This is a genomic window from Mesobacillus maritimus (assembly GCF_019749255.1).
Classification (GTDB): domain Bacteria; phylum Bacillota; class Bacilli; order Bacillales; family Cytobacillaceae; genus Mesobacillus_B; species Mesobacillus_B maritimus_A.
In genome coordinates this window covers 1-57,671 of sequence record NZ_JACWFH010000020.1, presented here as the reverse complement: position 1 = coordinate 57,671, position 57,671 = coordinate 1, and the positions used below count along the sequence as shown (strand labels likewise).

General features: G+C 39.4%; 54 protein-coding genes (1 of these 54 running past the window's edge). 18 read left to right on the top strand and 36 right to left on the bottom strand.

The window, feature by feature from the left end; all coding sequences use genetic code 11:
• The 3 genes in view from H0185_RS15590 to H0185_RS15580 are tightly spaced (at most 24 nt apart) and all read left to right on the top strand, a layout consistent with a single transcriptional unit that may run on beyond the window.
• A protein-coding gene (locus tag H0185_RS15590; RefSeq protein ID WP_221874437.1) for a spore germination protein crosses the window boundary here: on the top strand, positions 1-987 show its 3' portion. Its footprint begins 537 nt before the window's first position; the window shows 987 of its 1,524 coding nt (coding positions 538-1,524); the start codon falls outside the window, past its left edge; it ends in the stop codon at positions 985-987.
• 24 nt (positions 988-1,011) lie between these two features.
• Positions 1,012-2,103, top strand: coding sequence for a Ger(x)C family spore germination protein (locus tag H0185_RS15585; RefSeq protein WP_221874436.1), 1,092 nt, complete (start codon positions 1,012-1,014; stop codon positions 2,101-2,103).
• A gap of 19 nt (positions 2,104-2,122) precedes the next feature.
• A complete protein-coding gene (locus H0185_RS15580) occupies positions 2,123-3,244 on the top strand; it encodes a GerAB/ArcD/ProY family transporter (RefSeq protein ID WP_221874435.1) in 1,122 nt (373 codons plus the stop codon).
• Between the two features lie 28 nt (positions 3,245-3,272).
• Here H0185_RS15580 and wrbA read toward each other — a convergent pair whose 3' ends face one another.
• The 5 genes from wrbA to H0185_RS24075 all read right to left on the bottom strand — a co-directional run bounded on the left by wrbA (position 3,273) and on the right by H0185_RS24075 (position 6,520).
• Positions 3,273-3,884 carry an NAD(P)H:quinone oxidoreductase gene (wrbA, locus tag H0185_RS15575; RefSeq protein WP_221874434.1) on the bottom strand — a complete coding sequence of 204 codons (612 nt, stop codon included), beginning with the start codon at positions 3,882-3,884 and terminating at the stop codon, positions 3,273-3,275.
• Between the two features lie 103 nt (positions 3,885-3,987).
• Positions 3,988-4,590 carry an alpha/beta hydrolase gene (locus tag H0185_RS15570; RefSeq protein ID WP_221874433.1) on the bottom strand — a complete coding sequence of 201 codons (603 nt, stop codon included), beginning with the start codon at positions 4,588-4,590 and terminating at the stop codon, positions 3,988-3,990.
• A 94-nt stretch (positions 4,591-4,684) separates the two neighbouring features.
• Positions 4,685-5,623 (bottom strand): ring-cleaving dioxygenase, encoded by a 939-nt coding sequence (locus tag H0185_RS15565; RefSeq protein ID WP_221874432.1) that lies wholly within the window; start codon positions 5,621-5,623, stop codon positions 4,685-4,687.
• Positions 5,624-5,897: 274 nt separating this feature from the next.
• The gene (locus H0185_RS15560) at positions 5,898-6,089 is read right to left on the bottom strand and encodes a hypothetical protein (RefSeq protein ID WP_221874431.1); all 192 of its coding nucleotides are present in this window, start codon (positions 6,087-6,089) and stop codon (positions 5,898-5,900) included.
• A 221-nt stretch (positions 6,090-6,310) separates the two neighbouring features.
• Complete coding sequence (locus H0185_RS24075; RefSeq protein ID WP_246629227.1) at positions 6,311-6,520, bottom strand: hypothetical protein; 210 nt, start codon at positions 6,518-6,520, stop codon at positions 6,311-6,313.
• A 430-nt stretch (positions 6,521-6,950) separates the two neighbouring features.
• On the opposite strand from H0185_RS24075, the gene H0185_RS15555 reads away from it, so the two are divergent.
• The gene (locus tag H0185_RS15555) at positions 6,951-7,298 is read left to right on the top strand and encodes a DUF4260 domain-containing protein (RefSeq protein ID WP_221874430.1); all 348 of its coding nucleotides are present in this window, start codon (positions 6,951-6,953) and stop codon (positions 7,296-7,298) included.
• Positions 7,299-7,495: 197 nt separating this feature from the next.
• On the opposite strand, the gene H0185_RS15550 is transcribed toward H0185_RS15555, so the two are convergent.
• Together H0185_RS15550 and H0185_RS15545 are read right to left on the bottom strand one after the other, a co-directional pair.
• On the bottom strand, positions 7,496-8,284 hold the full coding sequence (locus tag H0185_RS15550; RefSeq protein ID WP_221874429.1) for an enoyl-CoA hydratase/isomerase family protein: 789 nt from the start codon (positions 8,282-8,284) through the stop codon (positions 7,496-7,498).
• Positions 8,285-8,333: 49 nt separating this feature from the next.
• Complete coding sequence (locus H0185_RS15545) at positions 8,334-8,639, bottom strand: hypothetical protein (RefSeq protein WP_221874428.1); 306 nt, start codon at positions 8,637-8,639, stop codon at positions 8,334-8,336.
• A gap of 326 nt (positions 8,640-8,965) precedes the next feature.
• On the opposite strand from H0185_RS15545, the gene H0185_RS15540 reads away from it, so the two are divergent.
• A complete protein-coding gene (locus H0185_RS15540; RefSeq protein ID WP_246629226.1) occupies positions 8,966-9,934 on the top strand; it encodes an LCP family protein in 969 nt (322 codons plus the stop codon).
• A gap of 244 nt (positions 9,935-10,178) precedes the next feature.
• Here the strand turns inward: H0185_RS15540 and H0185_RS15535 are convergent, their stop codons facing one another.
• Complete coding sequence (locus tag H0185_RS15535) at positions 10,179-10,784, bottom strand: hypothetical protein (RefSeq protein WP_221874427.1); 606 nt, start codon at positions 10,782-10,784, stop codon at positions 10,179-10,181.
• A gap of 175 nt (positions 10,785-10,959) precedes the next feature.
• Between H0185_RS15535 and H0185_RS15530 the strand changes: the two genes are divergently transcribed.
• From H0185_RS15530 to H0185_RS15520, 3 genes are all read left to right on the top strand, one after another.
• Positions 10,960-11,583, top strand: coding sequence for a hypothetical protein (locus H0185_RS15530; RefSeq protein WP_221874426.1), 624 nt, complete (start codon positions 10,960-10,962; stop codon positions 11,581-11,583).
• Between the two features lie 121 nt (positions 11,584-11,704).
• Complete coding sequence (locus H0185_RS15525; protein WP_221874425.1) at positions 11,705-12,151, top strand: MarR family winged helix-turn-helix transcriptional regulator; 447 nt, start codon at positions 11,705-11,707, stop codon at positions 12,149-12,151.
• A 319-nt stretch (positions 12,152-12,470) separates the two neighbouring features.
• On the top strand, positions 12,471-12,905 hold the full coding sequence (locus H0185_RS15520) for an ArsI/CadI family heavy metal resistance metalloenzyme (RefSeq protein ID WP_221874424.1): 435 nt from the start codon (positions 12,471-12,473) through the stop codon (positions 12,903-12,905).
• A gap of 348 nt (positions 12,906-13,253) precedes the next feature.
• Here the strand turns inward: H0185_RS15520 and H0185_RS15515 are convergent, their stop codons facing one another.
• Complete coding sequence (locus H0185_RS15515; protein ID WP_221874423.1) at positions 13,254-14,519, bottom strand: L-lactate MFS transporter; 1,266 nt, start codon at positions 14,517-14,519, stop codon at positions 13,254-13,256.
• Between the two features lie 25 nt (positions 14,520-14,544).
• Positions 14,545-15,747 carry a formate-dependent phosphoribosylglycinamide formyltransferase gene (purT, locus tag H0185_RS15510; RefSeq protein WP_221874422.1) on the bottom strand — a complete coding sequence of 401 codons (1,203 nt, stop codon included), beginning with the start codon at positions 15,745-15,747 and terminating at the stop codon, positions 14,545-14,547.
• A 500-nt stretch (positions 15,748-16,247) separates the two neighbouring features.
• Between purT and H0185_RS15505 the strand changes: the two genes are divergently transcribed.
• Positions 16,248-17,192 (top strand): aldo/keto reductase family protein, encoded by a 945-nt coding sequence (locus tag H0185_RS15505; protein WP_221874421.1) that lies wholly within the window; start codon positions 16,248-16,250, stop codon positions 17,190-17,192.
• Between the two features lie 101 nt (positions 17,193-17,293).
• Here H0185_RS15505 and H0185_RS15500 read toward each other — a convergent pair whose 3' ends face one another.
• From H0185_RS15500 to H0185_RS15485, 4 genes are all read right to left on the bottom strand, one after another.
• The gene (locus H0185_RS15500) at positions 17,294-17,866 is read right to left on the bottom strand and encodes a hypothetical protein (RefSeq protein ID WP_221874420.1); all 573 of its coding nucleotides are present in this window, start codon (positions 17,864-17,866) and stop codon (positions 17,294-17,296) included.
• A 203-nt stretch (positions 17,867-18,069) separates the two neighbouring features.
• The gene (locus H0185_RS15495) at positions 18,070-19,134 is read right to left on the bottom strand and encodes a DmpA family aminopeptidase (protein WP_221874419.1); all 1,065 of its coding nucleotides are present in this window, start codon (positions 19,132-19,134) and stop codon (positions 18,070-18,072) included.
• A 172-nt stretch (positions 19,135-19,306) separates the two neighbouring features.
• Positions 19,307-20,773 (bottom strand): GIY-YIG nuclease family protein, encoded by a 1,467-nt coding sequence (locus H0185_RS15490; protein ID WP_221874418.1) that lies wholly within the window; start codon positions 20,771-20,773, stop codon positions 19,307-19,309.
• Positions 20,774-21,088: 315 nt separating this feature from the next.
• Positions 21,089-21,739 carry an SDR family oxidoreductase gene (locus H0185_RS15485; RefSeq protein WP_221874417.1) on the bottom strand — a complete coding sequence of 217 codons (651 nt, stop codon included), beginning with the start codon at positions 21,737-21,739 and terminating at the stop codon, positions 21,089-21,091.
• Between the two features lie 192 nt (positions 21,740-21,931).
• Here H0185_RS15485 and H0185_RS15480 point away from each other — a divergent pair, with 192 nt between their 5' ends.
• Positions 21,932-23,113 carry an LL-diaminopimelate aminotransferase gene (locus H0185_RS15480; protein WP_221874416.1) on the top strand — a complete coding sequence of 394 codons (1,182 nt, stop codon included), beginning with the start codon at positions 21,932-21,934 and terminating at the stop codon, positions 23,111-23,113.
• A 72-nt stretch (positions 23,114-23,185) separates the two neighbouring features.
• On the opposite strand, the gene H0185_RS24505 is transcribed toward H0185_RS15480, so the two are convergent.
• Together H0185_RS24505 and H0185_RS15465 are read right to left on the bottom strand one after the other, a co-directional pair.
• Positions 23,186-25,798, bottom strand: a complete 2,613-nt coding sequence (locus tag H0185_RS24505; RefSeq protein WP_343223157.1) for a flavin-containing monooxygenase — start codon at positions 25,796-25,798, stop codon at positions 23,186-23,188.
• A 1,129-nt stretch (positions 25,799-26,927) separates the two neighbouring features.
• On the bottom strand, positions 26,928-27,740 hold the full coding sequence (locus H0185_RS15465; RefSeq protein ID WP_221874415.1) for an EcsC family protein: 813 nt from the start codon (positions 27,738-27,740) through the stop codon (positions 26,928-26,930).
• Between the two features lie 430 nt (positions 27,741-28,170).
• Here H0185_RS15465 and H0185_RS15460 point away from each other — a divergent pair, with 430 nt between their 5' ends.
• Positions 28,171-28,353: a hypothetical protein gene (locus tag H0185_RS15460; protein ID WP_221874414.1), complete on the top strand. Its 183-nt coding sequence runs from the start codon at positions 28,171-28,173 to the stop codon at positions 28,351-28,353.
• A gap of 223 nt (positions 28,354-28,576) precedes the next feature.
• On the opposite strand, the gene H0185_RS15455 is transcribed toward H0185_RS15460, so the two are convergent.
• The 7 genes from H0185_RS15455 to H0185_RS15425 form a co-directional block, all read right to left on the bottom strand.
• On the bottom strand, positions 28,577-28,729 hold the full coding sequence (locus H0185_RS15455; protein WP_221874413.1) for a hypothetical protein: 153 nt from the start codon (positions 28,727-28,729) through the stop codon (positions 28,577-28,579).
• A gap of 19 nt (positions 28,730-28,748) precedes the next feature.
• Positions 28,749-29,492, bottom strand: coding sequence for an ABC transporter permease (locus H0185_RS15450; RefSeq protein ID WP_221874412.1), 744 nt, complete (start codon positions 29,490-29,492; stop codon positions 28,749-28,751).
• A gap of 14 nt (positions 29,493-29,506) precedes the next feature.
• A complete protein-coding gene (locus H0185_RS15445) occupies positions 29,507-30,229 on the bottom strand; it encodes an ABC transporter ATP-binding protein (protein WP_221874411.1) in 723 nt (240 codons plus the stop codon).
• A 132-nt stretch (positions 30,230-30,361) separates the two neighbouring features.
• Positions 30,362-31,576, bottom strand: a complete 1,215-nt coding sequence (locus H0185_RS24500) for a sensor histidine kinase (protein ID WP_343223156.1) — start codon at positions 31,574-31,576, stop codon at positions 30,362-30,364.
• A gap of 241 nt (positions 31,577-31,817) precedes the next feature.
• The gene (locus tag H0185_RS15435; protein ID WP_221874410.1) at positions 31,818-32,537 is read right to left on the bottom strand and encodes a response regulator transcription factor; all 720 of its coding nucleotides are present in this window, start codon (positions 32,535-32,537) and stop codon (positions 31,818-31,820) included.
• A gap of 209 nt (positions 32,538-32,746) precedes the next feature.
• Positions 32,747-33,817, bottom strand: a complete 1,071-nt coding sequence (locus H0185_RS15430) for a site-2 protease family protein (RefSeq protein WP_221874409.1) — start codon at positions 33,815-33,817, stop codon at positions 32,747-32,749.
• A 360-nt stretch (positions 33,818-34,177) separates the two neighbouring features.
• On the bottom strand, positions 34,178-35,605 hold the full coding sequence (locus tag H0185_RS15425) for a DHA2 family efflux MFS transporter permease subunit (RefSeq protein WP_221874408.1): 1,428 nt from the start codon (positions 35,603-35,605) through the stop codon (positions 34,178-34,180).
• A gap of 288 nt (positions 35,606-35,893) precedes the next feature.
• On the opposite strand from H0185_RS15425, the gene H0185_RS15420 reads away from it, so the two are divergent.
• Positions 35,894-36,478: a uracil-DNA glycosylase gene (locus H0185_RS15420; protein ID WP_221874407.1), complete on the top strand. Its 585-nt coding sequence runs from the start codon at positions 35,894-35,896 to the stop codon at positions 36,476-36,478.
• Between the two features lie 626 nt (positions 36,479-37,104).
• Here H0185_RS15420 and H0185_RS15415 read toward each other — a convergent pair.
• Positions 37,105-38,304, bottom strand: a complete 1,200-nt coding sequence (locus tag H0185_RS15415) for a CaiB/BaiF CoA transferase family protein (protein WP_221874406.1) — start codon at positions 38,302-38,304, stop codon at positions 37,105-37,107.
• 5 nt (positions 38,305-38,309) lie between these two features.
• Complete coding sequence (locus tag H0185_RS15410) at positions 38,310-39,035, bottom strand: enoyl-CoA hydratase/isomerase family protein (protein ID WP_343223161.1); 726 nt, start codon at positions 39,033-39,035, stop codon at positions 38,310-38,312.
• A 517-nt stretch (positions 39,036-39,552) separates the two neighbouring features.
• Here H0185_RS15410 and H0185_RS15405 point away from each other — a divergent pair.
• From H0185_RS15405 to H0185_RS15395, 3 genes are all read left to right on the top strand, one after another.
• Positions 39,553-40,785: a Zn-dependent hydrolase gene (locus H0185_RS15405; protein WP_221874405.1), complete on the top strand. Its 1,233-nt coding sequence runs from the start codon at positions 39,553-39,555 to the stop codon at positions 40,783-40,785.
• Between the two features lie 306 nt (positions 40,786-41,091).
• Complete coding sequence (ald, locus tag H0185_RS15400) at positions 41,092-42,219, top strand: alanine dehydrogenase (protein WP_221874404.1); 1,128 nt, start codon at positions 41,092-41,094, stop codon at positions 42,217-42,219.
• Between the two features lie 464 nt (positions 42,220-42,683).
• On the top strand, positions 42,684-43,229 hold the full coding sequence (locus tag H0185_RS15395) for a hypothetical protein (RefSeq protein WP_221874403.1): 546 nt from the start codon (positions 42,684-42,686) through the stop codon (positions 43,227-43,229).
• 81 nt (positions 43,230-43,310) lie between these two features.
• Here H0185_RS15395 and H0185_RS15390 read toward each other — a convergent pair whose 3' ends face one another.
• The 7 genes from H0185_RS15390 to H0185_RS15360 all read right to left on the bottom strand — a co-directional run bounded on the left by H0185_RS15390 (position 43,311) and on the right by H0185_RS15360 (position 52,432).
• The gene (locus tag H0185_RS15390) at positions 43,311-44,660 is read right to left on the bottom strand and encodes an aminotransferase (RefSeq protein WP_221874402.1); all 1,350 of its coding nucleotides are present in this window, start codon (positions 44,658-44,660) and stop codon (positions 43,311-43,313) included.
• 58 nt (positions 44,661-44,718) lie between these two features.
• A complete protein-coding gene (locus H0185_RS15385; RefSeq protein ID WP_221874401.1) occupies positions 44,719-44,946 on the bottom strand; it encodes a hypothetical protein in 228 nt (75 codons plus the stop codon).
• A gap of 239 nt (positions 44,947-45,185) precedes the next feature.
• Positions 45,186-46,667, bottom strand: coding sequence for an NCS1 family transporter (locus H0185_RS15380; RefSeq protein WP_221874400.1), 1,482 nt, complete (start codon positions 46,665-46,667; stop codon positions 45,186-45,188).
• Between the two features lie 133 nt (positions 46,668-46,800).
• A complete protein-coding gene (gene hydA, locus H0185_RS15375) occupies positions 46,801-48,216 on the bottom strand; it encodes a dihydropyrimidinase (RefSeq protein WP_221874399.1) in 1,416 nt (471 codons plus the stop codon).
• A 42-nt stretch (positions 48,217-48,258) separates the two neighbouring features.
• On the bottom strand, positions 48,259-49,518 hold the full coding sequence (gene preA, locus H0185_RS15370; protein WP_221874398.1) for an NAD-dependent dihydropyrimidine dehydrogenase subunit PreA: 1,260 nt from the start codon (positions 49,516-49,518) through the stop codon (positions 48,259-48,261).
• A gap of 31 nt (positions 49,519-49,549) precedes the next feature.
• The gene (locus H0185_RS15365; protein ID WP_221874397.1) at positions 49,550-50,938 is read right to left on the bottom strand and encodes an NAD(P)-dependent oxidoreductase; all 1,389 of its coding nucleotides are present in this window, start codon (positions 50,936-50,938) and stop codon (positions 49,550-49,552) included.
• 12 nt (positions 50,939-50,950) lie between these two features.
• The gene (locus H0185_RS15360) at positions 50,951-52,432 is read right to left on the bottom strand and encodes an aldehyde dehydrogenase family protein (RefSeq protein WP_221874396.1); all 1,482 of its coding nucleotides are present in this window, start codon (positions 52,430-52,432) and stop codon (positions 50,951-50,953) included.
• Positions 52,433-52,760: 328 nt separating this feature from the next.
• Between H0185_RS15360 and H0185_RS15355 the strand changes: the two genes are divergently transcribed.
• From H0185_RS15355 to H0185_RS15345, 3 genes are all read left to right on the top strand, one after another.
• Entirely contained in the window at positions 52,761-53,315 is a 555-nt protein-coding gene (locus H0185_RS15355; RefSeq protein WP_221874395.1) for a hypothetical protein, read from the top strand.
• Entirely contained in the window at positions 53,299-53,688 is a 390-nt protein-coding gene (locus H0185_RS15350; RefSeq protein WP_221874394.1) for a hypothetical protein, read from the top strand. The genes H0185_RS15355 and H0185_RS15350 overlap by 17 nt, the downstream gene beginning before the upstream one ends.
• A 179-nt stretch (positions 53,689-53,867) precedes the next feature.
• Positions 53,868-55,067 carry a CynX/NimT family MFS transporter gene (locus tag H0185_RS15345; protein ID WP_221874393.1) on the top strand — a complete coding sequence of 400 codons (1,200 nt, stop codon included), beginning with the start codon at positions 53,868-53,870 and terminating at the stop codon, positions 55,065-55,067.
• Between the two features lie 68 nt (positions 55,068-55,135).
• Here H0185_RS15345 and H0185_RS15340 read toward each other — a convergent pair whose 3' ends face one another.
• The 4 genes from H0185_RS15340 to H0185_RS15325 form a co-directional block, all read right to left on the bottom strand.
• Entirely contained in the window at positions 55,136-55,957 is an 822-nt protein-coding gene (locus tag H0185_RS15340; protein WP_221874392.1) for an MBL fold metallo-hydrolase, read from the bottom strand.
• A 96-nt stretch (positions 55,958-56,053) separates the two neighbouring features.
• On the bottom strand, positions 56,054-56,512 hold the full coding sequence (locus H0185_RS15335) for an APH(3') family aminoglycoside O-phosphotransferase (protein WP_246629228.1): 459 nt from the start codon (positions 56,510-56,512) through the stop codon (positions 56,054-56,056).
• 15 nt (positions 56,513-56,527) lie between these two features.
• Complete coding sequence (locus H0185_RS15330) at positions 56,528-56,827, bottom strand: protein kinase family protein (RefSeq protein ID WP_221874390.1); 300 nt, start codon at positions 56,825-56,827, stop codon at positions 56,528-56,530.
• Between the two features lie 161 nt (positions 56,828-56,988).
• Positions 56,989-57,513, bottom strand: coding sequence for a GNAT family N-acetyltransferase (locus tag H0185_RS15325; protein WP_221874389.1), 525 nt, complete (start codon positions 57,511-57,513; stop codon positions 56,989-56,991).
• Positions 57,514-57,671: the final 158 nt, after the last annotated feature.

The following is a 57,671-nucleotide window of genomic DNA, read 5'->3' as shown; positions in this document are numbered from 1 at the left end:
TCGAGAACAAAAACAAAGGCCGTCATTGCCTATTTAGACGGCGTTACAAATCCAACTTATATAGACACCGCAAAACAGCGAATAAAGGAACTTGATGTCGATGTTTCCTTTGACAATACTCAACTAGAACAGTTGATTTCAGACAATACGAGAACTCCTTTTCCATTATTTATCACAACAGAGCGTGTAGACAGAACAGTAGGATCCCTTCTGCAAGGACAAATTGTAGTGATAGGTGATAAATCTTCCTATGCGATCATCGGACCGGTCACTCTGATGGAGTTTTTTTCAAACCCGGAGGATTACTACCTCCCATCTATTGTTGCATCGTTTTTTAAATTGATTCGAATCTTTGGAATGATGTTTTCAATTTTTGCTAGTGCCTTTTATATCGCAGTCTTTACTTTTCACTTTGAGGTAGTCCCAAAGGATTTATTAGGTCCGATTATCTATTCACGGGCAAACGTGCCTTTTCCTCCTGTCATCGAGGTGTTATTTCTGGAGATTACGATTGACTTACTGAGAGAAGCAGGGGCAAGGCTACCAACCAAAATTGGCCAAACTCTTGGAATTGTTGGGGGTATCGTTATTGGTCAGGCAACTGTTGAAGCGGCACTTACGAGTAATATTTTATTAATTATTGTCGCGCTTGCAGCTTTGTCTTCTTTCACCACTCCCATTTATAAAATGTCCAATGCCGTACGATTGTTACGATATCCATTTATCCTAATGGCTGCTATTTGGGGTGGATTAGGGATTTATGTAGGTTTAATTTTATTGATTACGCATTTATCCCGCTTAAAATCATTAGGCGCCCCCTATCTTCTCCCACTTTTTCCTTATCGAAAAGGAGGAGTCGTTGGCTCTTTTGTAAGGCCCAATTATCTTAACTACAACAAGCGTCCTCGGTATTTAAAGCCTTTAAGTTTAAAGAGATTCTTTCCAGCAAACGATAAAGACCCAGATGGAGATCTAAATACCGAATAATTTTCGAAAAAGGCTGGATATCAAATGAAAAAAACGAAAAAGCATCTTATTTTTTTCTTCATTCTAGTTTGTATCGTCAGTTTATTGGGCTGCAATCGAACGAGAATTATTGACAAAATTAGTATTGTTCATGTATTTGGCTTCGATCAAGCAGATAATGGAGAATTAGTTGGTACTGCGTTATTCCCTCAATACACCAAAAGCAAAAGCAGTGATCAAATTGAATATTTAGAGGAACAAGCATCTTCAAGTGTTCTCTTTGTTCCTAAAATGGCGGCACATACCAGCACTCCAGTTGAACTTTCAAAGATCAGGGTGTTGTTATTTGGGAAAAAGTACGCTGAAGCAGGCATCCAGGATATGGTCGACCGCTTTATGACAACTCCGCAGCTAGGGACGAATATTCATATTGCCGTATCTACACATTCTGCTAGGGAAACGTTAAACACGTTTAAAAAGGAAAAATCCCTTACCTTAGCTGATCGGATTGAACATAATATGCAAGGACAGAGTCTTCCGACGATGAACCTCCATGTTTTTTTAAATCACTTTTATGGAGAAGGTATGGATGCTTACGTTCCGATGATCAACATAGATGAAAAAGATATGGTAAGTGTAGAAGGAATGGGCGTATTTAAGGGGGACAAATTTAAGCTCCAGTTAGATTCAGAACAAACTGCTCTATTTTCCATTCTTGAAGATTATCGCTCACAAGCAACTTTTAAAATCCCTCTAGATGAGAGGAATCGAAGTGAAATCATTATTATAAAGGCATTCCGAAGTAAGAGCAAATGGGATTGGAATCCGAAGAAGAAACAAATGAACCTACGTTTACAGCTAGAAATGACCATGTCTCAGCACCCACGTAAATATAATCTTGAAAAAGTTCAAGAAATTAACAAGATAAAGAAATTAATTGGTACAAACTTAGAAAAAGGGATTAGGGATTTGCTGTTAACCTTTAAAGAATATGAGGTGGATCCCCTTGGAATTGGAAATATCGTGCGTTCCAAGGATCGAAACTGGGATGAAGCAAGTTTTTATCAACTCTATCCAACCTTACCAATCCATGTAGACGTGAACTTACAAATCATACATTCTGGCCTTGAGAGCTAACTTATTAGGATGGATTCTTATGAACTCAATCGTGAAAGAAAATAAAATGGTATCACCCTACTTTCTGTTCTTTCTAATCCATAGTACACAAACAGGGATTGGTGTTTTAAAATTTCAAGCACACATCATTAAGGGTGCAAAGCATGATGCATGGATCTCTGTTTTGTCATTTGGTTTACTCTTGCATGTAGTCTTTTTCATGATGCTGTTTATCCTAAAACAGTCAAGTAATGGAGACATCCTCTCCTTTCACAAAGACGTTTTTGGAAAATTGCTTGGTGGTACCTTAAATATTCTCCTTGCGGGATATTTTTCACTCTTTAGTTTATTCACGTTACATAACTATATTGATATTCTCCCGATTTGGGTATTTGATGGAATTGCTCCCTGGGAGTATTTCTTGCTTCTATCTGTCATTATCCTATACATTGTTTCAGGCGGCTTTAGGGTTGTAACCTCAATATCTTTTTGGGGTGTAATTATCCCAAGCTTTTTACTGCTTTCTCTATTATATTTACTTAGTTACGCTGAGGTTTCCTATCTCTCACCCGTTTTTCATTATGGAGTAAAGGACTATCTCATCTCGACGAAAGAAGCTGCACCTATCTTTCTCGGATTTGAGACTGTACTCGTTTTTTTTCCATTTATTAAAGACCGAGAAAAGTCTGGAAAATGGGGGCACATCGCTTTACTTTATACAACCATCTTATACACAACAATCACACTCATTACCTTTATGTTTTTTTCCCAAGGCAAGTTGGAACATTTAACATGGCCCACTTTGACCATGATAAAAATTATTACTTTTCCATTTTTAGAGCGTTTTGAGTTTATTTTTATTTTCACCTGGCTACTAGTCGTGATGCCTGTGATATGTGTGAATCTATGGTCGGCCATTAGGAGCATTAAATTAACAATTCCTAAGACAAAACCAACCTACTTATTAGTAGGATTTCTCATCATGTTTTTCTTTGTTAATCTCCAGATCGATGAAATCCAATATGCTAACCTTTTTGCCAAAATCGTTATCTATTGCGGACTCATCTTTTTATTTGGTTATATTCCATTCTTGTTTTTGATTGCCGTTGTTCGGAAAAAGCTGAAAAAAGTGACGCAAACGGTGACAGGCACCTCCCAATAACTGGGAGGTGCCTGTCACCGTTTTGGTTCTATTGATTCCCCTTCTTAACCCATTCCGCTACAGTTACTGTACGTTTTGCTTGGTGTTTGACTGCTGCTTGAACATCCTCAATCATCTTTCCATCCTGGCCAACGGTTACACTTGTACCATATGGATTTCCTCCTGCTGCAAATAGAACTGGATCGGTATAGCCTGGAGTTGCAATAATTGCACCCCAATGCATCATCGATGTGTACAAGGAAAGAAGTGTAGCTTCCTGACCACCATGTGGATTTTGTGCAGAAGTCATCGCGCTGACAACTTTGTTCACTGTTTTTCCTGTTGCCCATAGTCCACCTTGTGTATCTAGGAACTGCTTCATTTGTGAAGGCATGTTTCCGAATCGAGTTGGGGCACTAAAGATAATCGCATCTGCCCATTCAATATCTTCCCCTGTTGCAACTGGAACATCTTTCGTTGCTTCTACCGTGTTTTTCCATCCTTCATTTCCTTCTATAACAGAATCAGGTGCTAATTCTTGTACTTTTACGACTCTAACTTCAGCACCCGCTTCTTTTGCTCCTTCTTCAGCCCATTTTGCTAATTGATAATTTGTTCCACCCATGCTATAAAATACAACTGCTAATTTAACTTTTTCCATTTTCTCTGTCTCCTTTTTGTTTGATTTCCCAAATAAATTGGATAAAAAACTCATTTTTGTACTCCTCCTCTAGATGCTTGTTCTTTGCTTTGTTATGAAACATTTATAAACTTTTGTACCACTGTGCCGCAGCTTCCACTTCCGGAAGAGTAAGTTGATGACCATAGTTTTCCCAATGTAACTCAACGACCGCTTTCGCCTTTGTTAACATATCCTGTAATTCTGATGATTCTAGCGGTGAACAGATTGGATCATTCGTACCTGCGGCAATAAATACATACTTCCCGGTTAAATTAGGAAGTTCAATGCCTTTCCGTGGCACCATTGGGTGATGCAAAATCGCTCCCATCAATGCATCTTGATAATGAAACAATAAACTCGCGGCAATATTCGCTCCATTTGAATAGCCAATGGCCATAATTTTATCGCGATCAAACCCATATTTTTCCGCAGCCTCATCGAGAAACTCATGTAATTCTTTTGTACGGAAAATCAAGTCCTCTTCGTCAAAAACCCCTTCAGCTAATCTGCGAAAGAATCGAGGCATACCGTTTTCTAGTACATTTCCTCTTACACTCAATACATTGGCTTCTTTATCAATTCTTTCTGCAAGGGGAAGCAAGTCTAACTCGTTTCCTCCGGTTCCATGCAATAATAATAAGGTCGGTTTGGACGGGTCTTTCCCTTTTTGAAATATGTGTTTCATTATGAATCTCCTTTCCTAAACGCAGCATAACCCCAGGTAAAATCGCTTATAAACAACCAAAGGGTACTAGATGTGCGGTGTTTCCAGCTATCTATCAATCTAACACTCTAACTTCGATTGGCAGCAATTCTCTCTCAAGCTGCTCTCGATGTGGTTCATATTGTGCTGGTAACATCAATTGTTTCCCCATCGTATCGGGCGATTCATCATGTGCAAATCCAGGTGGGTCAGTGGCAATTTCAAAAAGGATTTCCCCATGCTCTCTAAAATAAATCGCGTTAAAGTAGTTACGATCCCGGACGGCAGTAACCCCATAGCCACTCGCTGCAACAAACTTTTGCCAATCTAATTGATCTTGGTCATCTTCTGCTCTCCAGGCAATATGGTGCACCGTTCCTACCCCCATTTGCCCACGTCCAACCGTAGTTAATTTTAGGTCAATGATATTTCCAATATCACCAGTTGAACGATAACGAGCGAATTCTCCTTCTTTCCCAACCAACTCAAGTCCCATAATTTTTTCTAACAATTCTCCTGTTTTATCAGGGCGAGTTGAATATAGAGTCGCTCCTCCAAAACCTTTGATTGCGACTTCAGGCACTACCTCACCGAAATTCCAATTATTGTTTTCGCCTTCTTCTCTTTCAACAATTTCCAAATGTAGGCCATGTGGATCATCAAATACGATTGATTGTTCTCCAAAACGCTCCATTTTAGAAAAAGAAACGCCAAACTTTGCAAGTCTCTTCTCCCAAAATGCCATGCTACCTTTAGGAACAACATAAGAAGTAACACCTACTTGGCCATCTCCGATTTTCCCCTGATAAGCATTCGCCCACGGGAAAAAGGTTATGATCGTACCCGGTTTTCCACCCTCATCACCAAAGTAAAGATGATACGTACCTGGGTCATCAAAATTTACTGTCTGTTTCACCAAACGCAGACCCAAAACACCGGCGTAAAAATCAACATTCTCTTGTGGATGACCAACGATGGCAGTGATGTGGTGAATCCCCATTGTTTTCTTTCCCATTTTTAAACAACTCCTTTTTATCAAGATCAGCAATCAACTAAGCACTGTTCACAAAACCACATCAAAACTAATGAATCATCTATTTGAAAAGCGATCCATATTATCCTATTTTTAAATATTTTTAATTCGAGATATTAGTCCAAAAAAAATCTTTAGAATTTGAACCAAACGCATTGTTAGGTCTTATGGGGTCCGTACATATATCTCGAAATCATTTATCTTGAATATGAGATAATAGTAATACGTAATACTATTTTTGTCAACACTCTAATTTTCACTTATGCTTTTCGTATAATAAGTAGAAGTTCTTACGCAACTCACTGTCGCTGATCGCTAGCCTTACTGATAAGTCTTCTGATCGTAAGACAAACTCTTTGATTCCGATGAATTCTGATTCAGCTATTAAATAGAATTGCGTTCCTTTTTTTATCCCTTTAAAATTCTTCTTTAACTTATATCTTTTCATACTCTGCCCCACCATTATTCTCATCACCATCTTATCGCAAAACCATGATACTTTACACTTACAAAATCAGTTCTCCCCTTTATCTATTTTCCTTAGCACATATCCATTTTTACTTTTATGTTTGAAACTTTATGGAATTTATTAATTCCATGAAATGAAGCGTTAATCCTTCTTGGACTAACGCTTCATGTATACTCCTATTCAATTTAAACAAGCACAAGTTAGCGTGATGTTTTCGGCGGTTGACACACTTCACATTTACGCTGGTGATTATCTTTAAATTTCTTAAAAGTTTTTTCAAAATTGCTCCCACATGAACATTTAAATAATAACTTTTGAGAAAATCCGTGATATTCCGTCGTCAATAACTTGCTTTCCGAATTCTTCTCAACAAATTCTTTAATTTTATCAATGGTCCATCGCTTATTCATTTTCTTATCCCTCCATATTTTTCACTAGGCGGAGGCTGTTCGTGGCATCCGTTACAATTATGAGCAAAAGTAGTCGTAATTATCCTAAGTTTTTAATATACCATACGCTAGGCTATCATGCTATTTATCCTGCTAGTAGAGACATTTAAAATAAAGCTGTTTTTTAAGTTGGGGTGACATTGATAACCCAAAGCCGATTTTAACGCATAGTATAGTGTCATCGTGCGAATTAGGGTGCTATTTTACTTATGAATCGCTATGTAATTATCGGTCTGTTTCAAGAAAACTCAAGATTTTTTTACATTATGTGGTAATATATACTTAAAGATTATGAAAATTCAGTTCCTTAACCAACGAGGCTGTAATCTTTAACAAAGGAGATTTACCCTATGTATTAAAGAATTACATTGAAAAAGTGGGGGAAACAAAGTTGAATAAAATTATGTTACACATTGAAGGGCTGGCAGTTTTTGTGTTAAGTGTCTATCTTTATTCGGAAAATGAGTACAGTTGGGGAATGTTTTTATTATTATTGTTAGCACCTGACATTTCAATGATAGGGTATTTGATTAACAGTAAAGTTGGAGCAAAATGCTATAATCTCTTTCATACTTATAGTTTGTCGATTACTATTGTAATAGTAGGTTTACTCCTATCGAATCAGTTGGTGTTGGCAGTAGGGTTAATTTGGTCAGCTCATATAGGGATGGATAGAGCAATTGGTTACGGGCTTAAATATACAACTAATTTTAAAGATACACATTTAAATAGAGTTTAACGAACGGGTGCTTTGGGAGTATGAGAACGCCCACATCAGAATAAAAGCTTGGGATATCCCAAGCTTTTTTGTGTTCATTGAATGATAATTAATTGCTATTTATGTTGCAAAATCGTTTGCTAATTAGTCTGCAAATTTAAGTTTTCTCCACGCTATCTGAACTGAAGATCCTTTTTATATAGCCTTAGTTATAAAAACTATTCGCCTCTAAAGACAGGCTTTCTTTTTTCAGCAAAAGCTTGTACGCCTTCCTGAACATCTTTCGTTCCGAAACACACTTTAATCGAAGAGTATTCTTGTTTTAGAATGGTCGTTAAATCTGTGTCCTGGCTAGCGGCAAGCAATCTTTTCGAGAGCGTCATCGCAACCGGTGGCCCCTCGGCTAATGTTCTGGCAAATGCCATCACCTGTTCATGAAACTCCTCCTCAGGGAAGATTCCGTTTACTAACCCTAAACGTTCAGCTTCCTCCGGAGTGATGTCCCGACCTGTATAAATCAATTCTGCGGCTTTGGCCTGTCCAACCAATCTCGGTAAAAAGTAAGTCATACCCGCATCTGGGCTGAGTCCGCGACGAATGTATCCAGCTGTTACCTTTGCACCAGCTGACATAAAACGCATATCACATGCAAGAGCAAGTGCGAGTCCTGCCCCAGCAGCAATCCCATTTATTGCTGCGATAACTGGTTTATCACAATGAACAATTCCTAATGCTTGATGACCAACCCACCCTAAGTCGTCCAACTTTTTATGACGTGATTCATTTGTTGTGTCTCGCTTCGCATAATCAGTCAAGTCAAGACCCGCACAAAATCCTCTTCCACTTCCAGTAATCACGATAACACGGACTTCATCATCGGCTGAAGCCTCAGAGATGGCCTGAATTATTTCCGTGCTTAGTTTATCATTCACCGCATTCAAACGCTCAGGTCTGTTAAGGGTCAATGTCCGGACCCCGTACTGCGTATCTACTATAATATGCTCCATCCTTTATTCCTCCTCAACATGTTTTTTCTGATTATTTAGACTAATAAAATTATACCAATGAAACGATGCGCCTGTACACCTTTAATTTTTCCAAGTGTTTTCCAAGTGCTTTCCCAAGTACATCCAAGTGACAGGCACCTCCCAGTAACTGGGAGGTGCCTGTCACTTTACACTTTTCTTCCATGTTTTTATACGAATCCCATTCGTCCAACTGGGCCGCTACAAAAATTTTTATTAAGGATTTAGTTGAAAATTTTTTCCCGTAATCAATTAGTGGACAATCATAATCCTCCAGTGGAAGTTGGGAAAGACATTGACAAATGAGCAGTTCACGTCCTATACTTTTCTTGTTCATTTTGAAACTCCTTTGTAGAAGACTTGTTTGTTTAAAGGGAACAAAACAAGGTCAAACACTTCTACAATAGGAGTTTTTTTCTTGTGTACAAATACATTTTATTGAAAAAATGGGATTTTTTTAAAGTTACACAAAGCTAGTGGTCACTCGGGTTTCACCTGGGGTGCTCCTGTCATCAAACTGTAATCTGATATTCAATAGACTGAAATTAATTTATGAAATAATGGGACTCTCAAGAAGTTTGTAGGAACATGTCGATTCCCATTTTAGGGAGGAGGCAGTTATTTGTGATTGGCTATCATTATTCTGGCTAGGTGGTGCACGTTTTGTCACGGAGAAAAAGGAGTAGATTTAGAGTAAAGTGGGGGAGAGTTTTTGGCGCCTTTCTGCTCTTCGGAGTCTTTATGGTTGGTCTTTTTACCATCATAGAGTCCATTGAAGGGGCGATAAAAACGATTAATCAACCATTCAAGAAAGACGAACCCAACCATACATATGAAAGAGAAGACAATCTAGTATTTCAAGGAGAAGAAAACACACTAGATGAAGTGAATGTTCTGTTATTAGGAAGCGACTCCCGCGGGGAAGAACAAGCTCGCACAGATACCATTATGATTGCCCATTACGACCCACAAACTAGTAAAATAAAACTGATTTCGCTCATGCGTGATATGCTTGTTTCGGTGCCTGATTATGGACAACAAAAACTGAATGCCGCCTTTACGTTCGGCGGCCCTGAATTACTACGTGAAACCATTAAAGAAAACTTTGGGGTAAACCTCCATTATTATGCGATGATTGATTTTGAAGGATTCGAAGAAGCCGTTGATCTCCTTGTACCCAATGGAATTGAAGTCGATATTCCCTATGAGATGTCTGATGGAATCGAGATGACTTTAGAAAAAGGCAAACAACGATTGCATGGAAAAGAACTGCTAGGATATGTTCGTTTTCGTCAGGATCGCTTGAGCGATTTTGGTCGTGTTCAAAGACAACAAGAGGTCATATCCAAATTAAAGGAAGAAGCCGTAGGTCTGCAAAATATAGCCAAACTTCCCGAGCTATTAGATTTGTTACATACATACCTCGACACGAATATTCACACCTCTACCCTATTGAGTATCGGAAAAAACGTTTTAACGAAAGAAAGCGGAGAGATTGAAACTTTACGCATCCCTGAAGATGGAAGTTTTGAAAACAAACGCCATGATACTCTTGGAGATGTATTAGAAATTGATTTTTCACAAAATAAACAATCGCTTCAAGCATTCTTACAATCGGTACCAGAGCCGTAGGAAACATCCAGTGAAAAGAATCATTCCTAGAGATGTTTTTCTGAATTTCAAACGTTATGTCTAACTAAATCCTAGTTTTACTCATATCGTAATGGTTGTGAGGATCACCATTTTATAAGCAAGAATTCGAGGTTGTTTTAAGCACTATAAACGTACCAATATAGGAAAATATTTTTATACTAATGGTGCCATGCACCTCCAATAAATAAAGGAGGATTGCATGGCACCATTTTAGTGTTGAGATTTATTCGTCTAATTGCATTCCACTTTGAACATTACTAGATTTGCTATTTACAATAGACAGCAGGCTCACACCGATTGCCGACCAACTCACTCCCCCTAGGAACATAAGGAACACCATAATAGGCCCTTCACTTGAATCATCAAGACTCATGGAGACAAAAGGCAAAAGACAGAATAATAGAGTACTAATCATTAATAACAAAGCAGAATAAGCTAAAGACCTTGGGACACTTTGGATTCTTTTTAATTGACGACAAAGGATGATGGATCCAAATACCATCGTGATTAATCCTGTAAACAAAAAGAGAAGTCCGAATGGAATATTTGAATCTAGCATATAAATTTCCGAAAAATGAAATAGCGTATGAAGAATTAATGAAATCGTTAAGATGGTAGCCGAAGCTTTAATGGACTTTTTATACAAGTTAAACAACACCATTATCCCGCCTACACAAAGCAGTGGAAACAAAAATTTACAATAATCTGTCCAATGGGATGGTGTATAACCTGTATTTATTTCTCTGCCTATGACGAGCCAATCATAACCTGGCTTTAATCCCCATAATAGTCCTCCGATTACACATAATATGGCATAAAGTTTTTTCATACCCGACCTTCCTTTTTACAAAATATGTAAATATATATTCTGCTTTCTACTGGAAAATTCCTACTGTTGGAACTCCTCACAAAAATTAGTTCCATGATTTTTTTCATTCATTTCACAGTTATCACATAGTTTTAAAACATCTCATAATTTGGAAGGAATACGAAGGGGGAATGTTTTGGTGGAATTAAAACGCTTTTCACTTTTACGATTCTATAAGATTAGTGGAATAATTGGGTGCTGTCTTTATATTCTTCATGGAATTGCATTCGCCTACTCTCATGGCACTACCCCACAAAATCGGGAACTACCGATTTTTGGAGTCCCGCAAGCAACCGCTTTAACAGCTATAGCCCTTTCATTCTGTCTTTGTTTTTGGTTCTCGCTGTTTGGATTAAAAAAAGAGGTGCAACCTTTAGGCAAGGTTGGAAAATGGAGTTTAACAATAGCACAACTCAGTTTTATAGCATTATTTGTTTCAGGAATTCTGCAAAATGTTGTCATTGACCCAACAATCGAATGGGACTCCACAATAGGGATTATCGGCTGGTTATTGCAAGTCCTTGCATGGCATATTTTTGCAGTGGAGATGGTTATTCTAAGCATTGTCTCATTTCTAACCAAAAGGTCAAATAGCCTTTTATTCCTATCTATGGGCATAGTCGCGCTGCTTTCTTTTCACTCAGAATTAATGATTTATACTGTTTCAACCGGAACTCTTTTTTGGGACATTATCCATGCACTTCTCTATTTCCCGTTCGGAATCATTTGGTTCCTCATGATTTTTAAAATTGAATTATGAGGATTGTCCTCCCTTCGGAAACGACAAATAACCAGGACAGATAAAATCATTTGCAAAATTATCCATTTAAAGGTTGCATTTTACAAGTATATTGTGTATAAATAAATTAGAGGTGGAAGAAATGGAAAATGTTAGAGAACTTTTTCAAACAATGACAAGGCGCTTTGGACTATTGAACAAAAATTGTTGTCAAATTGGAGGCAAAGAAGTATCCCTTGTCCAAAGCCATATTTTATATGAGATATTTCGCAATGACAAACCTTCCATGCAACAGGTGGCTGAAACGTTGGGGATGGATATCACCACCTTTAGCCGTCAAATACAAACGCTTGTTAAAATGGAACTCGTAGTGAAAACGCCCCTACCTGAAGATCGTCGTGTTACGCAACTATCACTAACTACGCAAGGAAACTATGTGGCAGCGAAGATTGATGCAGATATGAATCAATATCTTGATGAAGTGTTTTCAAATATGAGTGAGTTTGAAAGAGAAATGGTCATTAAATCAATAAAACTTCTAAACGAAGCAATGTCAAAATCAACCGTTTGTTGTAAGCCGTTAATTTGAGCAAGGATTCTTTCTTGCTCTTTTAAATAAACAAACACTTGTAAATTACAAATAAAAGGGGCTGGGAATATGTACTTGAACGACATGGAATTACAATTTTATTATGAAATGAAAAAGGAAGAAATGACGAAAGAAATATCCGCAAATAGGTATTCAGTTAAAAATAAAACACCATTCTATCAGGGTTTCTTACATGTGCTACAGCATATTCATTCACGAAAGAATTCTGTTCCTTCTAAGGAAAATTGCTGTAGCTACGAAGTTTGCTGTGAAAGTTAAAACAAGCACATAAATAATTGGATAGTAGGAGGAAACGGAAATGAAATACACACATATTGGTCTTAACGTTACAAATTTAGAAAGATCCATTGAGTTTTATAGCAAATTATTCGGGACTACTCCAGTTAAGGTAAAACCTGATTATGCCAAGTTCCTGCTTGAATCGCCAGGATTAAACTTTACTCTGAACCTTCAAGATGAAGTAAGTGGAAATCAGCTTGGACATTTTGGGTTTCAAGTTGAAAGTACAGAAGAGGTGGAAGCACACAAGATTAGACTTATGGAAAGCGGAATATTTTCACAAATAGATGAATTTGATACAACCTGCTGTTACGCTCGTCAAGATAAATTTTGGATTCATGACCCAGATGGGAACGAGTGGGAAATTTTCTACACGAAAGAAGATGTTGAAGAAAATGGTGTAAATGCAACTTCTTGTTGTGAAACTGAAAATATAACCTCTGATGCTAGGTAATTTCCCCAATGGCAGAAAAAATGAACAAACCAGGTCAATAAAAGATATTAAACATCGAACGATAGTACGACCTTTTCGATGCGTTCCTAAACGTCCAGGAACGCATTTTTTCTACATAAAAGGGCAAAAGCAAGCGTTATAACCACTTTTGTTTCTGTCCTTTTCGGATAATTAACATAAGAGAAGTCCATCTTTTTCAAAAAAATATAACTCCCCCCTACTTAACCATGGTCTTGATGATGCAAACAACAAAAAGGCTGCCGCAGCAGCCTTTTTGTTTGATCATGTACATCCCATTGTAACAAGATAAAATACGTTCCTCTCCCGTAATGGGCCCTAAAGGATCCCCTACCCAGCATTTTGAATGAGTTTCTTCGAATTGTCCTCTCTTAATCTCTTAATATCTAGACGAATCAGGAGTGATACTGCTAGTGCTATAATGAAAATTCCCGAAAAAATGACCAAGGTCCCTTGGTAGCTTCCGGTTGTTTCCCTTACCCAGGATACGAAGATAGGACCAGCTAAACCGGCCGCAGCCCAAGCGGTCAAAATATATCCATGAATGGCTCCAAGTTGCTTTGTTCCAAACAAATCACCGATATAAGCAGGGATTGAAGAAAATCCCCCTCCGTAACAGGTCATGATCAAGTAAACCGTAACTGAGAATAACAGTCCAACAGTAAGGTTTGGAAGGAAGAAAAAGGCGACAACTTGAAAAATGAAAAACAATGTATAAACATTGGGTCTACCGATGTAATCAGAAATGGTTGCCCAAGCAATTCTTCCTCCTCCATTAAATAAGCCCATGATTCCGACCATTGTCGCTGCCCCAGCTGCGGACATTCCGACTAGTTCTTGTGCCATCGGTGAGGCAACCGCAAGAATGGCAATTCCACACGTAATATTGATAAATAACATCACCCATAAAGCCCAAAACTGTCTCGTCCTAACTGCTTCATTGGCCGTTAACTGACGTAAGTCTTCTTTCAACTTCCGCTTATTTGTGGTTTTACCTGCTTCCAGCATGCCTTTCGGTACCCATCCTTCTTTCGGAGGTGCAAGGTACTGAGCAGAACAAAAGATAATAACGAAATAAGAAGCACCAAGAATATAGAAAGTACTGGAAATTCCATATGTTTCTATTAAATAATTCATAATCGGGCTCGCGATCATGGAAGCAAAGCCAAATCCCATAATTGCAAGTCCTGTTGCCAGTCCTCTCCTATCAGGGAACCACTTGACCAACGTTGAAACAGGCGTGATATAGCCGACGCCTAACCCTATTCCAGCAATCATCCCATAAAAAACATAGAGTAATAGCAAGGATTCCATCTGAATTGCTACCCCTGCCCCAGCAACTCCTGTACCAAAAAACAGTGCACTTAAGGTTCCCGCTGCTCGCGGCCCAAATTTCTCGACAAAATGACCTAGAAACGCTGCTGATAAACCAAGAAAAAGAATAGCCAAGCTAAAGGTAAAGGAAATTTCCTTCAACCCCCAGCCCATCTGTTGTTGAAGAGGTTTAGTAAACACACTCCAAGCATAAACGGAGCCAATTGAAAGATGAATCCCAACTGCTGATAGAGCGATTAACCATCGATTTTTTGTCTGCATCCTTCCATCCCTCTTTCTTCTTTGTCTAGTTGTTTGTTTTCCTAAACGTGTTCTCATACTTAATCCCAACTTTAGAAGCCGCTAGTTCCGCTTTTTGCCTTGCTTCTGTAACTGAATCTCCATTGCTTAATACGACCGCCATTCGTCGACCGATTTTTGTTTCCGGTTTTCCGAACACTCGAATCTGGGTATTCTGGACAGATAAACTTTCCGAAATTCCAGTCACTTCGAAATCCTTGCTTTCCTCAGTCGCTTTAATCGTATGACTAGCACCAGATTTCAAAAGCTGAACTTGTGGAACCGGATAGCCTAATATCGCTCTAATATGTAACGCAAACTCAGACAAATCTTGTGTTGCCATCGTCACCATTCCCGTATCATGTGGGCGCGGTGATACTTCACTAAAATAAACACCTGAAGCAGAAAGAAATAGCTCGACTCCAAACAATCCATAACCGCCCAGTGCATCGGTGATTGTTTTTGCAACAGTCTGCGCCTCAAGGAGTTGTTCCTCAGACATCTCGTGCGGTTGCCAGGATTCAATATAATCTCCATCTTTTTGCACATGCCCAATTGGAGCACAGAAGGAAGTTCCAGAACTTGAACGGACCGTTAATAAGGTAATTTCAGAATCAAAATGAACGAACTCTTCTACAATTACACGGTTTTTATTGGCTCTGCTACCCGTAATGGCTTGATTCCAAGACTGTTCAACCACAGCAAGGGAACGACAAACACTTTGTCCTTTTCCCGAAGAGCTCATGATTGGTTTGATTACACAAGGTACACCAATTTCCCTTACAGCCTCTTTTAATTCCTCAAGATTATTAGCAAAAGCATACTTTGCAGTTGGCAGACCCAGTTCTTCGCTGGCCAAACGACGGATGCCTTCTCTGTCCATTGTCAGGTTTACCGCTTTTGCTGTTGGAACGATATGAAAACCTTCGTTCTCAAGTTCAAGTAAGGTTTCCGTTGCAATGGCCTCAATTTCAGGAACCACAAAATCTGGTTTCTCTTTTTCTATGATTTTACGCAGTTCATCTCCATCAAGCATGTCCACGACATATGAACGATGCGCGACTTGCATAGCCGGAGCATGCTCATAACGGTCAACCGCAATCGTCTCAATTCCAAGACGCTGAGCCTCGAGGATTACCTCTTTGCCAAGTTCACCTGAACCAAGTAACATCACTTTCTTTGGATAACACACAACTTGAACACCTCTCATTGTTTGCCTTTTTGGTTATAATATCTTATAATCCGACTTGTTTCAAGGTTTTATTTTATTTTTAACGAACAATAAACTTAACAAACCGAATTATCGTTCGTTTAAAACCCACACTTGATCGAAGTTTATTTTTCGCTACACATCCATGATTTTACAATGCAAACATAAAAAAACTTCTTTATGTATTAATTCCTAAACATCATAGATCGAGTACAATTAAGACAATAAATAAGTAAAGCGGACGAGCGCTCAAGTCTTGGTATTTGAATTTAGCACATAGTGTTGTTAATCAATGAAGTAGTTGAAATTACCCAACTCAAAACGATCACCTATAATAAAGAACCATACTATTTTCCCTAATCCTTGCTAGATAACCTCAGAAATTGAATCCAAACAATAGAAGGCATATACTCATTTTAGAGACACCTTTTGAAAAAATCAGCTTTTTTTAAATGAAGAAAGTAAAGCTGTAAAACATTTAAACGATTGGAGATGAAACGATGAAATACAGAAATTTAGGTAGAAGCGGACTTAAGGTAAGCGAGGTTAGCTTAGGTAGCTGGTTAACTTACGGGGAATCTGTAGGAGACCATACTGCCGAGGAAATTATACATAAAGCCTATGAATTGGGTATTAACTTTTTTGATTCTGCCAACATGTATGGACGTGGGGAAGCAGAGCGTGTGATGGCAAAAGCGCTGAAATCTTATAATCGTGAGTCTTACGTGATTACGACAAAAGCTTTTTGGCCAATGGGTGAGGGACCAAATGATCGTGGACTTTCGAGAAAGCATGTAAGAGAGCAGGTTGAAGCTAGCTTAAAGCGCATGGATTTAGATTATGTCGATATCTTCTATTGCCACCGCTACGACCCGGAAACACCTGTTGAAGAAACACTAAGGACAATTGACGATTTGGTACGACAAGGGAAAATTTTATATGCCGGTGTGAGTGAATGGACTGCCGCCCAAATCGAGGAAGCGATGCGTGTTGCCGATAAATATCTTTTAGACCGAATCGTCGTTAACCAACCACAATACAACATGTTCCACCGTTATATTGAAAAAGAAGTGATTCCAGTTAGTGAAAAATACGGTGTTGGTCAAGTTGTTTTCTCTCCACTGGCACAAGGTGTTTTAACTGGTAAATACAAAGGAAATAAAATTCCAGAAAACAGCCGTGCCGCAAACCAGTCGATTAACCAATTCATCCAAGGATTTTTGCAAGAAGATATCCTAAACAAAGTCCAACAGTTGGAAGGAATCGCCAAGGAATTAGACGTACCGTTATCTGGTCTGGCATTGGCGTGGATCTTAAGACAGCCAAATATTGCAAGTACCTTAGTCGGCGCAAGTAAGCCTAGTCAGATCGAAGAAAATGTAAAAGCGGTTGATATTGAATTATCACAAGAAGTCATTCAAAAGATTGAAGATATCTTAAGCTAATAAAAACAAACCAGAAATAGCTTGGAATCAGGAACCTTGTTCTCTGCGTCCAAGCTATCTTTTCGCTGTTCTTTCTTAAATTGCAATTCGTTTATAAAGTCTTATTCTCCTCCGTTAATCTTTTGCCCGTTATCATCATAAGCCATTACCTCTACTGGCAATTCCACTTTATCTTTAGGGATAACCGCATACCAAACCCACAAGTTATCATGTACATAAAATCTGTTCGGCTGAACATTGCCTTCACTGTTAATTACGATTGTCTTCACATCGTCTTCGGCAAAACCGTAAATGAGAGAAAAATCCTTTTGAACATGATTATTCACGCGCCAATCTAAATGTCCTCTCTCCACTTTCTCCTCACGGAACTCTTGGAAATCCATCATTGGAGAGATAAACTTTTTCATTTCCGTAAACTCACTGTTTGTCAGCACAGGGACAATTCCTGAACTACTTTGTGCAAAAACCAACTTTGAGTGGTTATCAAACAAAAGAATTTTTTTACAATCGCCAAATTGTGCAGTCACGTTTTCACAAATGCTTTCTTCAAGGGATGTAGATGGAATCGTTAAAATAGCTGTTGTATTAGCAGACTTTGTAGGACGGAATACTCCAAAATACATGACACCAACTAACGCTAAACACAGGATAGCTACTAATATGTTTTTACTCATCTTCATCGCCCCTAATGGCACAAAATTTTAGATTACTCAAATAAATTATAAACCATTAGCTGTGGGAAGTCAGAATACTTCTAGCCTATTTTTTGTGACGCAAGGAAGAACCTGTACTTGTTTGACTGCCTTATCCTCAATTTTTATCTTGACCTTAACTCAACGCAGTCTTCTGGAACAAGAAAGGATTATCACAAGTTTTTTTATAATAGTGATATGTTAAAGTTTTCTATTAAATCTTTAAAAGCCGGCCTTGTATTCCCATCGCGCCCGACGACCGACTCGGCCGTAACCAATGAATTTAACACCGCCTCTTCAGTCGCTTCCCCGACTGCTCTAAATGCCAAGTCTATCTCTTCTTCATGAATAATGCTCAGCGTTAAACAGTGTTCAGGTTTTTCATGCGGAATCTTTTGTGCTGTCGAAAATCCAATCACAATCTCGCCACTACCGTTCGTGATAATCGAACCTGTTCTTGATAACCCTGTGATTGATCGTTTGATGATTCGATTAAGTTGTCTTTCTGTTACAGGTAAATCAGTCGCCACAATCACGATAATCGACCCTTTATCTTCTTCTTTATATGATTCTAGTATTGATTCCTTTAACTCTTGTCCGATTTTCCTCCCGTTTATGACAAGGTCACTTAAGATGCCAAAATTGGATAAGACTAAAACACCAATCGTGTACTTGCCATGTGACATCTCCATCATTCGTGAGGCACTGCCAATTCCTCCTTTTAAGGAATAACAAAGCATTCCAGTACCTGCCCCAACACTTCCTTCTTCAAACTCTACAGAGGTATTTTCCAAAGCTTGAATGAAATCTTCCGACTTTACATGCTTTGCTCTGACATCATTCAAAAACATATCATTGCATTCCGCAACAACAGGATTAACGGTCCCTGTTGTTCGGCCAATTTCAGGATTCTGGTCTAACATGTAATCAATCAATGTATCTGCCGCAATACCTACATTCAGAGTATTTGTTAAAAGAATTGGAGTTTCTAATGTACCTAACTCTGCCATTTGGATGGTCCCCATCGTTTTCCCAAATCCATTAATAACATGGCTAGACGCTATCAATTTTTCTTTAAATATATTTCCTTGATGCGGTAGAATGGCTGTGACTCCTGTTTGTTTGTCTTTTTCGCTCAGGGTCACATGACCCACGGTAACTCCTTCCACATCGGTAATCGCATTATGTATTCCTGGTTCTAATACTCCGATTTTGACTCCGTAATCTCGTATTCTTTTTTGATTGAACATATGTATCTCCTTTTTATTCTGCCTTCACCTAGCAATCTGTTTACCTATAAAATCTTTCGTTCCTCCTTCATTTTATCCTTCAAGCATAGTCCCATCAATTTTCAATAATTCCACTAAAAAAAGCCTCCCCAAGAGTAACTGCTCCTGAAAAGGCTAAAAAGGGGTCGAGTGATTAAACTGCGACCAATTGTTTTTCTTCTTTTACACTTAAGCTCTGACGATATTCCTCTGCCTTCATCGTGCGCGTAAACTCTGCCGTTGGTTCAATGTCTTGTACGAGGGTTTCAAGAATATCTACATCGGCATAGAAAAATTCTTTTCTTTGGTTGATTTTATTTACACGTTGCTCATTTAGGATTTCATGCATCTTTTGCTCTAAGCCAACTGCATTTTCACTAAAAATCATCGCATGAATATCAAATTTAAACGGAACAGAGGCATCACCCAATTCATCAATCCGATCCAATGGATTTAACCTGCGCGTCATTCCGACTTTAAACATACTTTCACCAAACGAACCAAGATTGGAGATGACGTAAACATAACCTGCCTTACCGTTTGCACGTTTTACGATCTCATCTTTTTTCTCTTCTAGGTTTTCGACCATTTCATTTAATTCCTTTAATCTTGCCTCCAGTAGAGCGATTTTCTCTGCATCACTTTCCTTACTAAGAAGCTCTTTGTTTTTCTCAATTTCATTAAGATACTTTTCTTCTTCTTTTTCTATCTTCTTTCTCTCTTGTTCAAGCAAGCGTTGTTCCTCCGCTTCTTGACGCATTTGTTCACGGATTTGGCGTTGCTCTTCTTTCTCTTTTTCTTTTTGAATATAATACTTGTATTCAATTTGAATTGCATTTTCAAATAACGGCTCTAACTCTTGAATGAATCGAGTAACGGTTGGTAAGATATTTGCATTTCCATTTCCGCAAATCGTTAAGTATTTTTGAGTAAGAGTTTTGGCACTAGAAATGGCCTTATCTAAATTTGTGTAGCTCAATGTATATAAGATGTTTTGTAGCTCTGCTTGAAGTCCGATAACCATTAACTGGTAGATGGTCTTGTTTGCTTTCGTTGTATATCTAGCTTCATAGCTCTCTACTAATTTTTTAATATCTCGATTATTCGCTGTCATTTCTTTTCTTAGAGCTTTGGAATCATTATGATGAAGATTGAGTTTTACAATTGTTCCATAGATCCCGTCACCAAGAGCTGCTTCTAATTCTGCTAATTCTGACTCTACTATTTTAAAATCAACAGCTACTGGAAAGTTTTCAATCAGTCTTTTAATTCCACCCGTTTCCGCTTTTAGCTTTTTAGCACCATTCTCAATTCTTTTCCATTCTTTTTGCTTCTTGTCCAAAAGAGCTTCTGCTTCCTCCGCCTCTTGGCCAAGCTTTGCTATTTTTAATGCGAGCTCTGCATTCTCATTTTCTGCGTTCTTTATATAATTATTTGCTTCCTCTTTAGCCTTAGCTATGATTTGCGAAGATTCTTCTAGTACAGATTGTCTAGCTTCCGTTACGGTTTTCTCAAATAATTGCTCTCTATCTTTCACTTTACTTTCAAGTTCAGCAAGGTAGGATTCTCTTTCTGCTAGGGTTTTGTTGATAGTTAATAATTCTTTAATCTTCTTAAACATCTATCTTCCCCCTTTATGTTTGTGTCGAGCAATCAACTTTTTTTATTATACTCTGATAAAACTTGATAACCAGTCTTTTGTAAGAAGTACCAAAAGTTAACATATATAACAAAAAGGAATAGAATCATTTCATATATTAAAAATGACCATTTTTCGACCCTAAAAAAACCCCGAACACCATATGTGGATGTCGATAAAAACTAATATTACTCCCTTTCTATTCTCAAGTTTTTCGTTAAAAACTAAAAACACTCCCAAGCGTTGATTTTCAACAATTGGGAGTGTTTCAATTAAATTGAGGTTCGTCATACAATCCTAAAGTGAATCAATTGCATCCTTGATCCCCTTTGTACCAGTCACAACCTGAAATTCCTTGCTAATTGTTTTCTCATTTTCTAAGCATGCAACAATGACACTTGCGACATCTTCACGAGGAATTTCATTTCTTCCCACTTCAAAGGCTACCTCAACTTGACCCGTACCCTTCTCATTTGTAAGGGCTCCAGGATGGATAATCGTATAATCCAATTCTGTGGATTTTAACCACTCGTCCGCATAATGCTTTGCTGCAACATAGGGAGCAAAGCTCGGAGGCGCTGCCTGGATGGCTTCACGTCTTGTGTCGAATGAACTAATCATAATAAACCGCTTCACGCCAGCCTGCTTCGCTGCTTCAATCGTTTTCACAGCACCGTCCAAGTCAACCATAATCGTTTTATCTTTCCCCGTATGTCCTCCAGACCCTGCTGTAAAGACAATCGCATCGACTCCTTCAGCTGCTTTCGCAATCGGTTCGATGTCTTGTTCCAGGTCCACCACGACTGTTTCAGCACCTAGATTTTCAAAAAAGAAAGCTTGCTCCTGGTTACGAATCATTGCCCTTGCTTCCAAATCATCATGGTTTTGAATGAATGAAACTAGATGTTTTCCAATTTGGCCATTTGCGCCAACAATGAGTACTTTCATTTATCTTCACCCTTTCCAACTCTCTCTCCCATTATCGTAAAACGAACAGAAGACGAATGTCTAGGAATCCACCTCGTTTTCCTATCCCGCAGTAAGAAAACACATTCCAATCCCGGGGGTCAGACACAAGGATATGTGATAAAATTAGTATATACATAATTCTGATTATTTAATATAGGGAGCGGTTTCGTTTTGAATATTACCTTGTCAGCTAAAATGAATGCTTTTCAAACTTCCATCTTTAGTGAACTAGCAGATTATAAAAAACGCAAAATTCAAGAAGGAAAGAATCTAATTGACCTTAGTATTGGCAGCCCTGATTTACCGCCTCCTGATTTTGTGATCGAGGAACTACAGAAAAATGTGCAAGATCCTTCTCAATATGGATACTCGTTGACCGGCACCATGGAGCTTCACCAAGCTATCACAGACTATTATCTTCGACAATTCGATGTTCGGCTTCATGCTGATGATGAGGTGTTAACGGTGATGGGCTCTCAGGATGGGCTCGTTCATTTACCGATGGTGTTCACCAATCCCGGGGACATAATTCTTGTACCAGATCCTGGGTATACAGCTTATGATGCAGGGATTGCTTTGGCCGGTGCCACCCCGTATCCAATGCCGTTAAGGGAAGAAAATTACTACTTGCCAGATTTAAGTAAAATTCCTAACGAAATTAGAGAGAAAGCCAAGCTCATGATTCTGAATTTCCCTGGAAATCCAGTTCCAGCTTTGGCTACAAAAGCATTTTTTGAGGATATCGTTCAGTTTGCAAAAGAAAATCAAATTGTCGTCCTTCATGATTTTGCCTATTCGGAGCTTTATTATGAAGAAAAGCCAATGAGTTTTTTATCAGTAGAAGGAGCAAAAGAAGTAGGTGCTGAATTTAATTCCCTGTCGAAAAGCTTTAACATGGCCGGCTGCAGAATTGGCTATCTTGTTGGCAATGCTCAAATGATTAATGGGTTGAATCGCTTAAAATCCAACCTCGACTATGGCGTATTTTTACCAATACAAAAAGCAGCAGTGGCAGCTTTAAATCATTCTTCTCAATTTAGCGAGCAGTTACGCCGCATCTATAAACAACGAAGAGATGTATTCGTGGGCGGGTTAAATGATTTAGGCTGGAAAGTAGCTTCACCGAAGGCATCGATGTTTGTCTGGGCAAAGGTACCAAAGCCTTATACCTCCACTCAATTTGCTTATCTACTAATTGATGAAGCTGGAATTGTGGTGACCCCAGGAAGTGCATTCGGTCGTGAGGGCGAAGGCTACGTGCGAATTGCGCTGACTCAGAACGAAGAGGTACTAGAAAAGGCTGTCACAAGGTTGAGGGAGTTATCTTTATTTTCGAACCATCTACCTATGTAAAAAGAGGCTGTCCCCCATTTCTTAATGAAGTGCGGGACTTACCTCTACTTATAATCTATTTCCCCAATTCCTCTAAGCTGTTTCCACCGAACTAAAAGCTTCCCTTAAAGCGTTTGCTGCCTGATGAATGGCTTTATCGCCTTGTAGCAACATCCCTGGAAGCCAGAAAAATCCATGAATCATTCCGTCGTAACGAGTTGCTTCAACCGCAACACCCGCCGCTTTTAATTTTTCAGCGTAGGCTTCGCCTTCGTCACGCAGTGGATCGAATCCACCTGTAATCACAAGTGCAGGTGGTAGCCCACTTACATCCTCTGCCAAAAGCGGTGAAGCATATGGATTTTTACCGTCCTCTTCATTCCGAAGATAATGATTCCAGAACCATTCCATTGTGCTTTTTGTTAGAAAATAGCCTTCAGCGTTATCCTTATAAGATTGAGTGTCATAATTATGGTTCGTTACTGGATAAATCAACATTTGATAGGATATAGATGGTCCGCCTTTGTCTTTCGCCATCAGTGCTACTACGGCTGCCAAGTTACCCCCAGCGCTATCTCCGCCAACGGCAACCCTTGCTGAATCTACCCCAATACTAGAGGCATTGTCGACCACCCATTGAACAGCACTATAAGCATCTTCAGCCGCTGCTGGGAATTTATGCTCAGGTGCTAGGCGATAATCAACCGAGATGACGACACAATTGGCACGATTGGTTAAAAGGCGACACGGAACTTCAACGGTATCGAGGTTGCCAATGACCCAGCCTCCTCCATGATAATAGACTAGAGCTGGAAAAGGCCCTTCACCTTCTGGAGTATAAATCCGAACAGGAATCTCACCACCTGGTCCTGGAATTCTTCTGTCTTCAACTTTGCCTACTTCTTCTGGAATTCCGGCCATGGCGCTAAAATCAGCCGAAAGCCTAGCCTCTTCCGGTATAAGTGTCTCCATCGCTGGACCGCCTGCTGCCGCCATTTGGTCTAATAGATATTTTGCCTGTGGATCAAGCTTTGTCATAACTGTTCCCTCCAGATTTATTTTATTTCGCTTTTTAGGCACAATTTTAGAAGATGTCGTGACAGAAAACCCTTCATACTCCTTGGCGGCTACGTCATCACAAATCTGACGGTAAAGTCCAACTCCTCCAAGAAAGGCCATAAATCCTCTTGGTTTCCCCTCAATATTTGCTCCCATATACCAGGAGTCCGTTTTCGTGGCAAGTGACATTTCAGCAATGATTTTACACTGCTGGCTCCAAGCCACTTCTGCTTCAGGTATTGCCTCAATGGTTTCAAGATTATTTTCACGGAGGTACTCGATACAATCGGCTATCCATTCTACATGCTGTTCAATCGAAACCAGCATATTGCTTAACACTGATGGACTCTGAGGACCGGTAATCATGAACATGTTCGGAAAGCCAGCTGTTGCGATCCCAAGATATGTTTTCAAATCTGCGCCTTCTGCCCACTTCTCTTTAAGAGAGATGCCGTCTTTCCCACGAATATCCATTTTAAAAAATGGACCAGTAATCGCGTCAAATCCAGTGGCAAAAACAAGAGCATCAAATTCATACTCACTTTCTTTGGTACGTAATCCTTTTGAGGTCAATTCGTCAATCGGATCTGACTTGATATCTACCAATGTGACATTCTTTCGGTTATATGTTTGAAAATAATTCGTGTCAATAATCGGCCGCTTTGTCCCGTAATAGTAAGTTGGCAATAGCATCTCAGCCACCTCAGGATTCTCAACAGTCTGGGCGATTTTGGACCGGACAAACTCTGCGACAGTGTCATTCGCTTCTTTTACAAAACCAATGTCATTATAGGTGTACATCAGAGTGAATAGTCCACCCTTATCCCAAGCCTCCTCGAACACACGCTGGCGTTCCTCAGGTGAGTCTTTCAGCGCCGATTTGTCTCGTGGAAACGATGGGACTCCATGCATGGAGGCAATCATTTGCTGTTTGATTTCATGATAATTCTCTTTTACTTTCTGAAGAAATTCTGGGTCGTAAGAATGATTTTCTGCTGGGGCACTAAACTGAGGTGTTCGTTGAAAAACGGTAAGATGTTCTGCTTCCTGGGCAATGACGGGAATTGCCTGGATTCCACTTGAACCTGTTCCAATGATTCCGACTTTCTTTCCTGTAAAGTCTACTTTTTCATGCGGCCACTTTCCGGTGTGATACAACTCGCCTTTAAAACGATCCATCCCCTTGAAGTTTGGCATGTTGGAGGCTGAGAGGCAGCCTAACGCGGTGATGAAATATTTTGCTGTGATCGTGTTACCTTCGCCCGTCTGGATGTCCCAATTTTTGTTCTTTTCATTAAAAGTAGCACTTGTGATTCGCGTCTTGAACTGAATGTCTCGACGAAGGTCTAACTTATCCGCGACAAAGTTTATGTAACGAAGTATTTCTGGTTGTTCAGCATAACGAGATGACCATGTCCACTCATTTCGCAACTCTTCTGAGAACGTATAATTATAGTAGATACTTTCGATGTCACAGCGAGCACCAGGATAACGGTTCCAATACCATGTCCCACCGACATCCTCCCCCGCCTCATAAACACGAACTGAGTAACCCAACTCCCGCAGACGGTGAAGCATATACAAACCTGAAAAACCTGCCCCAACCACAACAGCATCAAAAACTTGAGCTTCATGATTCCTTGTCACTAATCAATCTACCTCCTAAAATAGGTTTAGAAGTAATAACAATGCAGTTAGAAAGCGCTTACACTTTTATTCTCTTTTTCTGGGTGATTTCCTCTATTTATTTTTGAGTTATGGTGGCAATAGTGGTAACGGCGGGGAAAATAGAAAGAATTGATTGTTTAGAGGATGCTCAGTGCCCATACTCACTCGTGATTAAGGACTATGAGCACTGACGGGGCTTCTCTGTTCCCATACTCGCCGATGTTTCCTAACTATGGGCATTAACACGGCTCCTCTGTTCCCTTACTCACTCATGTTGCCTGACTATGGGCACTGACAAGGCTTCTCTGTTCCCATACTCGCCGATGTTTCCTGACTATGGGCATTGACAAGGCTCCTCTGTTCCCATACTCACTCATGTTGCCTAACTATGGGCATCGACAAGGCTCCTCTGTTCCCTTACTCACTCATGTTGCCTGACTATGGGCATTAACACGGCGCCTCTATTCCCTTACTCACTCATGTTGCCTGACTATGGGCACTGACAAGGCTTTTCTGTTCCCATACTCGCCGATGTTTCCTGACTATGGGCATTGACAAGGCTCCTCTGTTCCCTTACTCGGCGATGTTTCCTAACTATGTGCATTGACAAGGCTTCTCTGTTCCCATACTCACTCATGTTACCTGACTATGAGCACTGACAAGGCTCCTCTGTTCCCATACTCACTCATGTTGCCTGACTATGGGCATTGACACGGCTCCTCTGTTCCCATACCCACTCATGTTTCCTGACTATGGGCATTCTCAGTTAACATCATACCTATCCAATCTGACTTTAGTCACTGAACACGAGAAACGGAAGGGACACCCATATGGTGTGAGTGAGAATTAATGTGTTTAATCCATCAGGTAATAGAACTCCAATAGACTATTGTTGATGACCTATCTGGATGAAAACAACAATAAATCTGGTTCCAATAGACTGTATTAACACCCTCTCTAGTTTGAAACGACAATAGATAGGTCTTCTACACGCTCTATTAACGACCTTTCTTGGTTGAAACGACAATAGATTAGCCTCCAATAGGCTGTATTGATGCCCAATCTTGTTTAAACCCCTACTAGATAAGGCACCAATAATCCAACGCGCTTATAAGTTGCCCCTCTCGTCTTCCCCAAGTCTTTCAATAATCCTCCGCTTCTGATACAGCATGGTCCCAACTTCCGCTAAGTCGCTAATCATCGAACGGTTGGCAAAGGCCCCAAAGAGAATGCCGGCAACGGGAATCATCTGAAATAGTTTCTTCCAACCAAATTGTTCTGTAAAGGTTACCGTGACTTCACGCCATCCTTGCAGCTGAGAAATAACTTCTCGTGTTTGTTTATCACTATTTCCATATTCAGAAAGTTCATTGATGATTGCTTGTTTTCCGACCACATCCGCTGAAGAGAATTGCAGGCATTTAATAATAAACACCCTCTCTGCCTTTTCATTTGGATCATAGCCATGAATCATGGCAATTTCTTGGAGCGTTTTTAAAGAAATTCCAAGCACTGCTGGGATATCGATAGCGAGGGTGAAAATGCCACCAATTCCTGTACTCGCTCCCTGAACGGTCGCAACCTTTTTCCGTTGTTCCCCAAGTTCAAGCGCCGCCTGCTTCATCACCGAAACAGGAACATCCTGAATATCAGCTAACTGGTGAATTTTTTGCCCTGTCTTTTTTTCGATAAAATTGAAAACTGTTTTTTCATTGGACAAGTACTGTCCACCTGTTTGAAGATAACTTCCCAACTCGTCTAACAGTGTTCCAATTTTATCTTGGATGAATTTTGGCGTAAGCTTATCTAGCATTTTAAAAGGAAGCCTCCCAAGACGTTCCCAAAACCATAATCCCTTTTGGTCCTTTTCCCATTTCTCAATCTGTTTTAGTTCTATTAATAATTGATCCCTAGTCTCCATCCTTTTCAGCTCCATCGGTTTAATTTCTATATTACGTTCTGAAACTAGAATAGGTTTCGTTTTAGAAAACAAGGGATTACAAAAGGAGGTTATCCTACCGGGTTCCATTGCCTATCACATACAATAAAAAAGAGTGCCATTTTCATATGAAATTGACACTCTTTTTTATTGATTTAAAGCCCTTTGTGTTGAAAATACACATAAAATTTGTATAGTAAAATACACCCCTACATATTTACCATCAATTTTATATACAAAATATTTTGGATATATAGGTTAAGATGAATTAAAGTTTATGAAAATATGTACTCACGCTAACGGGGGAGAATTACTAATAGTGAAACTTTTATTTTTCTAATTCGTACATAAGTTATATTTAACGGAATAATCCATGTTAAAATTCAAACAAAAATCAAGGGGGGATTTCAATATGTCTGAAGATGTTTTTGCCATCGTAGCCATCGTTTCTATTGTGTTATGGATTGCGGTTTCCCGTGAAGCTGTAAAACCTTCAAACGAGATAAATTGGCGAAAAATGATCACCTTACTTTCTGCGGGTTCTTTATCGGCATTAATGATAACCATTGCGCTTTTTCAAAACCTGCCATTTTAGTTCCGTTCACTGATGCATTACTTCAAGATGTATTAATACCTTTGTTCCTCTAAAGAAAATACTATAAGAACATTAGAACCAAAATAGTTCTCTTATACACCGACCCAGTCAACAAATAGGGGAGACTCAATAGACTATTAGACAATTCGTTCTCATATAGGATAAACCTTTCATTGCTACTATTAACTTATGTTATTTTTCCTATCTTTGAGTAATCCGACATTTATTCTAGTTGTACTAGCCCTCCAATGACAAAGAGGGCTAGCAACAGGAATCCTGCAAGAGTTACAGTGATGCTATTGGTGATAAAACCTACTAGAAAGATAGGTGCCGTTGCGGGTGTCATATATAAGAGGTTCCATTTCTTCTTTTTCATACCATTTCCTCCTAAGCGCTTATCGATCATTCCACCGGAAAAACTTAGTCCCAATCAAGGTTGAAACAATTAAGATTCCAAGTAAAACTCCCAGGTCAACCAAAGCGCCTGATGTAAAGAGTGTTCCATTCCATCCATCCCTTAACACATTTACAACATAAGTTAAAGGCACGAAGACAGACATTTTTTGTAGCACCTCAGGTAATGCCTCTAACGGAAGGGTTGCACCAGATAAAAACATCATCGGGTACATCGCAATTAGCGCAATCCCAAGTGCCGTCTGCATTCGTTTTGCCAAGCTAGAGACAATAAAACCAATTGAAAAGAACGTAATCGAGCAAAAAGTTAAGGCGACAAAGAACTCGAAAGGATGGACTGTTAATTCAGATCCAAATCCAAACTTTGCGATAAGCAAAATCTCAATCGCTCCTACATAAATCGCGAAAAACCCTTTAATGATTGTTGCGGTAAAGATTGCCCGTTGATTGAGCGGGGTGCCGCTTAATCGCTTATACACTCCCTTTTCCCTGTCGATGACCACTTGAAGCCCCATCGAGAAAAACGCCGTCGTAAAAATAATGATTCCAATCATACTAGGAATATAAGCTTGGAAATAATCTAACCCATCATAGGAATTAGATTTAAACATAAGTCCAAAGACGACAAAGCTAACTGCCGGTACGATAAAGGTAAATAATAATGCCAATGTCTCGCGAAAGAATAAGGTTAACTCCATTTTTGTATGTGATAAGATTGTTTGCATAATAATTTCCTCCTTTACATTTCTACAGCATGCTGTAGATACACATCTTCCATTGTTCCTTGGGTATTTACTAAAGACTCAACCAGACGATTCGGTGCGTCACAGGCCACGAGTTTGCCTTTTTTAATAATCGCAATTCTGTCACAATATCTTTGTGCTTCATCCATATAGTGAGTAGAGAGAATGATGGTTTTTCCTTCCCCGCGATACTGATTAATGCATGCCCAGAGCTCAAGTCTTGCTTGCGGATCCAACCCAGTTGTTGGCTCATCTAGAAAGATAATCTCGGGATCATTCACCAAGGCAAGCGCAAGCGATGTGCGCTGTTGCCATCCTCCTGAGAGGTTTTTAACATATTTGTTTAAATAAGGCTTGAGCCCAAGTGTAGCGATAATTTCGCTCAGGTCTCTATTTTTCTCATAATAAGAACTAAACAACTTTAAAGCCTCTTTGACTTTAATCCGGTCGTAAAGGGCTGTTTGTTGAAGCTGAATCCCGATCTGTTGTTTAATTTCATCTCCTGACACGGAAAGGTCTTTTCCAAGAACTTTGACACTTCCAGCATCTGGTTTCCGTAGCCCCATCATGATTTCTAACGTGGTTGATTTTCCCGCACCATTTGCCCCGATGATTCCCAGTACCTCTCCTTTTTTAACTTGCAACGAAATCCCATCCACTGCTTTGACATTCCCGTAGCTTTTTACAATCCCATTTAGTTCAATCACATTCTGATTCATGTTCACAACTCCTTTTATCCTGCTCTTCTTTATACTTTTATCCTACAAAGTGAGTCTTAAATTAATCTTAAGAAAACCGTATGTTAACATTAAGAATGCAAAAAAAGAGATAACACATTAAGTGCTATCCCTTTAAATCGGCAGTTCTATAATAAAATTGGTCTTTCCACGCTCAGGGTTTGTATCCACATACACCCGGCCCCGATGCTTTTCGACGACTTTTTTGGTAATCGCTAACCCTAACCCTGACCCTCCATCATTTTTTCTACTTTTATCTCCTCGAACAAAAGGATCAAATAGCGTCCGGGCAAGGTCCTCACTGATGCCGACGCCGTCATCGCCAATTTCGATTGTGATGATATCATCAGACTTTTTCAGGGTAATAAACACAGCTGTTTTCTTTGGATTATATTTAATACAGTTTTCTAAAAGGTTTGAAATCGCTCGATAAAGCAGCCTAGCATCAAATGCATACAGAATCTTAGGTGCTGGAATATCAATGTGGAGCTCCATTTCCTTTTCGGCGAACCTATCATAATATTCAACAATCACTTCACGTAAAAATTCACCCACATCTTTTTCTTCTACAAGGATTTGCAAATCTGGATTATCCAATTTAGAAAAGATGAATAGTTCATCAATCAAGGTGGTTACCCTTATGGACTTGTCATGAATATATTTGAGGTAGCGTTTTTGTTGTTCTTCCTCTTCTACCAATCCTTCATATAAAACTTTTGAATAGCCTTGAATGGTCGTCATCGGGGTTTTCAAGTCATGAGAAAGATCCGCAAGCATTCGTTTTTTACTTTCTTCCAGCTGTTCCTTTTCTTCGCTTCTTATTCTTAGCTCCTCTGCGGTTCGTTTCAGATCCTCATTCAATTCTTTATACTTAAGGGAGACTTTCATAATAAACGGCAATATCCCACCACCAAAAACTGGCGGCATAAAACTAAGCACAAGATAGAATTGATCAGGGAAGACCGTTTTATAGATAAGATACAAACAAAAGGCGAGAAAACTCCCACACAACATATACATCCATTTTAGTGGCAAGCGCACCATTTGATTGACAAACACGAAAACGATATAGATATACATTGGATGATAAAAGAAAGAAAAAAACAGCGTAATTATCAATTCAACAGCAATCAACATAAGGGTGTATTTCTTACTCCAGAATACTTGCCTGTAGATGATGACAAAGAGGAGCATCAAAAACAGCCCAATAAAAAGTTTCCCTCCTTGCTCCTGAAATAGAAAATAAAGGGGAATACACATATTGGCTAAGTAAATATATGGAGGGAACCCTTCTTTTTCTGGAAATAGTTTAGTAAGAAATATCTTCACACGATCGCTTCCCTAGATTTTATTAGAAACCTATAACATTTTCATAAATTTTTCAAAGACTGATAATATTGTTTATTAAATCCAAACGCCGTTTTTAAAAGCTAAAATTTAGTTTCATGCAAAAAACGCTATTTTATAAGGAACAATATAGCTCAACCATTGATACCTTTATCAGGTAAAGCAATAAAGTCTAAAAAATCCTTATAAAAAAATAGACCTTTTGGGAAGGCCTGACCTAAATTTATGTGCTCTTTTTCTCGAATTTATAACCTAAACCTCTGACGGTTTTGAGATACACTGGCTTTTTTGGAAGTTCTTCAATCTTTTCTCTGATTTTAGAAATATGAACATTGATGGTATTGTCTTCTTCGCCACCCATGTAATAATCATTCCATACATTTTCAAAGATTTGTTGTTTCGTATAAACTCTTCCAGGAGATGCCATCAACAATTCTAGAATCTTATATTCTATTTTTGTGAGTTGGATGACGTCATCTTTTCGGATGATGGAAAAAGTCGCTTCATCTAGAGTCAGGTCTCCCACTGTTTTTTTACGAGTCTTGGATTCTTGCGATGTACCGGTTTCTTCACTTGAATAATTGTAACTACGTCTCAACAAGGCTTGAACTCTTGCGACAACTTCAAGTGGATTAAAGGGTTTTTGAATAAAATCATCGGCCCCTAAACCTAGACCTAGTATCTTATCATTATCTTCATTTTTGGCTGAAATAATAATAATCGGGATTTGTCTAGTTTCCCTGACCTTTTTAATAAGCTGATAGCCGTCAAGAACTGGCATCATTAAATCCACGAGCATTAAATCAATTTTCTCGGTTGAAATCAACATGAAGGCATCCATCCCATCATGTGCTTCCAATACTCGATAGCCTTCTTTTTCTAAATAAAGCTTTAATAGCTCTGTAATTTCTGGCTGATCGTCCACTATCAATATCGTTCTCATCGCCGGAAATCCTCTCTTTATCGTTAAACTTATTTGGGTCGATTTTACTATTAGTATATCAAGTGAAAAAGATTGTTGATAGGATATTTTTATATTTTCAGACAAATATGTAGAAAGGAAGTGATCATCACCATCACTTCCTCTTGCTTTATCATTCTATGTAAACGTAAAGGTGATTCACCTATACTCAATAATGCCTGGTGAAGGCTTTAGGATGCAAATGACCCATCTCCATGTGTACTGAGATACTGAATAACAAGCTGTGTTAGCTTCCGTTCTGCCTCAAAAAAGCCGTACCCCTCAATCCCCTTTTCACATTTTCCTAAAACTTCTTCCAGCAATTGCAATGCCTTTTCAGGTTCATTTTGCAGGTATTTCAGAATCGCTTCACTTCGTGTATAACTTATTGGCTCCATTTTTGTCATGCTCTTATGTAGTTCTTTCATCTTTTGGATATCAGGCTCTCCGGAAAAAAGCTCGTCAATTTGGCGAATATGGGTAATCAATTGAAGATTGATTTTGTTTTTATTTGTAAGGGGAATCTCTTTAAAGGACTCTACCCCACTCGATGCTGCAGTAAAATTGGTTGTAATCAAATCATAATAAAATAAATAACAGGCAATAATTGCTTTAGCAGGCGAAGCTTCTGCTCCTCTTACCTCATCTAATAACTTTTTATCCCACTCTGCTGGTTTCTTTGGCGACATCATTTCCTTCAATAATAAAAGTTCTGCCAAAAATGTTTCTGCTTCCTTCCCACCTTTTCGTAAAAAGAGAAACACAGCACCGTCAGACTTAAAGGTCCCTTGAAACGGAATCGCCGTTGCAAAGAAAATGGCTGCATTTAATATCATAAACATAAAAGCTAGGGAATGATCGGACAAGAGCCAAATAATGAGTCCTACTAAAAAGAAGAGAAGGGTCATAATCGGACCGCCCGCAACAAAGAGCTGGTGACGTTTCACCAAACCGGCTAACTCCCCCTTTCCTGGCACACAACTAGCCACACCTCCGAAGGTTAACCAATTATGATTGGGTACAATTTTCAAATTGGGACTTTTTTCAATGGTGATTGGTCCTACCGTCATAAAGACAAACTCATAATGTGCAAGCTTAGCTCCGATAACATGGCCAAGTTCATGAATAAATAAGACGAGAAACATTACGATCAGGCTAAAGAAAATGGTGTTGGTATTCTCCGCAAATGAAGTAAACGAGAAACCAAATGCTCCAATCACAACGAGAATACTTATGTTTAATGGGGAGAAAACTTTATTCATCTAAGACACTCCTTTAACAATTTTCCAAAATCCGCTAGTACTGCACCACTCACCTAACATCAAAAATCCATGGACTATAAGCACCCCTATCTATGAGTAATTCAAAGAAAGTTCCAAAGATACAGTAAATTCATCCTAAAAGGATGTTTTCATAAAAGTTTGCAAACATCCAAGAGCATATAGCTAGTTTTAAAGTGTCAACCTATGTTTTCAAGTTCATTTCACTTTAATTGAAGTATACCATTGGCTCAAACCTTTTGTCTTTTATCTAAAAAACATCAGAGTCCGTTTAAAAAGAAAAAGAGTGCGAGTCTCCTATATTTCTAGAAGAAACCTAGCACTCCTTTTCATGTTTATTGATTATTGCTCTTTCACTTCATTCAATTGACGCTCACCAGCAGTCTTTGACTTACGGTCTTTAATTGTAAACGAGAGAAGCAATGCAATTGCCGACAGTCCAGTTACCACCATTAAGGCAATATTGGCACCGTGTATGTCAGGGTACGGGATTGCCGGACTCGCTTCAACAGTCGAAGCAGTTGTCGTCATCACCGTTACCAAAACAGCCGTTCCAACCGAAGCTGCCACCATCTTTAATGTATTGTCCATGGCTGCTCCATGAGCAATTAAATGTTTTGGCAATCTGTTTAACGCTGCCGTTGAGACAGGCATCATTACCATGGACATTCCAAACATCCTTAACGAATAGATCACAGTGATATAAGTAAAGGAAGTGGTTGGTCCAAGATTCGTGTACAGATAGGAAGCCACTGTCATGATGGTTAACCCTGTAATAACGAGCCATCTGGCACCGATTTTATCAAAAACTCGACCCGTTATCGGAGATAATAAACCGGTAATCAATGCACCCGGTAATAGTGCCAACCCGGCTTCAAAAGCGGTGAATTCTCGCATATTTTGCATAAATAATGGGATGATGGTTTCAACGCCAATTAAGCCCATAAACGTAATCATCCCGATCACAATCGCCTGTGGGAACAGTGACTCTTTAAAGACGCGGAATTCAAGCATTGGATGAGCTAAGCGGAATTGCCTTAAAATAAAGGCTAGTAGTGAAACAGCTCCCACAGCAAGTGACAAGAGTGTCACAGGCGCAAGCCATCCGGCATTTCCGGCACTAGTAAATCCATAGAGCAATCCACCGAAACCTAAGGAAGACAACATAATAGAAAGAACATCGACTTTTGGCCGACTTACTTCGGTTACATTCTTCAATACTTTTGAAGCAATTAGGATATCAATTAGAGCAATTGGGAAAATGATATAAAATAACACTCTCCATGAATAATGCTCTGTCACCCATCCAGATAACGCTGGACCGATGGCCGGCGCGAACGAAATCACGAGCCCAACTAGACCCATTGCTGCTCCCCGCTTATGGACTGGGAAAATCATAAAAAACACGGTTTGCATGAGTGGGAGCATAACCCCAGCTCCACTTGATTGAATCACGCGACCAAGTAATAACACACCGAAGTTAGGTGCGATTCCAGCAACGAGTGTCCCAAGCGCGAACACACTCATCGCTGTAATAAATAACTGCCTTGTTGTAAATCGTTCCAATAAAAACGCACTAATCGGAATCATAATTCCATTGACTAACATAAAAATAGTCGTTAACCATTGGGCACTGTTTGCGGTAATGTTCATTTCCTCCATAATCGGTGGAATTGCGGTAATCATTAAAGTTTGATTCAAAATCGCAATGAACGTACCCGCCAGCAACAACGCGACAATCGTTGACCTGTTTTCTATTGTTTTACTCATATCAAAATCCTTTCCTGCTTTCTCATTCTCGATTGGACTCCATACACGCCTTAATTAAATGTTAAAGAGCCTACTCACTGATGATGTCTATATTTTACAGCTTCGAACTTTTTCTAAATACTTTATTGATTCTAATCGCGTTGTACGAAAAACTCAACAATAATGTTTGTAAATTTTTGGGGAATAAAAAAAGATACACTTTCATACCAAAAAGGAACGAACATGCGAGAACTCAGTTGAAAATTGGGCATAGTATACACATCATTTTTCTATTGAGGAGGAGTTACTTTGTCTGACTTTTGCGCTTCATTATGGCCAGAAGAGCCAACACCTGAACATCTAAAAAATTGTTCTGAATGTGGCCTCTATAAGCATGGTTCCCGAATGATTTGGGGTGAAGGAAACCCTAATGCGCCAATTATGATTATATTGGATAATCCTGGGGCACGCGAGGATCGTGACAACAAACCCTTCGTTTGTGGGACAAGACAAACCTTGCAAAAAGCAGCCTACGAAGTTGGGCTACAAGTGGAAGACCTTTATGTAACCTATGTTTTAAAAAGAAAACCAACACGAGCATATGAGAAAGAACAAACCCGGCAAATCTGCATGAATCATCTCACTCAACAGTTACAGGCAATGCAACCAAAAAGGATTGTCTGCCTCGGAAATATTGCTGTTCAATCCTTTTTTCAAAATCAAGAAATGGATGTGAAATCGTTACGAGGCAAAGTCCATGATGTTAATGGGTACACAACAACCGTCGCTTATCATCCTCTAGCGGTAAGGAGACGTCCTAATTTATGGCCACTTTTTATCGAGGATTGGAAACTAGTAGCAGAGTTTGGGGCAAACCTAGGGGAAGGTCCATAGTCTCCCAAGCGTTCCAATTCCTCATGTCCAAATAGAGCCCAACCGTTTAAAAAAATTCATCCAAAAAGGCAAGAAAGTTCTTTCCAAGCAACAAACGCTGATAGGGAAAACACAATTATTCAACCTAATTTCACAAAAGGAACCATTTCGATTTATGAAAATGTGATAAAAGAAATCGTTTTGCATACATGCAAGAATTTACCCTTGGTTGGAAAAGTGAGCAATATTGAATATCGTTTGATCCATACACCTAAACTAACCGTTCAAATGGACCTCATATCACCACAAAATCAAACTATTGTCCAAACGATTGAGGAGGATATTCAAGCAAGCATTTTTTAAAGGCTTACTTTCAATTGTTGAGATTGAGTTAGAATCAATTACGATTCAAGTTTCTAGAGTTCAGTTTGAAAAAAGCACTGGAATTGAAATGGTTCTTTAACCTAAATCCGTATGCCTAGGTTTTCGCTCTTATAAAGCAGAAATTTTTATAAAAACGCCTCAGGAAAAAAAGAGGGTTAAAAGAAATCGAATACAAACGATGTCTTTTAACCCTATCCCCTTTACCATTTTACTAATATTAGAATTTTCAATCATCTTAATACATAACCTTCTCTCTAAATTTCTTATACCTTTGCACTCTCTGAAGCAGTAATATTTAAATCACTTAAATCGTTTATTTCTTCCTCACTATATCCTAAGTGACGGAGAATTTCCGTGGTGTTCTCCCCCAATTGTGGCGGAACGGTTTTAATTTCTCCAGGCGTTCGTGAAAATTTTACAGGGATCCCGAGCATTTTGATGCTACCAAGTGTAGGATGATCTTTTTCTACGACCATCTCCCGCTCAAGCAGATGGGAATCATTTAAGATATCTGACATAGAATTGATTGGTCCACACGGAATTTTCCCCAGTTCAAATAAAGTAAGCCACTCATCCACTGTTTTAGTCTGAAAGACTTCATCTAAAAGTGAAATGATCTCTTCACGTTGTTCAACACGCTGTGGATTGGTCGCATACTTAGGATCATCCAAGCTTCGAAGTCCAACAACGTCTACAAATTTCTTCCATAGATGATCATTGCCTACCGCAACAATAAAATGACCATCTGAAGCTTCAAATCCTTGATAAGGAACGATATTCGGATGTGCATCCCCTAATGGTTGCGGGTTAATTCCGGAAGCAAAATAATTACCTGCTAAGTAGGTTTGCCATGAAACCACCGTATCTAACAAGGACGTATCAATCCACTGCCCTTCCCCGGAACGGTGCCGTTCATGTAAAGCGACAAGAATGCCAAATGCAGCCCACATTCCCGTACCGACATCGGCTATGGAGAAGCCTGCTTTGACAGGTCGGCGTCCTGGCTCACCCGTAACAGACATTAACCCACCCATCCCTTGTGCTAAAATATCATACCCAGGCTTTTGCGCATAGGATCCAGTTTGACCAAAGCCTGATATCGACGCAAGAATAATGCCTTTGTTGTGTTCCTTTAACACCTCATAGTCAATGCCCAGCCTTTTTAAGGTTCCTGGTCGGAAGTTTTCGACGACAACGTCTGCATCCTGAATCAGTTTGAAAAAGACCTCTTTCCCTTGCTCTTCTTTTAAGTTCAAAATCATGCTTTTTTTATTTCGATTGACGCTTAAAAAGTAGGCACTTTCATCTTGAATAAAGGGTGGACCCCATTGTCGGGTATCGTCCCCGTTTGGTGTTTCAATTTTTATTACTTCTGCACCAAGGTCGGCTAGCGTCATCGTGCAATAGGGCCCACTTAAAATTCGGGTTAAGTCAATGACCTTTATTCCTGTTAATGGTTGCATTCGAATCATCTCCTCAGAAAATTTGGTTTTCTTTTTTCCACAAATGAACGAACTCCTTCAGTGAAGTCAATCGGATCCAGACTTGAACTTACACCAGTTTCCCATGGAATTGAGATGGTTGGGTTGTTAAAGGATACAGACCTTTTAACAGCCAAGACAGAGGCTGGAGACTGTTCCATGATGATCTTTCCGATTTGAATGGTGAATGAATTGATATCTTCGTCTTCTTCCAAAAGGTAATTTAAGAAACCTAAGTCATAGCATTCTTTTGGTTTTAGTAAGCGATCGGTATAAACAAGATCCATCGTCTGACTTTTGCCAATATAATCAGCAATCTTTTTGACGAAAACTTGATTCAAGGTAATTCCGAGTCTTTCGACAGGAATTCCCATTAAAGTATTAGACGTCCCAATCCGGATGTCACATGCCAAGGCTAGTTCAAAGCCCGCCCCCATCGCAGGTCCATTGATGCTACCAATCGTAGGCAATGGGATCTTTTCAAATGTAGATATAGCTTCTTCCATTTTGTTGAAGGCCAGGTTCGCTTCTTGCATAGAAAGTTCGTTAAATTGCTTAATATCCGATCCCGAGGTAAAACGGTTTTTACTTCCCCGTAAAATCACCACTTTGTTTTTTGGATTTTTAGGAATCCGCCTTCCTATGTCTGCTAGGTCTTCCCACATTCTGTTGGTTAATGCATTCTTTAAATCTGGACGGTTAATCGTTACAATCGCAAAAGAACCGCTTTCTTATAGCGTAATTTTGCCATCTTTTTCGGTCCGTTTAATCGTCACCCTCATCGAGTTTTTCACTCCTTCCTTCCTTTGTATTTTCAAAAAACCCTTGTTTTAGGCCCTCTATAAAGGTAGTTAATTGAGCTGGGCTGAGTGCCACTCTAGGACTTCACTTTTCGTGAGCAAAACCGTATATCCCCTCAGAATTTAAAGATATCATTGTTGGAATTCATTTTTAATAGATTGCTTTAATAATATTATATTAAATCACTTTATTCAATTAATTTTTAAAATTGATTTATTTTTTAATATTTACAAGTCCCCACTTAAGGAATTCTTCATTTTGATAAAAATAATCATCCCCATCTGCCTGTTCTCCGACTGCAAGGTTTCAACAAAAATTCTGAAAAGTTAAAGAAATATAAAATATTTTATGTTATTATTAAATTAATATTTTATTTTATATGTTATTAATGCATATAAAAAACTAAATATAAAAAAGGAGTGTGCAATTATGCAAAAGCAGAAGGTCTTAATTAATGGCGAAAGATTGAAGCTTACTCTTGAAGAATTTGCTGATTTTGGACGGACGGAAAAGAATGGAGTTACACGGCTTTCTTTATCTGAAGAAGATCGATTAGCTCGAAACTATTTTCGTTCCTGCTGTGAGAGCCTGGGTTTAGAGGTAAAAGTAGACGACATGGGGAATATGTACGCTACATTAGAAGGAATAGAAGATAAGCCACCAATTGTCATTGGATCCCATCTTGATTCCGTAAAAAAAGGGGGCCGGTTTGATGGCGTATTTGGAGTACTTGCAGGGCTAGAAGTGATACGTTCACTAGTAGACCATAAGATCAAGCCAAAGGTTCCGATTACGATTGCCAATATTACGAATGAAGAAGGCGCACGTTTTGAACCATCGATGATGGCATCTGGGGTGTTATCAGGCAAATTCGATAAAGAGAAAATGTTGCAGAGCACAGATAAAGATGGAATTAAATTCGGTGAAGCGTTAAAATCCATCGGTTACGAAGGCGATGAAGCCAACCGCTTAAGAGAAGCTAGTGCTTTTGTGGAAATTCATATTGAACAAGGACCAATCCTAGAGCATGAAAATGTGAATATTGGTGTTGTTGAATGTGTACTTGGAATGTGTTGCTATGAAATCGAAGTAACTGGGGAGTCCGACCATGCTGGTACAACACCAATGTCGATGAGAAAAGATGCCCTTTTTGCAACAAACAATTTAATTACCGAAGCTCGTGCAAAATTACAGAAGCTAGATAACGATTTGGTTTATACTATGGGAAGATTGAACGTCTACCCTAGTATTCATACTGTGATTCCGAATAAAGTCGTGTTCACTTTGGAAGCAAGACACAAAAATCCAGCTACCATTCAAAAAGTAGAAGAAATTGTTCATAGTTTAACTCAATCTCCTAATCATGAAGGGTGCGAGATTAAAGCAACAAAGCTATGGGGGCGCGATACTGTTTGGTTTGACGAAGAAGTAGTTAACGCTGTTGAACAAGCGACAAAAACTCTAGGCTATTCCTATAAGAGAATGGTGAGTGGTGCAGGACATGATGCCCAATTTCTTCAAAGCTATATTCCATCCGCTATGATTTTTATTCCTAGTGTCAATGGAAAAAGCCATTGTGAGGAGGAATTAACGAGCTGGGAAGACTGTGAAAAAGGCGTGAATGTCGTATTAGAAACCGTCCTCTCTCTTTTATCCAAATAGGAATGAAATAGGAGTGAAATACGAAAATTTCCGGAAATCCACCTCCAGGATCTCCGGTTTTTTACGCAACTTACATTGATTTTATAATTTTATGATTGCACCTTTAAATATTTAATTTTGTATGATAATAAAATGATTTTATGTTAACATTGCAAATATTAATAAGATATAATAAAATCATAGTGAGTATAATGCTAACAAATACACCTTTTATTACCTGTCGCAACACGTCTAAAAACAATTCCTCCAGCTTCTTGTGAGGAGGATGGGTCCTTACCATTCGTTATTATTAAGGAGGAACTGAAAATGTTAATTGGTATACCTAAGGAAATCAAAAACAATGAAAATAGGGTTGCCCTTACCCCTGCGGGAGTAGCCACTTTCTTGAAATCAGACCACCAAGTAGTCATTGAACAGAACGCTGGAATTGGCAGCGGGTTTACCGATGAGGATTATATCAAAGCTGGTGCTCAAATCGTTCAAAAAGCAGAAGATGTTTGGTCTAAAGCTGATATGATTATGAAAGTAAAAGAACCGATTCAATCAGAGTACCATCATTTTCGTTCTGATACGATTCTTTTCACTTACTTACATTTGGCCGCTGAACCGGAATTAGCTGATGCACTAATAAAAAGTGGGATGACCGCTGTTGCCTATGAAACTGTCGCCGAGAATCGCACCCTTCCCCTCCTTACTCCAATGAGTGAAGTTGCTGGTCGCATGGCTGCCCAGATTGGTGCGCAATTCCTTGAGAAGCCAAAGGGTGGAAAAGGGATCCTTTTAAGTGGTGTCCCAGGTGTTTCGCGGGGGAAAGTGACCATTATTGGCGGTGGAGTGGTTGGAACCAATGCTGCTAAAATCGCAATTGGCCTTGGAGCGAATGTGACCATTATTGATTTGAGTGCCGAACGTCTTCGCCAACTTGATGATATCTTTGGTTCAAGCATTCAAACATTAATGTCTAATCCATTAAACATTGCCGAGGCAGTTAAAAATTCAGATCTAGTCATTGGAGCTGTTTTGATACCCGGAGCAAAAGCGCCAAAATTGGTTACTGAGGACATGGTTAGAACGATGTCTCCTGGCTCAGTCATCGTCGATGTCGCCATCGATCAGGGAGGAATTTTCGAAACGGTAGATACAATCACTACTCATGATTGTCCTACCTATGACAAATTTGGCGTTGTTCACTACGCAGTTGCGAATATGCCAGGCGCTGTTCCACGGACATCTACCTTAGCCTTAACGAATGTGACCGTTCCCTATGCGCTCCAAATTGCCAACAAAGGGTTTAAACGAGCAATAGCTGAGAATAAGGCGCTGGAGCTCGGAGTCAATACTGTTGGCGGAACGATTACCTATAAAGCCGTCGCAGATGATTTGGGCTTGGAATATGTACCCGTACACAAAGCTTTAAATACTGTGACACTATAAAACTACCTGTAACAAGTGGTCTCCAAAAAATTTTAGCAGGCAATATCTGTTGTGCTATGTGAGTACTTAACACCCCCCTATTGATTCCCTCAAGGTGGTTTCTTGAGGGATTATTTGGTGTTTAGTACATTTTTTATTAAAAAAAGACTATAAATTCTGAATCTTTTTGTTTATTATAGAAAAAGAAGGCTTCTTTTTTTTTCTCCAAAAAAAAACATTGTCGTATTACCTAACATACTGATGGTTAAAACAATCGTTCCTTGCTATGCTAGAAACAAATGAAGCTTATTAAGTGATACATAAAAATAACAAGCTTCAGCCAATTTCACCTTTCTATTAGTCTAAAATCTATGTTGAAACCCAAGAATATGTATGCGCTTTCAAACAGGTTGGAATTATACTTTGGAAATTACTTTATTACAGTAACACCAACTTTTATGTGCAAATAAGGAGGATGTTGTTGAATGATGAGAACCGCCTATCGAGGAGTTAGCTTTCATGAGGCGCAAGAAGTTGTAAAAAACCAAAGATATGACCGTACAGAGTCTAGGGACTTTCTGAATGGAGTAGCAGCTCGCTCATCTTTCGGACAGGGACTTTATCTTGTCAACGACCAAGAGCTTGCTGCAAAGTATGCCTTTTGCCACGCAGAGGTAGAAAATGATGAACAAGCGGTTATTCTTAAACAAAAAATCCACCTGATACATCCGTTTATTCTTAACTATAAATATAGCGAAACCCGATTAAGGTCAGAAGCATTAAACTGGAAGTTGGATCAAAACACTAGTTTAATTAAGGAATCTACAGATACCGTTGAACATAGCATCGAAACCTCTAGAAAGATTGGGCAAGTGATTCAAGAATACCTCTGCCATCATTCCTATGACGGAATTATTTATCATCTAAATGATGAGCTTATTTATTATGTTCTGTACGACCAAGCTACGCAAGTGGAAAACATCGAAATCGATTTTGTCTTTAATATTAACCTCCTAAAAAAAGAGTCGTGACCTTTCTTTCTATCTCCTGTCTAAGAAAAAACAAGAACAGGCTATTCGCCTGTCCTTAATCAATTCAACTTTTAGAAGAGTTTACTTCCGGTCTTGTTCCTTTATTACCGCACTTACCGTGTCTACAAGGAAACGTAAATCCTCTACAGTTGAAGATAAAGGTGGAGCAAGAATTAACACATTTTGATAGCCTGGAATGGTGTCGCCATTTCGACCAATGATGAGTCCTTGCTCTTTGCATGCTGCAATGATTTTCCCTGATACCTCTTCTGTAGCAGGTTCTTTCGTTTCCTTATTTGCAACTAGTTCAATTCCATAAAGAAAGCCAATTCCACGAACTTCACCAACGCAATCAAGATTTTCTAGATTTCGCAGCTCACCTAAAATGGAACCACCTAGCTCAGAGACTCGCTCAACAATTTTTTCGTTTTCAATGATTTCAATATTTTTCAAGGCAACGGCACAAGCGGCTGGATGTCCACCAAAAGTGGATACATGACGGAAATGCTGCTTGTCTCCGGTCTCTTTAAACTTTTCATAAATATAAGATTGAACAGCGGTTGCGCCCAATGGCATATAGCCGGAGGTTAATCCTTTCGCCATTGTGACAATATCTGGTTGCACCCCTTCCGAATGCATGAACCCAAACATTTCCCCAGTTCTACCAAACCCCGAAACTACCTCATCAACAATTAACAGAACATCATTCTCTTTACAGATTTCTGCGACTCTTGTTACATACTCCTTCGATGGAATCAATACACCCCCACCTGAAATAATTGGCTCTAGAATCACACCGGCTACCGTGTCTGATCCTTCCCAATTAATTACTTCTTTTATATACTCGGCAGCTGCCAAATCATCCTCAAACGTATTGCGATAGCTATATGGTGGTGGGACATGAAGGAAACCAGAGGCACTTGGACCATATTTGTCTTTTCGATTAGCCTGAGCAGTTGCGCTCAAAGCACCCAGAGTAGAACCATGATACGCACGATACCTTGAGATAAATTTATATTTACCAGGATTGCCATTTTGTACATGGTATTGCCTAGCAATCTTAAACGCTACCTCATTCGCTTCAGAGCCACTATTTGAAAAATAGGTGGTATACGATCCTTTTAATAATTGACTTAACTTTGAAGAAAGTTCAATTGCTGGTACATGACTTAGAGTAAGTGGAAAATATGAAAGGTCTAACATTTGTTCATATGCCGCTTGAGCAATCTCTTTACGGCCATGCCCTAGGTTTAGACACCACAGACCTGAAACCCCATCTAAATAACGATTCCCGTCCATATCACTAAACCAGGAGCCTTCCCCTTTAACCGCAATCGTTGGATTGCCATTTGGGTTAAACCGGCTCATTGAATGCCATAAATGCTCTTTATCCTTTTCAATTAAACTCTGATTTTCTGTTTGAACTTGCATGCTTTTCCCTCCTGACTATACTTTCTGGCTTCACATTTTTTAACTAAAACTAAGTTCCTTACCCAACAGCACTTTTCTTCTGATTCGCTATTATAATAGAAGAAAAATATTTTCTAGCATCTGCTGTTAAAATTTGAAGTTCAACCTTGTCTTCTTGGTTTTTCGTGTATGTGAATTCTACAAAGGCACCACTTAAATTTTCATGTACCTTGGTAATTACATAATCCTTTTGAAGCAACCGATCAATTTTCTCTTTTTCTTCTAAAAATTCTTTGTAAGATGACATGTTACTACCTCCGTGTTTTGTTTTATTTATTGGCTGTTTTAGCATACTTAGTTGTTATTTCATGCAGTAATACGTGAAAATTAGTTCGATCCATTGCGCTCCAGACACTATAATTTTTAAATAATACTCAAAAGCAACAATCTTTGCGAAAACAGCCTAGTTATTAAACCTGGGGCTATTCATTTGGCACTAACAACTAGGTGTACACACCTACCATATATTTATAATCTTCTGATAACTCAAACCCTAGCCGTGCCGGTTTCCAATGGTCGATCGATTGTTTCGGTTGATTCTTCTGTTTCAATCACCCAATCACGCCCAACGGTAATCCCCAAATACTCCTCATCGCTAGGATTAAGCAATTCTGCCTGTTTGTATTTCTTAAACCACCAATATTTCGTTAATACATAATAACAAACTGCTCCAACCAAGAATCCTACAAAGAAAGAGTAGGTTGATAAGATAATCGCTAGTATTCCACTGATTACCCAGGAAATCATCCCAGCCCAATTGATTCCCCTATGATATTTATATTGGCCGTCCAATTCATACAAATCTGGCACATTGACCCGACGCTTGCGGACTACATAATAATCTGCAAAGATAATGCCGACTATTCCTGACAAAAGCCCCCCGCATACATTTAGAAATGGCAGCAAATACGCAAATAACTGCCATGGTTGAGTGACAATTGCAATGATCCCTGCTAACGAAACCCCAATATAAAAGGGGATTTTCGGCCCGCCAACGTTTGAAAAAATCGTCCCAGCTGGCACGAGGTTCGCAGTTGTATTTGTGGACCATTGGGCAAAGACAATCATTAAGAGTAAGATGGCTAATACGATACCGCTTGCAGTCGATTGCATCGCCGCAATTGGATCATAATTGCCAAGAGCAATATACCCTAAACCTCCAATCAAGACCATTGCTGTTTGGGTTAAAGGCAAGGCAATGAGTGTCGCAACCAAGGTGCTTTTATTTCGTCTAAACCAGTTTCTTTCATATTTAGGCGCTTTAATAAAACGTGAAAGTGTTGAAAAATCAGCAGCAAGTGTCGACCAATATCCCATGTTTCCAACCAAAACCGTCATAAATGCTGTAAACAAAGCTGCTCCTGTGACGGGGCTTTCTACCCACGTCCAAACATTTCGATCAGATGCGCTTGCTTGATCGACAAGAGCAAAGTACATCCAAATGGAAATGAGGATAAGAATTGGCGCTGCTAAGTCTGCAAATTTTTCCAATGCTTTGATTCCAATCGAGGTATTGATTACCTGAACAACAACAAAAATTAAAAAGCAAACGAACCAGTTATCAAAACCAGTTAACACATTTAAAATTCCATTGATGGCGGCTGCACCGAAATAAGAATTAATCCCAAACCAAATCGAGGCGGCCAATCCTCGTAACAAGGATGGGATATGGGTTCCAATAGTTCCAAATGGAGCACGCAAGTAAATCGGAAAGGAAATGCCATGTTCAATCCCAATATCGCCAATTAAGACCATAAACACGCCAATAATAAAGCAGCCGACAAGGGACGCAAGTAAAACCCATGTTAACGAGATTGATTGTACTCCCGTTCCCCCGAGTGCAAAGGCAGCCAACACAACAGCCATTCCAACCCACATCATCGAGAAGCCAAATGTCCCAATGCTCCTTTCCCTATGGGCAATAGGCAGTAGATCTGGAGACTTTAAATATTGACTCTTTTTCTTCATGACATCACTCCTTTAAAAACTAAAGTATCGAACGAAAGTCATGATGCTGAATAAAAGGAAGGAAAGCTCCTTCCTTTTATCCTCTAGGCTACTCTCGAAAAAACTAGTAGCCTACTATTTGGTTTGAATCATGCTATTGTAATACCTTTTGAGCTGTAGCGGCGGTTGCTCTCTCAAAGCGTTTGCGCTTTAAATACTGACCACTTCCAGGATTCCCAACAAATGCTTTATCGCGAATAACAAACTCGCCGCGTGATAAAACTGAAATTGGTTCTCCGGTTACTTTCATTCCTTCAAACGCATTGTAGTCGACGTTCATATGATGCGTATCAGCACTAATGGTTCTTTCTGCATTTGGATCAAAGATGACGATATCAGCATCACTGCCAACCGCGATGGTTCCTTTTTGTGGGAACAACCCAAACAATTTGGCAATACGTGTAGAGACAATATCAACAAATTGATTGATCGAGATGCGGCCCTTTTTCACCCCTTCAGAGAAGAATAAACTGAAACGGTCTTCGATAATTGGACCACCATTTGGAATCTTAGAGAAATCACCTTTCCCTAGATCTTTTTGTCCTTTAAAATTAAACGAACATTGATCAGAACCCAATGTCTGAAGCTGACCGCTCTTCAGTGCGTTCCATAATACGTCTTGGTTCCACTTTTCACGAAGAGGTGGAGACCACACGTACTTAGCACCTTCAAAGTTTGGTTTCTCTAGATAAGATTGATCAAGTACAAGATACTGTGGGCAAGTTTCTCCATACACATGCAGGCCCTTTTTACGAGCCGCTTCAATTTTTTCAACGGCGTCCGCACAGGAAACGTGAACCACATACAACTGGGAATCCGCTAACCCCGTTAATGCTGCCGCTCTTCCAGTCGCTTCTCCTTCTGCTTCAGGAGGTCTTGTTAACGCATGATAAATGGGGTCCGTATTGCCTTCCGCTAGTGCCTTTTTAACGAGGAAATCCACAACATCGCCATTTTCAGCATGAACCATAACAAGAGCGCCATGTTCTTTCGCTGTTAAAAGGGTACGGAACAACGTTTCATCGTCCGCCATGAATTGGTTTTTATAGGCCATGAAGACTTTAAAAGAGGTAATTCCATCTTCTTCAATAATGGTTGGAAGTTCATTTAAAACATTTTCATTGACCTCACTCACCATTAAATGGAAACCGTAATCAATGACGGCTTTATCTTTGGATTTATCATGCCATTTTTGAATTGAATTCTTTAATGGCACCCCTTTATCGGTTAAACAGAAGTCAATCACAGTTGTTGTTCCACCGTAAGCTGCAGCGATGGTCCCTGTTTCAAAATCATCCGCTGTAACGGTTCCACCAAATGGCATTTCCAAATGGGTATGTGGGTCAATTCCACCAGGGAATAAATACGCTCCTTTTGCATCAATAATTTCATCTACATTTTCGGAAAAATTCTTTCCAATGGCTGCAATTTTTCCATCTTCAATTAGGACATCTGCTTCATATTGATCGGCTGCTGTCACAACTACTCCGTTTTTGATTAATTTTTTCATCTATTAATCTCCTCCTTCTGTTTAACTAGGTTTTTTATGTTGTCAGACCGTAAGTTTAATAGCCGCTTGGCGTTCATTCCATGTCATCGGTTCACCGTTAGGAATTTCGATCATATCAATCGCCCCATCAACCGGACAGACAATCGAACATAAGTTACATCCGACGCAATCCTCTTCACGGACGCGTAGAATCGCCTCACCAGAATCGTCCGTAAGCATATCGATACATTGATGGGAAGTATCTTCACAGGCAATATGACACTTGTTACAGTTGATACAGGTGTCATTATTAATGCGGGCAACAACTTTGTAATTTAAATCAAGGTTGCCCCAGTCTGAATACTTCTCAACAGATTTCCCAATGATTCCATCTAAGTCTACAATCCCTTTGTCATCAAGATAATTGTTCAATCCATCAATCATATCCTCGACAATGCTAAAGCCATGATGCATCGCTGCGGTACAAACCTGAATGCTGCCAGCACCCATAAGCATAAATTCAACCGCGTCCTTCCAGTCCGAAACTCCTCCCATTCCTGAAATCGGGAGGTTAATCTCAGGGTGACGGGCACATTCAGCAACCATGTTTAAGGCAATTGGTTTTACAGCGGGACCACAATACCCACCATGTGCCCCTTTGCCGGCAACGTTAGGAATCGTGTTCCAAGAATCGAGGTCAACTCCGGCTAAACTATTAATGGTATTAATCATACTTATAGCATCCGCCCCACCTTGGACCGCTGCATAAGCGGTTGCGGTAATGTCGGTAATATTCGGTGTGAGCTTAACGATGACTGGTACCTCAGCCACTTCCTTTGCCCAATACGTTTGTTTCTCTACTAATTCAGGTACCTGACCAGAAGCTGCGCCCATGCCACGCTCAGCCATGCCGTGAGGACAACCAAAGTTTAATTCAAACCCATCAACCCCAACATCCTGAACCCTTTTGACAATTTCATGCCAAGCCTTTTGATTTGGCTCGACCATTAGCGAAGCAATCACCGCATGATTGGGAAATCTCTTTTTCGTTTCATAGATTTCTTTTAAATTGACCTCTAGTGGGCGGTCAGTAATTAACTCAATATTGTTAAAACCAGCTACGCGCTGTCCGTTATAACTCGTTCCTGCAAAACGAGAGGATACATTCAAAATGGGGTCTCCTAGTGTTTTCCATACTGCTCCGCCCCAGCCTGCTTCAAAGGCTCTTTGCACTTGGTAGCCTGAGTTGGTTGGTGGAGCTGAAGCCAACCAAAATGGATTCGGCGCTTTAATGCCGGCAAAGTTTACACGTAAATCTGCCATTCAAATTCCTCCTGCCTATTTTAAAATTGACTTATGCATTTTCAACTGCCATATGATCTGCTGAAATGAATTTTTGATGAATGGCATGTGCCGTTAACTTCCCTTGTTGAGCGGCAGTTACTACCATTGCATCCCCCTGCCCATCCCCAAAGATCACATCGCCTGCAGCGTACACCTTTGGATTCGATGTCTCATGTGTTTCTTGATTAATTTTTACGATGCCTCGATTATGATCTAAACCAAGTTCCTCAATTAAAGATACATAACGACTTTGGCCAATCGCTTTGATTACAGCGTCTACTTCCATCGTAAACTCTGAATCTGGTACTTCGACAGGGCGGCGGCGTCCTGATTCATCCGGCTCACCAAGTTCCATCCGTACGCACTCTAACGCTTTCACTTTGCCATGTTCATCTGTCACAATTTTCGTTGGTTGTGTCAGCCAGCGGAATTCCACGCCGTCTTGCTTGGCAAATTCATATTCAAATTCATAAGCGGTCATTTCCGCTTCTGTTCTACGATAGACCATCTTCACATCTCCAGCTCCAAGGCGTACAGAACACGTGGCCGCATCAATGGCTGTATTTCCGGCTCCAATGATGACGATTTTCTTTCCGATAAACTGATGGTCGAGCGGAGGAGTTTTCGTGTTTTCGACGAAATCAATCGCATCATATACGCCTTCTGCCTCTTCCCCTTCGATGCCTAGCATCGGCACTTTTGACATCCCGATTGCTAGAATCACAGCATCATAGTTCGTGAGAATCTCCTCTACCTTGACATCCCTTCCAACCATCGTATTTGTATGAATGGTAACACCAAGATTTTCAACTTGTTCGACTTCCCACAAAGAAACTTCTTGAGGCAAACGGAAGGAAACAATCCCATAGGTATCCAAGCCACCAGCTTTTTCTTTTGCTTCGTAGATGGTTACTTCATATCCAATGCGAGCCAATTCACGAGCCGCAGATAAACCTGCAGGACCCCCACCAATAATCGCAACTGATTTGCCCTTTGCATCACCCGCTTTGAATAACTGCTGGTTGTTTTGAATCGCCCAGTTGGTCGCATGTCGTTGTAGATTTCCAATCATGATTGGAAGTGAGGCATCATTTAGGACACATGCCCCTTCACATAACTCTTCAGTTGGGCAAACGCGCGCACAGCTAGCTCCGACAGGGTTCGCCTCCATGATGACTTTTGCTGATCCCTTCAGATTTCCAGAGGCAATTTTCTTAATAAAAGATGGAATGTTAATATCTGTTGGGCAGGCTTTAATACAGGGTGCGTCATAACAGTAAAGACAGCGGTTGGCTTCATCCATTGCTTCTTTCTGAGTTAAAGCAGGTTCAATTTCGCTAAAATTCACTCTTAAATCATCTAAGGATATCTTCTTATTTTTTACACGGTTTAAATGCATACAATCCCCTCCTTACTGTTTTCCTTGCGGCTTGATATAAACCGTTTTGTATTCTGTATAAAAATCAATCGCTGTACTTCCCACTTCCCGATATCCACCTATTCCTGTCCCTTTAATGCCACCAAATGGGAATTGTGGCTCGCTATAGGTAGAAGGCATATTCACATGGGTAAATCCAGCTTCAATATTGTTGATAAACTGCATTGATTTTTCCAAATCATTTGTGTAAATCGTTGAAGAAAGCCCATACTCAACGTTATTCGCCCATTCCATGGCTTGTTCAAAATCCTCCGCAATCATCAAACTGATAACCGGTCCAAAAATTTCTTCTTGAGCGATCGTCATATCAGGAGTGATATTTCTAAAAAGCGTTGGAGCGACGAAATTACCATAAGCATAATCGCCTTCTGTCAATCGTTTTCCTCCTGTTACCAATACTCCGTTTTCTTTTTTAGCAATCTCAATATAGTTCAGAATCGTTTCCATCGAACCTTGGTCAATCACTGGACCCATTTGTGTTCCTTCTTCAATTGGATTGCCAACGTTCAGGTTCTCCACTTTCTGTTTGAGCAAAGCGATAAATTCCTCCGCAATCGACTTTAGAACAATAATCCGACTTGTGGCGGTACAGCGTTGGCCACTTTCACCAAATCCCCCTGCAATTGCGTGATCCGTTGCCAAATCCAAATCCGCATCTTCTAACACGACAAATGGGTTTTTCCCACCCATTTCTGCTTGGAAACGCGCTCCCCGCTTTGCAACGAGTTGATTGATTGCTACTCCAACGCCATTTGAACCGGTAAAAGAGATGGCTTTTATATCTGGGTGGTTGGCAATGGCATTCCCTACTGACGACCCTGGTCCAGTAACAAAATTAATCACACCAGCTGGTAACCCTGTTTCCCTGTATGCCTCCACTAACCAGGAACTGACAATTGGAGTTTGGCTGGAGGGCTTGAAAATGACCGTACATCCACATGAAAGAGCTGTGGCAATTTTCCAAGCTGCGATCGCTAGCGGAACATTCCAAGGAGTAATAATTCCGACGACCCCAATGGCTTCTCGCTTTGTATAACCAATGACTTCTTTATCCCAAGAAGGAATCGTCTCCCCAGTTAATCGCTCAGCTTCCCCCGCTAAGTACCTCATCGCTCGAATCGTTCTGATGACTTCCGCCTTTGCATCAGCATAGGATTTCCCAACTTCTAAGATTAATTGTTTAATAAACTCATCTACCCGCTCTTCAATATAAGCTGCAGCACGAAGAATATATTGTCCACGTTCTGGCGCCGCTTCTTTTTTCCACGTTTTCAATGCCTTCTTCGCTTCTTCAACAGCCTCCAAAACATCTTGCTCATTTGACTGCTGGCAAATTCCAAGTTCCATTCTTCTATCAGCTGGATTTGTCACTACAAACGTTTGGCCAGTCGACGATGGTGTCCAGTTTTCACCGATAAGGTTTTTTAAGTTTTTTATTTTTTCTGAAACCTTCATTTGTGGAATCCCTCCATTGCTTTCCCGTTTAGTACGTACTTTGCGGTTTCCCTTTATCTTAATATTCTTAAAATAATAGTATGATATCAATAACTAGTTGTCAATACTATTGATTGCATTTATATTATACTTTATATTAAATCAAATAATGATTAGTTATTTTTGATACCCAAACATCTGAATATATATCTAGATTTTTTTTGTAGAAAATTAAAGTTCACATTAAATTAAAATTGATATCAAAAAAATTATTTTTTTCATTTATTTATTGTAAAATAAGGGTAGATACAATTTTCGGAAAGATTATTAGGGGAAGAAGTGAACAAGGTTGAAAAGGACTGCGTTAGAAGCCAACATAAAAACAATTGAAGAAAAAATAAAGGCTTACCAAGAAGAACTCAATCAATTACGAGAAGAACTAAGCGCATTAGATGAACAAGAAAAAGAACGAAAGAAATTTGTTTCGTCCAAGGAAATTGTTGATCTTATTTATAGAAAAATCGGTAAAAAAGTGAATATGTCTACGATAAAAAGGTGGGCCGATGAGGGCTATTTGGGAGAAGTTATTGACGAAAAAGAAAAATTTTGGGCACTTCAATCAAAACAAGGAAAGAAACGCTTCGTCTATCCTAAGGTACAAGCGTTTACCTTCTTATATGAAAAAGGATTTTTATTGCCTGAATTTGAAATACTTGATCGTGTTTTGATCATGAATCCAGACGATAGTCACACGATTGGCATTGTGGTTGACTACCACCTAAATAAAGGTGAGTTTCTTTATACAATTCAAATCGAAGGCACGTTTGACATTATTAAAGAAATAAATGAGAGAAAGATAACTTTGGCTACTGGGGATGTGAATAGAGATGAAAGCGAAAATTAGGCTCAATAACAACGTGCCAAATCAGGAGACCGCTCGAAAAATTAGACAAGCAAATCGAGATGCTGATAACCCTATCGATATCTCCTTTAAGGAAGACTTAACTGAGATTTACTTTGAAGGCGAGCGAATTTTCATACCAGAGAAAGATATGTTTACTGAGGAAATGCTTGTTCATGGTCAAGTTAAGGAAAAAAACAATACAATCGAAATTACCCCAAAAGATAAAGGCAAAACAGTCAACCTCCATCTCGATGCCGATTTGGTCGCTGAATTAAATGAAATTAAAAACCACATCGTAAGTAAAACCCAACATGACATCATCCTCGAGATTTTTAAAAAGGGAATGGATCAATATAATAAAGAAAAGAAGTAGAGACAAGGGGACAGGTACACTTGTCCCACGAGGATGGGTTGCGACAATACTAGGTAACATGAAATTCAAATTAAAAAAGCATACAACTACAGCCAGTGCGTAAGGAAGTGAAAGCCTCCTTTTCCCTCTGTTACGCTATAATTTAAAAGGTTTGAACATTAGGAGAGGAGTTACCTTCTTTGGAGTTATCGCATACTAAAGTCAATCCCAAAAATACATCCCTGTACTTATTTATTGCCGGGATTGTGCTTGTAGCCTTTAATCTAAGACCAGCTATTACCTCTTTAGGCCCTTTGGTTGGTATGATTCAAGAAGATGTAGGACTAGCTCACTGGAGCGCAGGTTTATTGATGAGCTTGCCATTAGTCGTTTTCGCTTTGATGTCGCCGCTTGTGCCGAAAATCGCGATTCGTTTAACAAACGAGATGACCCTACTTCTTGGATTATCTGCCTTATTCGTTGGGATTCTCATTCGCTCAATCCCGACACCCTTTTTTCTTTTCACCGGGACTTTTTTAGTAGGGCTCGGCATCGCGATTGGGAATGTACTTTTACCAGCGGTTGTAAAGAGTAAGTTCCCACAAAAATTTGGGTTAATGACCAGTGTCTATTCCACTTCGATGGGGTTGATTGCATCCTTAGCATCAGGGATTAGTGTCCCACTAGCGGTCGATGTAAACCTCGGCTGGAAAGGAGCGCAAGTCGTTTGGGGAATTCCAGCTATTGTGGCCATTATATTATGGGTGTTTCTATTAAAACAAAGTCAAAAAAATAGTGGTGTCAATAAAGTGGTGCTGCCCAGTTCAACTACAATGTGGCGAACACCGCTTGCATGGCAAATTGCCATCTTTATGGGCTTTCAATCTTTTTTGTTTTACTTCACAATTTCGTGGTTACCGGAAATTTTACATAGTCATGGAATGACAATGGAGGCTGCGGGCTGGATGCTTTCTCTTTCCCAATTAGTCGGACTCCCTGCTAGTTTCTTCATTCCTGTATTCGCAGGTCGGGTTCAATCACAAGTATGGATTGCCTTTGCATTGAGTTGTTCCTCCGTGATCGGGTATACAGGATTATTGCTAGGAACTTCTTATCCAATCCTAATTGTCAGTATCATACTAATCGGCATTGCCTTAGGTGGAAGCTTCCCATTAGCCCTCAGCTATATTGGGCTTCGTGCTCGGAATGGCAGCCAGGCAGCAGAGTTATCCGGAATGGCTCAATCCACAGGGTATCTTCTTGCTGCTGTCGGCCCCTTCTTCATAGGATATTTATTTGATCTTACTCATTTGTGGACCTTCCCACTTATCGCGCTCATTATCGTTTCATTCATTGTGATGGTATTTGGGATGTTATCCGGGCGCAATCGGTATGTTTAAAAACTAGTTACCCCTATACAAACAAAACGCTGTTGATTTTTACTATCAACAGCGTTTTTTATCGCAATTTACCTGGATTGTTCTTTTTCCAATAATGAATAGTTTTGTTTATGGAACTTCTTCATATTCCTTGGAAATTTGCAGCCTTCAATTAAGCTCAGGCTACCTGATTCATTGTTTTCTTTCACATATTCCCTCATCTTTTTTATGTAGGAGAGCGAGGCTTGTTGGCGGTTTTTCATTTCAGCAGGATCTCTTGTGGGGTTGCCGTGACCCGTAACCAGAAGCTGTATATTAAACTTAGGAAGAATATCATCCAATAGGCTAATGGTTTTCTCGTATTCTTTGCTATTAAAATAAATATACGGAAACTCAATATCTGAAAAATAGTCTCCTGCGATAAAAATACCTAAAGGCTCGATGATCGTAAAAAGTCCGTCATCATTATGGCCAGAGGCTTGAAAAAAGGTTAGTTTCGTCTGTCCAATTTGCATGCTCTGTTCATTGTCCAAGATTGGGAAATCGACTTCTGGATAGGAAATGCGATAATCTCTTGTGATATAGTAGTCATCATCAAAGCTCTTAATTTCTTCTATAATCCGCTCTTTTTCCTGACTTGGTTTATCAGCAAAAGCTTGGCTTGCGATTACCTTTACTTCCGGAAATGCTCCGTACCCAATAATATGATCAAAATCAGAATGAGTAAACAATAGAAAAAGAGGACGATTTTGCCGAACATCCTCGACATACTGTTTTATCTCAATAATTTCATGCGGCAACCAGCAAGGGTCCACCACGATTACACAATCATTGGTCACGATAACCGACGAAATGGTTTCATAAAGGGAGCTGCGGAATAGGGTAATACTTTCATCTTTCCAGATAATCATTCTTCTTCTCTCCTTCCGTGCTTTTTATTCTCGGTAAACTTCACTTCTTTTTGACAGTTTCTTCATTTCGTTCATCTTTATGCTAAAAGTGAAAGCTTAAAAAAACTCATCCAGCAGTTGATAATAAACGACCTTTGTTTCATCTATATCTTTTAAACCATATCCCTTAAGAAAAAAAGGAACATGCTCCCTTCCAAAATTACTAGTAATACTCCTGATTGCTAGCGCTAAATCTTGATATCTATCGGCAACTCCTGCTCTCCCCAGGTCGATAAAGCCGCTTATCTGTTCCTTATGTATAATAATATTTGGCAAGCAAAAGTCCCCATGAGTAAAGACAAGATCTTCATTCTTTGGTTGACTTGAAATCAGGACTTTATACAGCTCCTGTGCTTTCAAACCTTTTCTATTCTCATCAAAATCATCTTCATCAACAAGTCCATTTTCAACTCTTCTTTTTGCCTCTTTCAATTTCACTTCTAATCTTTGATTAAACGGGCAATTTTCGATGTTTACATTATGTAATGTTTTTAACTCCGAACCCAAAAGTTGCATCAATAACGGAAATTATCATTCGTGGCTTTTATCGGAAGCGTTGAATCCTTTTAGTTCGGAAACTAGTAAATATTCATTTACTCCATTGTTTCCATAATAAAGAACCTCTGGTACGAAGAGCTTCCCTCGCAACCACGCTATTTTTTCTTTTTCATCATATAGGTTTTCTATAGAATCTTTAGGTTGTATTTTGAGATATAGATTATCCTCTTTGCCTTTTAATAAAAATGTCATTGCCTCAGAATGGCCCACGGTAATGTGTTCCCAATAATATCCAGCAACGCTACTCGCTAAGCTCGGTGGAAGTTCTTTCATTTATACACCACATTCATAATCTATTCAGCGGAATCAATTCTACTTCGTATCGTTTTCTTATCCTAAAGGTCCTACGATTACATAAGGAATACCAAACCTAAATTCCTCTCATTTATATAAAAAAAGCTAGCTCACGCTGCATTCTAGTGGCAAGCCTACAATTATTTAGGTTGATAATCCCACCGTTGTAAAGAATAGTAGGATAATTGGTCTCTCAATTCAACGTCCCTTTTAAACCCGAATGTTTCCAGAATTTTAATAGACTTTTGATTATTCGTTTCAACAGATGCATCAATTGTATCAAGCCCCATTGTTGTAAATCCAAATGATATGATTTCCTTTATCACCTCTGTCATATATCCTTTTCCCCAGTGACTTTTTGATAAGTCAAAGCCGATTTCTCCAATAAGTTCTTCATCATTATGTCTAAGATAATGGAAGCCAATTGTTCCAATAAATATACCATGACTCCTTTCAACTATCCCCCATCTGCAACCTAGGTCTTCCTCATGATAGTGAATGATTTCTTCAGCTTCTTTTAAATCCTTACAAGGTTCAATATCCATAAACCTTGTAACAATGGGATCTGAAAAATGCATGAATACCTCCTTAGCATCTTCTTTCGTTAAAATACGTAGAATTGTTCTTTCCGTTTCTAGCGTTGGGTACTCTTTTATGATTTTCATAGGATATAATCACCTCAATATTTTAATTCACTAATTCACTACTCAAACAATTCATGATTGTGCTTTTCATAGACATTTTTTTGCTTCTTTATTAGCTTTTTTCCTTGAGCACGCTTCTCATAGACTTTTTTTTGCTCTTTCACTAGATTTTGTCCTTG

Excerpts from the sequence above, each read along its gene's own strand:
- H0185_RS15330 (WP_221874390.1), bottom strand. The coding sequence starts at position 56,827 with ATGAAAGAACTTCCACCGAGCTTAGCGAGTAGCGTTGCTGGATATTAT.
- H0185_RS15585 (WP_221874436.1), top strand. The coding sequence starts at position 1,012 with ATGAAAAAAACGAAAAAGCATCTTATTTTTTTCTTCATTCTAGTTTGT.
- H0185_RS15485 (WP_221874417.1), bottom strand. The coding sequence starts at position 21,739 with ATGAAAGTACTCATTGTTGGCGCAAATGGCCAAATTGGAAAACATCTA.
- H0185_RS15325 (WP_221874389.1), bottom strand. The coding sequence starts at position 57,513 with ATGAAAATCATAAAAGAGTACCCAACGCTAGAAACGGAAAGAACAATT.
- preA (WP_221874398.1), bottom strand. The coding sequence starts at position 49,518 with ATGGCAGATTTACGTGTAAACTTTGCCGGCATTAAAGCGCCGAATCCA.
- H0185_RS15570 (WP_221874433.1), bottom strand. The coding sequence starts at position 4,590 with ATGAAACACATATTTCAAAAAGGGAAAGACCCGTCCAAACCGACCTTA.
- H0185_RS15545 (WP_221874428.1), bottom strand. The coding sequence starts at position 8,639 with ATGAACAAGAAAAGTATAGGACGTGAACTGCTCATTTGTCAATGTCTT.
- H0185_RS15520 (WP_221874424.1), top strand. The coding sequence starts at position 12,471 with ATGAAATACACACATATTGGTCTTAACGTTACAAATTTAGAAAGATCC.
- H0185_RS15435 (WP_221874410.1), bottom strand. The coding sequence starts at position 32,537 with ATGAGAACGATATTGATAGTGGACGATCAGCCAGAAATTACAGAGCTA.
- H0185_RS15495 (WP_221874419.1), bottom strand. The coding sequence starts at position 19,134 with ATGTTCAATCAAAAAAGAATACGAGATTACGGAGTCAAAATCGGAGTA.
- H0185_RS15390 (WP_221874402.1), bottom strand. The coding sequence starts at position 44,660 with ATGCAAGTTCAAACAGAAAATCAGAGTTTAATTGAAAAGGATAAAGAG.
- H0185_RS15565 (WP_221874432.1), bottom strand. The coding sequence starts at position 5,623 with ATGGGAAAGAAAACAATGGGGATTCACCACATCACTGCCATCGTTGGT.
- H0185_RS15360 (WP_221874396.1), bottom strand. The coding sequence starts at position 52,432 with ATGAAGGTTTCAGAAAAAATAAAAAACTTAAAAAACCTTATCGGTGAA.
- wrbA (WP_221874434.1), bottom strand. The coding sequence starts at position 3,884 with ATGGAAAAAGTTAAATTAGCAGTTGTATTTTATAGCATGGGTGGAACA.
- H0185_RS15465 (WP_221874415.1), bottom strand. The coding sequence starts at position 27,740 with ATGGAGACTAGGGATCAATTATTAATAGAACTAAAACAGATTGAGAAA.
- H0185_RS15395 (WP_221874403.1), top strand. The coding sequence starts at position 42,684 with ATGATGAGAACCGCCTATCGAGGAGTTAGCTTTCATGAGGCGCAAGAA.
- H0185_RS15580 (WP_221874435.1), top strand. The coding sequence starts at position 2,123 with ATGAACTCAATCGTGAAAGAAAATAAAATGGTATCACCCTACTTTCTG.
- H0185_RS15415 (WP_221874406.1), bottom strand. The coding sequence starts at position 38,304 with ATGCAACCATTAACAGGAATAAAGGTCATTGACTTAACCCGAATTTTA.
- H0185_RS15335 (WP_246629228.1), bottom strand. The coding sequence starts at position 56,512 with ATGCAACTTTTGGGTTCGGAGTTAAAAACATTACATAATGTAAACATC.
- H0185_RS15405 (WP_221874405.1), top strand. The coding sequence starts at position 39,553 with ATGCAAAAGCAGAAGGTCTTAATTAATGGCGAAAGATTGAAGCTTACT.
- H0185_RS15445 (WP_221874411.1), bottom strand. The coding sequence starts at position 30,229 with ATGAATCAGAATGTGATTGAACTAAATGGGATTGTAAAAAGCTACGGG.
- H0185_RS15525 (WP_221874425.1), top strand. The coding sequence starts at position 11,705 with ATGGAAAATGTTAGAGAACTTTTTCAAACAATGACAAGGCGCTTTGGA.
- H0185_RS15490 (WP_221874418.1), bottom strand. The coding sequence starts at position 20,773 with ATGTTTAAGAAGATTAAAGAATTATTAACTATCAACAAAACCCTAGCA.
- ald (WP_221874404.1), top strand. The coding sequence starts at position 41,092 with ATGTTAATTGGTATACCTAAGGAAATCAAAAACAATGAAAATAGGGTT.
- H0185_RS15450 (WP_221874412.1), bottom strand. The coding sequence starts at position 29,492 with ATGCAAACAATCTTATCACATACAAAAATGGAGTTAACCTTATTCTTT.
- H0185_RS15380 (WP_221874400.1), bottom strand. The coding sequence starts at position 46,667 with ATGAAGAAAAAGAGTCAATATTTAAAGTCTCCAGATCTACTGCCTATT.
- hydA (WP_221874399.1), bottom strand. The coding sequence starts at position 48,216 with ATGAAAAAATTAATCAAAAACGGAGTAGTTGTGACAGCAGCCGATCAA.
- purT (WP_221874422.1), bottom strand. The coding sequence starts at position 15,747 with ATGAGAGGTGTTCAAGTTGTGTGTTATCCAAAGAAAGTGATGTTACTT.
- H0185_RS15500 (WP_221874420.1), bottom strand. The coding sequence starts at position 17,866 with ATGAGTAAAAACATATTAGTAGCTATCCTGTGTTTAGCGTTAGTTGGT.
- H0185_RS15455 (WP_221874413.1), bottom strand. The coding sequence starts at position 28,729 with ATGAAAAAGAAGAAATGGAACCTCTTATATATGACACCCGCAACGGCA.
- H0185_RS15425 (WP_221874408.1), bottom strand. The coding sequence starts at position 35,605 with ATGAGTAAAACAATAGAAAACAGGTCAACGATTGTCGCGTTGTTGCTG.
- H0185_RS24075 (WP_246629227.1), bottom strand. The coding sequence starts at position 6,520 with ATGAATAAGCGATGGACCATTGATAAAATTAAAGAATTTGTTGAGAAG.
- H0185_RS15515 (WP_221874423.1), bottom strand. The coding sequence starts at position 14,519 with ATGCAGACAAAAAATCGATGGTTAATCGCTCTATCAGCAGTTGGGATT.
- H0185_RS15560 (WP_221874431.1), bottom strand. The coding sequence starts at position 6,089 with ATGAAAAGATATAAGTTAAAGAAGAATTTTAAAGGGATAAAAAAAGGA.
- H0185_RS15350 (WP_221874394.1), top strand. The coding sequence starts at position 53,299 with ATGAAAGCGAAAATTAGGCTCAATAACAACGTGCCAAATCAGGAGACC.
- H0185_RS15385 (WP_221874401.1), bottom strand. The coding sequence starts at position 44,946 with ATGTCATCTTACAAAGAATTTTTAGAAGAAAAAGAGAAAATTGATCGG.
- H0185_RS15365 (WP_221874397.1), bottom strand. The coding sequence starts at position 50,938 with ATGCATTTAAACCGTGTAAAAAATAAGAAGATATCCTTAGATGATTTA.
- H0185_RS15550 (WP_221874429.1), bottom strand. The coding sequence starts at position 8,284 with ATGGAGCATATTATAGTAGATACGCAGTACGGGGTCCGGACATTGACC.
- H0185_RS15340 (WP_221874392.1), bottom strand. The coding sequence starts at position 55,957 with ATGATTATCTGGAAAGATGAAAGTATTACCCTATTCCGCAGCTCCCTT.
- H0185_RS15535 (WP_221874427.1), bottom strand. The coding sequence starts at position 10,784 with ATGAAAAAACTTTATGCCATATTATGTGTAATCGGAGGACTATTATGG.
- H0185_RS15460 (WP_221874414.1), top strand. The coding sequence starts at position 28,171 with ATGTCTGAAGATGTTTTTGCCATCGTAGCCATCGTTTCTATTGTGTTA.
- H0185_RS15430 (WP_221874409.1), bottom strand. The coding sequence starts at position 33,817 with ATGAATAAAGTTTTCTCCCCATTAAACATAAGTATTCTCGTTGTGATT.
- H0185_RS15505 (WP_221874421.1), top strand. The coding sequence starts at position 16,248 with ATGAAATACAGAAATTTAGGTAGAAGCGGACTTAAGGTAAGCGAGGTT.